At 70.9% G+C, this 57073-nt stretch carries 50 protein-coding genes and 3 pseudogenes (2 of these 53 cut by a window edge); 26 read left to right on the forward strand and 27 right to left on the reverse strand.

The genetic code is table 11. The annotated features are described in order from the left end of the window. The 6 genes and pseudogenes from OH768_RS03385 to OH768_RS03410 all read right to left on the reverse strand — a co-directional run. A protein-coding gene (locus OH768_RS03385) for a 4-carboxy-4-hydroxy-2-oxoadipate aldolase/oxaloacetate decarboxylase (RefSeq protein WP_406449846.1) crosses the window boundary here: on the reverse strand, positions 1–498 show its 5' portion. The gene continues 207 nt to the left of window position 1, outside the view; only the first 498 of its 705 coding nucleotides appear in the window; it begins with the start codon at positions 496–498; the stop codon falls past the left edge of the window. Between the two features lie 2 nt (positions 499–500). Further along, positions 501–1286 carry a PIG-L deacetylase family protein gene (locus tag OH768_RS03390; protein ID WP_201047517.1) on the reverse strand — a complete coding sequence of 262 codons (786 nt, stop codon included), beginning with the start codon at positions 1284–1286 and terminating at the stop codon, positions 501–503. 62 nt (positions 1287–1348) lie between these two features. Then, positions 1349–1999 (reverse strand): GntR family transcriptional regulator, encoded by a 651-nt coding sequence (locus tag OH768_RS03395; RefSeq protein ID WP_262062166.1) that lies wholly within the window; start codon positions 1997–1999, stop codon positions 1349–1351. 164 nt (positions 2000–2163) lie between these two features. Continuing rightward, entirely contained in the window at positions 2164–2937 is a 774-nt protein-coding gene (locus tag OH768_RS03400) for a tannase/feruloyl esterase family alpha/beta hydrolase (protein ID WP_406465119.1), read from the reverse strand. Next, positions 2820–3914: pseudogene (locus OH768_RS03405) on the reverse strand (tannase/feruloyl esterase family alpha/beta hydrolase). Before OH768_RS03405 ends, OH768_RS03400 begins: the two are co-directional and overlap by 118 nt. A gap of 62 nt (positions 3915–3976) precedes the next feature. Continuing rightward, positions 3977–4831: a LysR family transcriptional regulator gene (locus OH768_RS03410; protein WP_406449849.1), complete on the reverse strand. Its 855-nt coding sequence runs from the start codon at positions 4829–4831 to the stop codon at positions 3977–3979. Positions 4832–4899: 68 nt separating this feature from the next. Here OH768_RS03410 and OH768_RS03415 point away from each other — a divergent pair, with 68 nt between their 5' ends. Next, a complete protein-coding gene (locus OH768_RS03415) occupies positions 4900–5796 on the forward strand; it encodes an EamA family transporter (protein WP_406449851.1) in 897 nt (298 codons plus the stop codon). Between the two features lie 54 nt (positions 5797–5850). Here the strand turns inward: OH768_RS03415 and OH768_RS03420 are convergent, their stop codons facing one another. The 3 genes from OH768_RS03420 to OH768_RS03430 all read right to left on the reverse strand — a co-directional run bounded on the left by OH768_RS03420 (position 5851) and on the right by OH768_RS03430 (position 7862). Further along, positions 5851–6414 (reverse strand): SDR family oxidoreductase, encoded by a 564-nt coding sequence (locus OH768_RS03420; RefSeq protein WP_406449853.1) that lies wholly within the window; start codon positions 6412–6414, stop codon positions 5851–5853. 233 nt (positions 6415–6647) lie between these two features. Then, entirely contained in the window at positions 6648–7364 is a 717-nt protein-coding gene (locus tag OH768_RS03425; RefSeq protein WP_406449855.1) for a response regulator transcription factor, read from the reverse strand. Positions 7365–7679: 315 nt separating this feature from the next. After that, the gene (locus OH768_RS03430) at positions 7680–7862 is read right to left on the reverse strand and encodes a hypothetical protein (RefSeq protein ID WP_406449857.1); all 183 of its coding nucleotides are present in this window, start codon (positions 7860–7862) and stop codon (positions 7680–7682) included. A gap of 202 nt (positions 7863–8064) precedes the next feature. Between OH768_RS03430 and OH768_RS03435 the strand changes: the two genes are divergently transcribed. From OH768_RS03435 to hemC, 7 genes and pseudogenes are all read left to right on the forward strand, one after another. Continuing rightward, the gene (locus tag OH768_RS03435; RefSeq protein ID WP_406449859.1) at positions 8065–9225 is read left to right on the forward strand and encodes a histidine kinase; all 1161 of its coding nucleotides are present in this window, start codon (positions 8065–8067) and stop codon (positions 9223–9225) included. A gap of 22 nt (positions 9226–9247) precedes the next feature. Then, positions 9248–9892: a response regulator transcription factor gene (locus OH768_RS03440; RefSeq protein WP_262062155.1), complete on the forward strand. Its 645-nt coding sequence runs from the start codon at positions 9248–9250 to the stop codon at positions 9890–9892. Between the two features lie 172 nt (positions 9893–10064). Continuing rightward, positions 10065–10746: pseudogene (locus OH768_RS03445) on the forward strand (response regulator). Positions 10747–10841: 95 nt separating this feature from the next. Then, complete coding sequence (locus OH768_RS03450) at positions 10842–11792, forward strand: ATP-dependent DNA ligase (protein ID WP_406465121.1); 951 nt, start codon at positions 10842–10844, stop codon at positions 11790–11792. Between the two features lie 135 nt (positions 11793–11927). After that, on the forward strand, positions 11928–12704 hold the full coding sequence (locus OH768_RS03455) for an NPP1 family protein (protein ID WP_406449863.1): 777 nt from the start codon (positions 11928–11930) through the stop codon (positions 12702–12704). A gap of 77 nt (positions 12705–12781) precedes the next feature. Beyond that, complete coding sequence (locus OH768_RS03460) at positions 12782–14350, forward strand: MGH1-like glycoside hydrolase domain-containing protein (RefSeq protein WP_406449865.1); 1569 nt, start codon at positions 12782–12784, stop codon at positions 14348–14350. A gap of 71 nt (positions 14351–14421) precedes the next feature. Beyond that, on the forward strand, positions 14422–15357 hold the full coding sequence (gene hemC, locus OH768_RS03465; RefSeq protein ID WP_406449867.1) for a hydroxymethylbilane synthase: 936 nt from the start codon (positions 14422–14424) through the stop codon (positions 15355–15357). 25 nt (positions 15358–15382) lie between these two features. On the opposite strand, the gene OH768_RS03470 is transcribed toward hemC, so the two are convergent. From OH768_RS03470 to OH768_RS03485, 4 genes are all read right to left on the reverse strand, one after another. After that, positions 15383–15898 carry a hypothetical protein gene (locus OH768_RS03470; protein ID WP_406449869.1) on the reverse strand — a complete coding sequence of 172 codons (516 nt, stop codon included), beginning with the start codon at positions 15896–15898 and terminating at the stop codon, positions 15383–15385. 189 nt (positions 15899–16087) lie between these two features. Next, positions 16088–16948, reverse strand: coding sequence for an ABC transporter permease (locus OH768_RS03475; protein ID WP_406449871.1), 861 nt, complete (start codon positions 16946–16948; stop codon positions 16088–16090). Continuing rightward, positions 16908–17768 carry an ATP-binding cassette domain-containing protein gene (locus tag OH768_RS03480; RefSeq protein ID WP_388113761.1) on the reverse strand — a complete coding sequence of 287 codons (861 nt, stop codon included), beginning with the start codon at positions 17766–17768 and terminating at the stop codon, positions 16908–16910. The genes OH768_RS03475 and OH768_RS03480 overlap by 41 nt, the downstream gene beginning before the upstream one ends. After that, complete coding sequence (locus tag OH768_RS03485; protein ID WP_406449874.1) at positions 17765–18220, reverse strand: MarR family winged helix-turn-helix transcriptional regulator; 456 nt, start codon at positions 18218–18220, stop codon at positions 17765–17767. Before OH768_RS03485 ends, OH768_RS03480 begins: the two co-directional genes overlap by 4 nt. Positions 18221–18364: 144 nt before the next feature. Here OH768_RS03485 and OH768_RS03490 point away from each other — a divergent pair, with 144 nt between their 5' ends. Then, positions 18365–19168, forward strand: coding sequence for a VOC family protein (locus tag OH768_RS03490; protein WP_406449876.1), 804 nt, complete (start codon positions 18365–18367; stop codon positions 19166–19168). A gap of 3 nt (positions 19169–19171) precedes the next feature. Here OH768_RS03490 and glgX read toward each other — a convergent pair whose 3' ends face one another. Continuing rightward, positions 19172–21307, reverse strand: coding sequence for a glycogen debranching protein GlgX (gene glgX / locus OH768_RS03495; protein WP_406449878.1), 2136 nt, complete (start codon positions 21305–21307; stop codon positions 19172–19174). After that, entirely contained in the window at positions 21304–21807 is a 504-nt protein-coding gene (locus OH768_RS03500) for a pep a2 (RefSeq protein ID WP_406449880.1), read from the reverse strand. Before OH768_RS03500 ends, glgX begins: the two co-directional genes overlap by 4 nt. A 297-nt stretch (positions 21808–22104) precedes the next feature. Between OH768_RS03500 and OH768_RS03505 the strand changes: the two genes are divergently transcribed. From OH768_RS03505 to OH768_RS03530, 6 genes are all read left to right on the forward strand, one after another. Continuing rightward, entirely contained in the window at positions 22105–22413 is a 309-nt protein-coding gene (locus tag OH768_RS03505; RefSeq protein WP_406449882.1) for a DUF5133 domain-containing protein, read from the forward strand. 73 nt (positions 22414–22486) lie between these two features. Beyond that, positions 22487–24478 (forward strand): alpha-1,4-glucan--maltose-1-phosphate maltosyltransferase, encoded by a 1992-nt coding sequence (locus OH768_RS03510; protein ID WP_406449884.1) that lies wholly within the window; start codon positions 22487–22489, stop codon positions 24476–24478. After that, a complete protein-coding gene (gene treS, locus OH768_RS03515) occupies positions 24475–26193 on the forward strand; it encodes a maltose alpha-D-glucosyltransferase (RefSeq protein WP_406449886.1) in 1719 nt (572 codons plus the stop codon). The genes OH768_RS03510 and treS overlap by 4 nt, the downstream gene beginning before the upstream one ends. A 28-nt stretch (positions 26194–26221) precedes the next feature. Next, positions 26222–27619, forward strand: a complete 1398-nt coding sequence (locus tag OH768_RS03520) for a maltokinase N-terminal cap-like domain-containing protein (RefSeq protein WP_406449888.1) — start codon at positions 26222–26224, stop codon at positions 27617–27619. Positions 27620–27993: 374 nt separating this feature from the next. Then, the gene (gene glgB / locus OH768_RS03525) at positions 27994–30165 is read left to right on the forward strand and encodes a 1,4-alpha-glucan branching enzyme (protein WP_406465122.1); all 2172 of its coding nucleotides are present in this window, start codon (positions 27994–27996) and stop codon (positions 30163–30165) included. A 12-nt stretch (positions 30166–30177) separates the two neighbouring features. Beyond that, on the forward strand, positions 30178–31851 hold the full coding sequence (locus tag OH768_RS03530; protein ID WP_406449890.1) for an ATP-binding cassette domain-containing protein: 1674 nt from the start codon (positions 30178–30180) through the stop codon (positions 31849–31851). 13 nt (positions 31852–31864) lie between these two features. Here OH768_RS03530 and OH768_RS03535 read toward each other — a convergent pair whose 3' ends face one another. Further along, complete coding sequence (locus tag OH768_RS03535) at positions 31865–33250, reverse strand: aminotransferase class V-fold PLP-dependent enzyme (protein ID WP_406449892.1); 1386 nt, start codon at positions 33248–33250, stop codon at positions 31865–31867. Between the two features lie 167 nt (positions 33251–33417). Between OH768_RS03535 and OH768_RS03540 the strand changes: the two genes are divergently transcribed. After that, a complete protein-coding gene (locus OH768_RS03540; RefSeq protein WP_406449894.1) occupies positions 33418–35334 on the forward strand; it encodes an AMP-dependent synthetase/ligase in 1917 nt (638 codons plus the stop codon). A 16-nt stretch (positions 35335–35350) separates the two neighbouring features. Here OH768_RS03540 and OH768_RS03545 read toward each other — a convergent pair whose 3' ends face one another. Further along, a complete protein-coding gene (locus tag OH768_RS03545) occupies positions 35351–36175 on the reverse strand; it encodes a methyltransferase domain-containing protein (RefSeq protein ID WP_406449896.1) in 825 nt (274 codons plus the stop codon). 251 nt (positions 36176–36426) lie between these two features. Between OH768_RS03545 and OH768_RS03550 the strand changes: the two genes are divergently transcribed. From OH768_RS03550 to OH768_RS03565, 4 genes are all read left to right on the forward strand, one after another. Further along, on the forward strand, positions 36427–37803 hold the full coding sequence (locus OH768_RS03550; RefSeq protein WP_406449898.1) for an NAD(P)/FAD-dependent oxidoreductase: 1377 nt from the start codon (positions 36427–36429) through the stop codon (positions 37801–37803). Positions 37804–37850: 47 nt separating this feature from the next. Further along, a complete protein-coding gene (locus OH768_RS03555) occupies positions 37851–40100 on the forward strand; it encodes an FUSC family protein (protein ID WP_406449900.1) in 2250 nt (749 codons plus the stop codon). A gap of 28 nt (positions 40101–40128) precedes the next feature. Next, positions 40129–40308, forward strand: coding sequence for a hypothetical protein (locus tag OH768_RS03560; protein WP_406449902.1), 180 nt, complete (start codon positions 40129–40131; stop codon positions 40306–40308). 251 nt (positions 40309–40559) lie between these two features. Beyond that, positions 40560–41009 carry a cyclic nucleotide-binding domain-containing protein gene (locus OH768_RS03565; RefSeq protein ID WP_406449904.1) on the forward strand — a complete coding sequence of 150 codons (450 nt, stop codon included), beginning with the start codon at positions 40560–40562 and terminating at the stop codon, positions 41007–41009. 8 nt (positions 41010–41017) lie between these two features. On the opposite strand, the gene OH768_RS03570 is transcribed toward OH768_RS03565, so the two are convergent. Then, the gene (locus OH768_RS03570) at positions 41018–42328 is read right to left on the reverse strand and encodes an MFS transporter (RefSeq protein ID WP_406449906.1); all 1311 of its coding nucleotides are present in this window, start codon (positions 42326–42328) and stop codon (positions 41018–41020) included. 79 nt (positions 42329–42407) lie between these two features. After that, positions 42408–43019: a LysE/ArgO family amino acid transporter gene (locus OH768_RS03575; RefSeq protein ID WP_406449908.1), complete on the reverse strand. Its 612-nt coding sequence runs from the start codon at positions 43017–43019 to the stop codon at positions 42408–42410. Positions 43020–43088: 69 nt separating this feature from the next. Here OH768_RS03575 and OH768_RS03580 point away from each other — a divergent pair, with 69 nt between their 5' ends. Next, complete coding sequence (locus OH768_RS03580) at positions 43089–43985, forward strand: LysR family transcriptional regulator ArgP (RefSeq protein ID WP_406465124.1); 897 nt, start codon at positions 43089–43091, stop codon at positions 43983–43985. A gap of 93 nt (positions 43986–44078) precedes the next feature. On the opposite strand, the gene OH768_RS03585 is transcribed toward OH768_RS03580, so the two are convergent. Continuing rightward, positions 44079–44792 carry a TetR/AcrR family transcriptional regulator gene (locus tag OH768_RS03585; RefSeq protein WP_406449910.1) on the reverse strand — a complete coding sequence of 238 codons (714 nt, stop codon included), beginning with the start codon at positions 44790–44792 and terminating at the stop codon, positions 44079–44081. A gap of 124 nt (positions 44793–44916) precedes the next feature. Between OH768_RS03585 and OH768_RS03590 the strand changes: the two genes are divergently transcribed. Then, positions 44917–46137 (forward strand): saccharopine dehydrogenase family protein, encoded by a 1221-nt coding sequence (locus tag OH768_RS03590; RefSeq protein WP_406449912.1) that lies wholly within the window; start codon positions 44917–44919, stop codon positions 46135–46137. A gap of 7 nt (positions 46138–46144) precedes the next feature. Here OH768_RS03590 and OH768_RS03595 read toward each other — a convergent pair whose 3' ends face one another. Genes OH768_RS03595 through OH768_RS03610 form a run of 4 tightly spaced genes read right to left on the reverse strand, consistent with a single transcriptional unit; the run spans position 46145 to position 50903 of the window. Then, positions 46145–47971 carry a sensor histidine kinase gene (locus tag OH768_RS03595; RefSeq protein ID WP_406449914.1) on the reverse strand — a complete coding sequence of 609 codons (1827 nt, stop codon included), beginning with the start codon at positions 47969–47971 and terminating at the stop codon, positions 46145–46147. Then, positions 47968–48666, reverse strand: a complete 699-nt coding sequence (locus OH768_RS03600) for a response regulator (protein ID WP_406449916.1) — start codon at positions 48664–48666, stop codon at positions 47968–47970. Before OH768_RS03600 ends, OH768_RS03595 begins: the two co-directional genes overlap by 4 nt. 18 nt (positions 48667–48684) lie before the next feature. Next, positions 48685–49437: a L,D-transpeptidase family protein gene (locus OH768_RS03605; protein WP_406449918.1), complete on the reverse strand. Its 753-nt coding sequence runs from the start codon at positions 49435–49437 to the stop codon at positions 48685–48687. Positions 49438–49478: 41 nt separating this feature from the next. Continuing rightward, entirely contained in the window at positions 49479–50903 is a 1425-nt protein-coding gene (locus OH768_RS03610; protein WP_406449920.1) for a M1 family metallopeptidase, read from the reverse strand. A gap of 167 nt (positions 50904–51070) precedes the next feature. Between OH768_RS03610 and OH768_RS03615 the strand changes: the two genes are divergently transcribed. Further along, complete coding sequence (locus tag OH768_RS03615; RefSeq protein ID WP_406449922.1) at positions 51071–51421, forward strand: DUF488 domain-containing protein; 351 nt, start codon at positions 51071–51073, stop codon at positions 51419–51421. 25 nt (positions 51422–51446) lie between these two features. On the opposite strand, the gene OH768_RS03620 is transcribed toward OH768_RS03615, so the two are convergent. The 3 genes and pseudogenes from OH768_RS03620 to OH768_RS03630 all read right to left on the reverse strand — a co-directional run bounded on the left by OH768_RS03620 (position 51447) and on the right by OH768_RS03630 (position 54731). Beyond that, positions 51447–53120, reverse strand: a complete 1674-nt coding sequence (locus OH768_RS03620) for an FAD-binding dehydrogenase (RefSeq protein WP_406449924.1) — start codon at positions 53118–53120, stop codon at positions 51447–51449. An 84-nt stretch (positions 53121–53204) separates the two neighbouring features. Beyond that, positions 53205–53816: a TetR/AcrR family transcriptional regulator gene (locus tag OH768_RS03625; protein WP_406449926.1), complete on the reverse strand. Its 612-nt coding sequence runs from the start codon at positions 53814–53816 to the stop codon at positions 53205–53207. A gap of 75 nt (positions 53817–53891) precedes the next feature. After that, positions 53892–54731 (reverse strand): annotated as a pseudogene (locus OH768_RS03630) (amidohydrolase family protein). Positions 54732–54784: 53 nt separating this feature from the next. Between OH768_RS03630 and OH768_RS03635 the strand changes: the two are divergent. The 3 genes from OH768_RS03635 to OH768_RS03645 form a co-directional block, all read left to right on the forward strand. Continuing rightward, positions 54785–55723 (forward strand): DUF3533 domain-containing protein, encoded by a 939-nt coding sequence (locus OH768_RS03635; RefSeq protein WP_406449928.1) that lies wholly within the window; start codon positions 54785–54787, stop codon positions 55721–55723. A gap of 47 nt (positions 55724–55770) precedes the next feature. Further along, positions 55771–56400 carry an alpha-ketoglutarate-dependent dioxygenase AlkB gene (locus OH768_RS03640; RefSeq protein WP_406449930.1) on the forward strand — a complete coding sequence of 210 codons (630 nt, stop codon included), beginning with the start codon at positions 55771–55773 and terminating at the stop codon, positions 56398–56400. A gap of 158 nt (positions 56401–56558) precedes the next feature. Continuing rightward, a protein-coding gene (locus tag OH768_RS03645) for an MBL fold metallo-hydrolase (RefSeq protein ID WP_406449932.1) crosses the window boundary here: on the forward strand, positions 56559–57073 show its 5' portion. 235 nt of this gene lie beyond the right edge of the window; 515 of the gene's 750 nt are visible here — the first part of the coding sequence; its start codon is at positions 56559–56561; its stop codon lies off the right edge, out of view.

Here is a 57073-nt window from a genome sequence, read left to right on the forward strand (position 1 = left end):
GGCGACGATCACGTCACCGGGGCGGACGACCTGGCCGTCGATGGCGACGGGCACGTTGACCGAGCCGCCGGTGGCCTTGACGGTGCCCTGGGAGGAGACGGCGCGGGACCAGGCGGCGAAGCCCATGTCGCGCAGTTCCTGGGTGTCGCGGATGCCGGTGTTGAGGACGACACCACGCACCCCGCGCTTCTGCAGCGCGGTGGCGAACAGCTCGCCGAACAGGCCGTCCGTGCACGGGGAAGTGGTGGTGACGACGAGGATGTCCCCCTCGCCGCACTGCTCCACGGCCGCGTGGATCATGAGGTTGTCGCCGGGCCAGCCGAGCACGGTGACGGCGGTGCCGGCGACCCGAACTCCCTGCTGGACAGGGCGTATTGAGGGACCGAGCAGACCGGTCCGTCCCATGGCCTCGCTGACGGTGGCCACGCCGAAGGCGGACAGCGCCTCGACGTCCTTCGCGTCCGCCTTCGGCGGGTTGGTGACGATCACACCGCCCATGGCTATGCCAGCTCCTTCGCGATCTGCGGGTAGGGACGCATGTACGCCTCGGCCATCGTCTTGTGGGCCAGGCCCAGGTTCGGGCCGGCGTTGCGCTTGAGCTGGACACCGCGGCGCACGGCCAGGTCGGTGTAGTAGTCCCACAGGTGCTGCTGGGCGCCGAGGCACTCCATCGCCTTGCGCTTGGTGTCCCACACCTCGGTGATGTCGAGGAGGACCTCGGGCTTGAAGCCGCTCATCTCGGGCTGGTGCGGCTCGAAGTAGAAGACCGGCGGGGCGCCGATGATCTCGCCCTCGCCGGGGTAGCCGATGGCCTGCGCCAGGACGCGGGCCTCCAGCGCCATCCGGTTGGCGGCCGGATGGTCGCCGTTGTACGGGTCCTCGGTGGGGTGGGTGAGCACGACGTCCGGCTGCGTCTCGCGGTAGACGGCGACGAGTTGGTCGGTCAACTCGGCGGTGGCGACCAGGGGGTAGTCGCCGGCGTCGTAGAAACGGACCTCGGCGCCGAGGGTGGCCGCGGCACGCTCGGCCTCGTCCCGGCGGATCGCCTTGATCTCGTCCAGCTGCCTGCCCTCGCGCCAGGCCTTGGCGGACTCGCCGCGCTCGCCGAAGGTCAGACAGGCGATGGTGACCTTCTCGCCACGGGCGGCGGCCAGGGCTATGGCTCCTCCCGCCCGCCACACGAAGTCCCCGGCGTGCGCCGTGACGACGAGTGTCGATCGTGATGGGGGTCCCCCAGCGCGAGCGTCGTCGAGCGTGGGGGAGGCGGGCGCGTTGCCGTGCGTCATTACGTCAATCTCCTTGGTGGACAGGTGTGCGCCCGCCCCCAGTTGCGCCGATCGGCCGCGCCTCAGTCGCGCAACGCCTCGATCACACTGGTGAGATGGGCGCGGACGGCCGCCTCGGCCGCCTGCGGGTCTCTGGCCGTGATCGCCTCGATCATCGCCAGATGCTCGTTCAGGGACTGCTGCGGACGCCCCGGCCGCAGCGCCAACTGGAAGCGGTGACGCACCAGTTGGGCGTTGAGCCGCTCCAGCAGCGCCAAGGCCGTCTGCTGGCCGGAGAACTCCCGGACCTTGTCGTGCAGTTCGTGGTTGAGCTCGGAGTACGTCACCGGCTCACCGTCGGCCACGGCCTTGGTCATGGCCCGGCCCAGGTCCGCCAGTTCGGTCAGCTGCTCGTCGCTGGCCGCGACGGCCGCCTTGGCCGCGCACAGTCCCTCCAGGACCATGCGGCACTCCGTGATGGCGACCGCTTCCTCCACGGTCACCACCCGCACCCGGGAGCCCCGGTTGCGGATCCGCTCGACCAGTCCTTCGGCCGCCAGATCGATCAGCGCCGCGCGGATGCTGGCCCGCGTCACATCGAGTTGCTCGGCGAGCTCGTTCTCCACCAGCCGCTGTGCCGGTGCCATGTCGCCGTGCAGGATCGCCTGCCGCAGCTGCGTGAGCGCATGCTGCTTGGCCTGCTCCCCGGTGCTCGGACGGGCTTCTTTCGGCATCGTTGCCCTCCCTGAGTGAGTGCCTGTCGAACCTAAATCTAGCCAAACAAGATTGTCAACAATTTTGTCCGCCGTATTGCAGGCAGGCTTCCGCCCATACTTACCCCAGACATGCCGCCGCCCGCCCATGGACCGGCCATGGGCGGGCAGTGGACGGCGGATTTCTACGGCTTGTGACGGGTGCAGCTCATCGCCCCGCCGTCCTTCGTCCCGCACCACTCCTGGTAGCCGGAAGTGAAGGATCCGGCCCACTTGTAGTGGTCGTCGGGGAGCTTGTCGGGCGTGTAGGCACGGTAGTTGGCCGCGTCCTTCTTGTCGCCGGAGCCGTCGTAGTCGACCAGTCGCGGGTACGGGTAGACCGGCCGGGTGTACTCGACGGCGGGCGCGCTGCTGCTCGCGGAGGCCTTCGTGTCGCCGCCGAGCTGACCGCCCGCCGGTCCCCCGGGTCCGGTGCCGCCGCTGGTCTTCGACGCGATGACGGCGCCCGGTACCTTTCCGGTCTCCCGCCAGTCGATCAGCTTGCTCAGCAGATCGAAGCTGTCGGGTCCGTCACCGCCGCCGCAGTGGTTGACGCCGGGGAACAGGTACAGGCGGTAGAAGTCGTCGACCTCGCCCTGCCCCATGGTGTCGATCATGGCCTGGCGGTAGGCCCGGGTGCCGGTGGGCGGGATGTTGGGGTCGGTCAGCCCGTGCCACTGGATGAGCCTGCCGCCGGCCTCGTGGAACTTGGTGAGGTCCGGGTCGGTGGCGTCGTAGATCCCGGAGACCTCCCGCTGGTACGCCTTGAAGGTGTCGACGGTGAACAGCGACGCGTCGAGCTTCAGCGTCGGGTCGGCCTCCCACTTGCCGACCCGGCGCAGGAAAGATGGGTGCCGTCCGGGGCCGTCACGCCCGCGTACGCCTTCCGTACGACGTCGATCTGCTCGGCGGTGAGACAGCTCGAACTGTCCTTGTTGTCGGAGCACTTGAGGCCTGCGGAATCGAAGGTGCAGGTCGCCGGGTCCTGGATGAGGTCGTTGTTCAGCCTGGGGTCGGCGCACTTCGCGATGACGGCCCTGTGCAGCATGGAGAGCTTCGAGGCGGGCAGGATCGTCGAGCCGTCCGCGCGGAAGTCGATGGTGGAGAGCTAGGCCTCCTGCATCGCGTTGAGCGCCGTCTGGTTGAAGGCCGGGGCACCGACCAGGGCGGCACTGAAGTCGCCGGGGTAGCGCTGCACCTCCATCAGCGTCTCGCGCCCGCCGTCCGAGCAGCCGTCGTAGTAGGAACACGTCGGCTCGGCACCGTAGAACGCCTTCGTGATCGCCTTGGCGGCGGTGGCGAAGGCGTGCTCGGACCGGTAGCCGAAGTCCACCTTGAGCTGCGGGTTCGTCGCCCAGACCTCGGCTGAGCCACCGCCCATGCCCGAGGTGGAGACATGGCCCTGGTTGTCCTGGCCGAGGGCGAAGGAGCCGTCGGTGACCGGGACACAGCCGGTCGAGGCGGCGGGCTCGGCGCTGACACCGACCATGCCGCAGTAGCCGCCGCAGCCTTCCTGGAGGTAGCGCTGCCGGTACGTCTGGGTCGGCAGCCGTAGTTCGAACTGGATCTGCGCGGCGACCGTGCCCTTGACGTCGCAGTACTCGTACGCGTTGATGCCGCCCTTGGCCACGACGGTCGCGGAGGCTACGGAGGTCGACGCGTCGTCGAGGGCGCCGAAGTCCTTCTGGCGCAGGTCGGCGCAGCCGATCGTCGGTTCGGTGACCGGCAGGTTCTTGCCCACGTCGCCGCCGGCGGTGACCCTGGTGACTCTCGCGTCGGCGTCCGCCGAGAACGTGTCGGGCAGCAGCGCGAGGCCAGTGACAAAAGCCGCGAGGATGACAGCCACCACGAGGACGATCCTCGTCCGCTTCGACGCGTGGGCACGATCAGGGCTCATGGGCTCAGCGTCGAGCGGGCCCCAGGTGGAAGCCACCGCCGTGGGCCATCAGGGTGAGCGGCTCAGGTCTCGCGGTAGAGCGTGGTGAGCAGTTCCAGCACGGCCTGGGTGGCGGGGTGCGGGTCGTCCTTCCACCAGGCGAGCCGTACGGCGATGGGCTCGCCGTCGCGCACCGGGCGGTAGACGACTCCGGGCCGCGGGTACTGGTTGGCGGTCGCTTCCGCGGTCATGCCGACGCTGCGGCCGGTGGCGATCACGGTGAGCCAGTCGTCGACGTCGTGGATGTCCTCGGTGGCCGGGCGGGAGTCGGGCGGCCACAAGTCGGCGGTGGTGGTGCCGGTACGGCGGTCGACGAGGAGGGTGCGCCCGGCGAGGTCGGCCAGCCGGACCGAGCGGCGCCGGGCGAGGGGGTCGTCGGAGGCCATCGCGCACAGCCGTCGCTCCAGCCCGACGATGGCCGACTCGAACCTCCGGTCGTCAAGGGGGCGGCGGACGACAGCCAGGTCACAGACACCTTCGCCGAGTCCTGAGGTGGCCGAGTTGACGCGGACCAGGTGCAGGTCGGTCTCCGGGTGTGCCCGGCTCCAGCGGCGCTGGAAGGGGAGTGTGTGGCGGCCGAGCGCCGACCAGGCGTAGCCGATGCGCAGATGGGCGTGGCCCGAGGTGGCGTCCAGGACCAGGTCGTCGACCTCGGCCAGGACCCGCCGGGCGCGCGCGACCACCCGCAGCCCGGTGCTCGTCGGGGTCACCGATCGGGAGGTGCGCCTCAACAGCCTTACGCCCAGGGCCTGTTCGAAGGAGGCGAGGGTGCGCGAGACGGCGGCCTGGGAGACGCCGAGCGCGTGGGCGGCGTCCGTGAAGGTGCCTTCGTCGACGATCGCGACAAGACACCGCAACTGCCTCAGCTCCAGATCCATGACTCCAGCGTATAGATCGCCGGGCCATTGCATTTTGCGCAAGTGCGGGCGGGGCGCACGATCGGAGCATGCCTGGAGCCTCCGCAGCGGCAACTCCGTTGACCGGCACGTCACCTGGCACCCCCCGGCCGTCCCGGGTGGGTCTCACCGGGGTGGCCACCATGGCCGGCAGCGGGCTGTCCAACCAGACCGGTGCCGCGCTCGGCTCGCTCGCCTTCCCCGTCATCGGGCCGGTGGGGGTCGTCGCGGTGCGCCAGTATGTCGCCGCGGCCGTGCTGTTCGCCGTGGGCAGGCCCCGGCTGCGGGAGTTCACCTGGCGGCAGTGGTGGCCGGTTCTGCTGCTGGCGGTGGTGTTCGGGACGATGAACCTGTCCCTGTACACCGCGATCGACCGGGTCGGCCTCGGCCTTGCTGTGACGCTGGAGTTCCTGGGTCCGCTGTCCATAGCGCTGGCCGCGACCCGGCGGCGCGTGGACGTCTGCTCTGCGCTGATCGCGGCGGCGGGTGTGGTGACGCTGATGCGGCCACGCCCCTCGGCCGACTACCTGGGCATGGGCCTCGGACTGCTCGCCGCCGCGTGCTGGGCGTCGTACATCCTCCTCAACCGGACCGTCGGCGACCGCATCCCCGGGGCGCAGGGTTCGGCGGCTGCGGCCGGGGTGTCCGCGCTGATGTTCCTGCCTGTCGGGATCGCAGTCGCGGTCCGGCATCCGCCGACGCTCGCGGCGGCCGGGTGCGCGGTGGCGGCCGGAGTGCTCTCGTCGGCGGTGCCGTATCTGGCCGATCTGTTCACGCTGCGCCGGGTGCCGGCTCCCGCCTTCGGGCTGTTCATGAGCGTCAACCCGGTGCTCGCCGCCGTGGTCGGATGGATCGGCCTCGGTCAGCGGCTGGGCTGGGCGGAGTGGGCGGGCATCGGAGCCATCGTGACGGCGAACGCGCTGAGCATTCTCTCCTCACGGGACTGAACCGACCGAGGCCCGCCCTTCCGCCGTGGCTGGCCGAAGTCAGGGGCGGGGCCGTCAGTGCCGCATGTGCCGGCGCACCCAGGCGGCCTGTCCGCCGTCGACGAGCAGATCGGTGCCGGTGATGAACTGCGTCTGCGGGCCGGTGAGGAAGGCCACCGCGTCGGCGATCTCGCCGGGCGTACCGGCGCGTCCCGCTCCGCAGTCGTCCAGCATCTTCAGCATGTGTCCGCCGTGCGGCGACTCGGCCTCCGCCTTCGACATCACGGTGGAAACGACGCCGGGACTGACGGTGTTGATGCGGGCGCCGCGCAGGTTCCAGGCGAGTGCGGCGGCCTCCACGCGCACGTGGTTGGCGCGCTTGGCGACCATGTAGGCGCGCAGCGAGTCGTCGCCCACTGCCGTGACGGCGGGCAGGGAGAGCAGTTCCGCCGCGGGGGCCGTCGCCAGGGCGGCCTCGCCCTCGGGGCTGAGCGAGGCGTAGTGGCCATGTCTCTCCTCGGTGGTGGGGGGCTCCGCGTGGGGCGCCGGGGTGGTGCGAACGAGGCCTCGATGAGCACATGCAAACAGAGCGGACTGACGGCTTCCGGTCAGTTCCCTGACATCGACCTGACGTGGCACAGATCACCTGTCGGCGGTGTTGCCATGAACCGGACTGACATGTCAGGAAGGATGAACTCAGGTGAATTAACTGCGAGTTGACCGACAGGTGCGCTACGACGGTGACTCACGGCCGCAACGAGAAAGGGGCGGGGTCACGTCACCGCGACCCCGCCCCACCGTCTGCCACACGGACTGTCCATATTTGCTCCGCGAAATCTCACCGTGCTCACCCCGCTCGGGGTCGGCTGCCCCTACCCGGCCGCCCTCCCGAGCCAGTACCCGAAGCCCCGGCGCGTATGGATCAGCGCCGCGCCCTCCTGGTCCACCTTGCGCCGGAGGCGGGAGATCAGCTGCTCCATCGCGTTGTCGCCGCGGAAGTCGCCCCAGACGTACCGGCTGATCTGCTCCTTGGACAGCACCTTGTGCGCGTTGATCAGGAGGTGGCGCAGCAGCCGGTACTCCGCCGGTGTGAGATCGAGTGTGCGCCGGCCGCGTCGCGCCTGGCAGGTGGTGTCGTCCAGGACCAGGTCGGCGTAGTGCAGCGCGCCGTCCCGGCCGCTGCCCCTGACGCGCAGTAACACCTGGATACGGGCGAGCACTTCGGCGATCCGGAACGGCTTGGTGACGTAGTCCCGCTCCCCCGCGCCCAGTTCGGGCAGCAGCCTGTCCAGGGCGTCCCAGGCGGTGAGCAGCAGGACGGGCGGGCGGTGCGTGACGAGTCGGCCGCCCTGCTCGAGGGCGTCCACCTCCGGCAACTCCGCGTCGATGACGACCAGTTCGAACCGCTGCTCCGCCAGCCGCGACACCACCTCGATGCCGCTGCCGGCCGTCCTGATCCGGTACCCGGCCAACTCCAGTGTGGTGGACAGGAGTTCGGCGTTGTCCGGCTCGTCCACGGCGACGAGCAGGTGCTGCCCGCCACCGCGGGCGAGTGATCGTGTCTCACTGATGCTGCCGTACGTGGACATGCGCTCAGCCTACCGTCCTGCTTGCCTGACTCAAGCAATATTCATTCGATTGCTTGACTCAAGTAAGTCACATGTGCTTGCCTGACTGAAGGAAGCCCGGCCTTGAGGACGGGCCGCGGAAAGCAGGAGCACAGCTGAGCCCTCGCTCACCAGAGCGGGGGCCGCCTTGAGCGGAAGGCGGCCCCCTCGCCGAGCCCGTGGGGACGGGGGTCGGCGCCGTCCCGGACCCGGTCGCCGGCCACTCCCCCAGATCGGCGCCGGGTCCGTGGACACACCCTTCCCGTGGACTTCGAGTCGGAGGCGGCGGGCAGGTCGTCAGGCCGGTTTCCGGCGGGTCCGGAACAGGCTGATGCCCGCCCCGAGCGAGACCGCGCCCATGCCGACGCCGGTCAGGACGGCCCGCGGGCCGTCGGCGACGAAGGGCGCGGCGGAGGCGACGACCAGATTGAACAGGAACAGGAACCACAGCACGGGTCTCGACGCGAGCAGCGGCTTCATGAATGGTTTCCTCCGGATCGAGCAGACTTGGATCTTGGTTGACGTGGCGCTTCAACGATTCCGTCGTCCGCCCGACGACACGAGGGAGCGATCTCCCGAACCCGTGGTGGAACAGTCTCCCGAACCCATGGTGGAGTGGGCTGCACCGCTGCCGGGCGGTCCGCTCCGGCACCCGCCGCCCCCTGCACCTAACCTGATCTCCATGCGGGCCACCCTGCGGCAGGCGAGCCGGGCGACACTCCAGCTGGTCATCTCCGCCGCGATGGCCTTCGGGTCGTACATCTTCATCACCGTGCTCCTGATCACCGCGATCCTCACGGCCTCGGTGGTCGGCGCGTTCATGCTGCCCGAGACCGTGCTGCTGATACGGCGGATCGCCGGGGCCAAGCGGCAGCAGGCAGGCGCCTGGACCGGGCGGAAGATCCCCGAGGCATACCAGCCGCTGAACGGCACCGTCCGGGAGCGGCTGCGCACGGCGGTCCGCGACCCGAGCACGCTGACCGACTTCCGCTGGATGGTCGCCTACTACGGCTACGGCGTGCTGCCCGTGCTGATGCTGCCGTTGTGGCCGCTGGGTCTGGTCGCCGACGGGGTGTGGTGCGGGCTGCTGCGCCGCGAGGCCGTCGTCCTGCCGTTGATCAGCCGGCTCGCGGACCTGGACGCCGAGTGGTCGACCGCCCTGCTGAAGCCCTCACCGAAGGCCCAACTGGCCGTACGGGTCGAGGAGTTGGTGCAGACCCGGGCGGGCGCGATCGCCGCGCACGGGGCCGAACTGCGCCGGATCGAGCGGGACCTGCACGACGGGACGCAGGCCCGGCTGGTGTCGCTGTCGATGCGCATCGGTCTCGCCAAGCGGGCCTACGACCAGGACCCGGCGGCGGCCCGCCGGATGCTCGACGAGGCGCAGACGCTGGCCGAGGAGGCGCTGACGGATCTGCGGCACGTCGTCCGCGCGATCCATCCGCCGATCCTCACCGACCGGGGCCTGGTCGGCGCGGTGCGCGCGCTGGCCGCCAGCAGCGCGCTCGGTGTCAGCGTGACCGTGGACGGGCTGACCGACGGCCACGACGGGCCGCGCGCCCCGGCGGCGGTGGAGGCGGCGGCGTACTTCGTGATCGCCGAGTCGCTGACCAACGCGGCCAAGTACAGCGGCGCCGACCGCGCCGAGGTCCATCTCGCCCGCGCCCGCACCGGACTGCGCGTCCAGGTGCGGGACGAGGGCCGGGGCGGCGCCGACGAGGCAGGCGGATCGGGGCTGCTCGGCATGCAGCGCCGGGTCGCCGCGCTCGACGGCAGTGTGACTGTGACCAGCCCCGTGGGGGGACCTACCGTGATCGAAGTGGAGCTGCCGTGCGTCTGGTGAGCGTAGTTGAGGCGGGACTGTCATGAGGGTCGTCATCGCCGAGGACAACGCCCTGCTCAGGGAGGGCCTGGTCCTCCTGCTGACGTCGGCCGGGCACGAGGTCGTGGCCGTCGCCGGCAGCGGGCCCGAGGTGCTGCCCGCGCTGCTCGAACACCGGCCGGACGTGGCCGTGTTGGACGTGCGGATGCCGCCCGGCTTCCGCGACGAGGGGCTGCGGGCCGCGCTGGAGGCACGGGAGAAGATCCCCGGGCTGCCGGTGCTGGTGCTGTCGCAGTACGTCGAGGAGTCGTACGCCGCCGAGCTGTTGGGCGTCGGCGCGAGCGGGGTCGGCTACCTCCTCAAGGACCGGATCGGCCGTGTGGACGAGTTCCTCGACGCGCTGGACCGGGTGGCGGCCGGCGGTACGGCGCTCGACCCCGAGGTGGTGACCGAACTGCTCACCCGGCGCCGTAATTCACCGCTGGACTCGCTGACCCCGCGCGAGCGCGAGGTCCTGAAGCTGATGGCGGAGGGCCACGACAACACGACGATCGCCAAGACCCTGGTCGTCACGGAACGCGCGGTCAGCAAGCACATCGGCAATGTGTTCCTGAAGCTGAGCCTGCCGCCGAGCGACAGCGGGCACCGCCGGGTGCTGGCCGTGCTGGCCTATCTGCAGAACGTGTGACACGCGCGCCGCCGGTCGTGCCAGGGGATGACACGGCCGGCGGCGCGTACTGCGTTCTCAGTAGCCGCGATTGTCGGCAGCCGCACGACGACGGGACGGGGGTCCGCCCGCGAGTCTGGGCCGGTCCCCGAAAGCAGATGTGGAGCACTCCGTCCCGTGGCTACTTTTCTCCATCGACTGGGCCGACTCGCCTTCCGGCGGCGCTGGTTGGTCACCCTGTTCTGTGATCGACACCTGCGAGGACATGGAGGTGGTCGGCGAGGCGGCCGACGGCGCCGAGGCGATCGCGCTGGCCGGTGAACACCGCCCCGACCTCGTCCTGATGGACATCCGCGTGCCCGGCACCGACGGCCTGACCGCCACCACCGCCATCTGTGCCGACCCGGCGCTGTCCGGCACGTGTGTCCTCATCCTCACCACCTTCGAGGTCGACGAGTACGTGGCACAGGCGCTGCGGGCGGGCGCAAGCGGTTTCCTCGGCAAGGACGTCACCGCCGAGGCGCTGCGCTCCGGCATCCGCACGGTCGCGTCCGGCGAGTCCCTGCTCTCCCCCGCTCGCCACCCGCACCCTGATCAGCCGTTTCCTGGCCATCCCCGCGCCGAGCGACCGGCTGGCGACTTCCGACCGGCTCGGCGTCCTCACCGCCCGGGAACGCGAGATCATGGCCATGGCGGCCGAGGGGCGCTCGAACGACGAGATCGCCGAGCAGTTGTACGTCAGCCCGCTGACCGTCCGCACCCATGTGCACCGCGCCATGACGAAGCCGGACGCCCGCGACCGGGCCCAACTCGTCGTGATGGCCTACCAGTCGGGGCTGGTGCAGGCGCCGCCCCCGTCCGGCCCCGCGCTCTGACGGAGCACCCGTTCAGGCGAACCCGCCACCGAAGAGGCGTGCCGCCCGCGCTCGCCGTCGACACCTGTGGCGTGCCCCTCCCCCACATCGCACCCATGCTCGCCACGCCCGGCACCCTCCCGCCCGTCGGACAGGACACCCGCTGGGCCTACGAGACCAAGCAGGACGGCCAGCGCGTACTGGTGTACCTCCCCGGCGACGGCAGCGTCCTCCTGCGCGCCCGCTCCGGTGCGGACATCACCGGCGCCTATCCCGAACTCCTGCCCCTCGGCCGCGAGTTGGGCAGCACACGGGCAATCCTTGACGGTGAGGTGCTGGCCCTGGACGAACAGGGCCGCGCCGACTTCCAGTTGCTGCAGAACCGGATGGGCCTGGCCGACTCGCCGGCCCTGGCGGCACACCGAGCCGCGAACACCCCTGTCCATCTGGTGCTGTTCGACGTCCCCCACCTCAACCGGCCGCTCCTGGGCCTCCCTTACACCGACCGTCGCACCGAACTGGAGCGACTGGGCCTGCACGGCCCGTACTGGTCAACTCCCGCCGCGCTCACGGGACATGGCGCCGAGGCGCTGCGGGCCACCCGCGAACACGGGCTGGAGGGCCTGGTCTGCAAGCGGCTGGACTCGGTGTACGAGCCCGGGGTGCGATCCCGGGCCTGGATCAAGATCCGCAATCTGCGCAGCGAGGACGTACTGGTCGGCGGGTGGGTGCCGGGCAAAGGGCGGCTTTCGGGTCTGCCGGGCGCGGTACTGGTCGGGCAGCGCGCGGCGGGGCAGCTGCGGTACGTCGGCAATGTGGGCACGGGCTGGAGCGAGGCCGAACGCACCGAACTCGCCGCGCTGTTGCGGGCCGCCGGTACCGACGCCTGCCCCTTCGATCCGGTACCGGCGGTGGCCGGGGCGCGCTGGGTGGTGCCCCGCCTGGTCGGCGAGGTCCGCTACAGCACCCGCACCCGGTCCGGGATGCTGCGGCAGCCGTCCTGGCTGCGGCTGCGCCCCGACCTGGCACCGGAGGAGTCGGCCGCCGACCTGCCGGAGAACCGATGAACTTGCGTAGATCAAGTATTGGGCGGCGTGTCACCATCGTGACACCTCACCCCCTTGGCGCGTACATGAAAAGCAGGGACTCTGAAAGCCCTTTCCATCCACAGCCGTTGGGCTGCGCCCGAAGAGGAGGACGCAGTGTCGTCCCAGAAGTCCCGGACCCGCCGCGGAAGGTGGCTCGCCGGTCTCGGCGGTGCCGCCGTGCTCGTCATCGCCTTCCCCTCCGCAGCCTTCGCCGCCCCGCCCGTGGCGCTGCCCCCGAACGCCGAGGCGGCCGAGCAGACGTATCTGCCCGCCTTCGACTACGACACGGACGGCTGCTACCCGACGCCCGCGATCGGCCCCGACGGGACCATCAACGGCGGCCTGAACCCGACGGGTTCGCTCAGCGGCGAGTGCCACGACGCCTCGGACCTCGACAACACCAACAGCTACTCGCGCTACAAGTGCAACAACGGCTGGTGCGCGTACATGTACGGCCTGTACTTCGAGAAGGACCAGGCCATCGCCAACTCCAGCATCGGCGGGCACCGAAACGACTGGGAACACGTCGTGGTGTGGGTGCAGAACGGCACGATCCAGTACGTGTCGACGTCCAACCACGGTTCGTTCACCGTGCACGCGGCGTCCGAGGTCCGCTTCGACGGCACGCACGCCAAGATCGTCTACCACAAGGACGGCATCGGCACGCACGACTTCCGGCTGGCGAACGCCAACGACGAGCCGCCGGAGAACGACAAGCACACCTGGCAGTACCCGCCGCTCGTCGGCTGGAACGGCTACCCGGCGGGCCTGCGCGACAAGTTGAGCGCCTACGACTTCGGCAGCGCGAACTTCGGACTCAAGGACGCCAACTTCGTGGCCCACCTCACGTCGGCGAAGCCTTCCGGAATCACGTTCGATCCCGCCGCCTGACGGTACCGTCCACAGGGCACCATCGTTCTCAGGGCTCCCGGGACCATCTCGACCCCGGGAGCCCGAGAGGACGGAACGTGGCAGCTGAACGCAGGGTCTCGCGGCGGGCGCTCCTGATCGCGCTGGGCATCGCCGGGGCGACGGCCATCCCCGCGGGTGCGCAGGGCCCGGCCCCCGGGAACGGATACGCCATGCCCACCCTCGCCTTCGACGACCCGGCCACCCAGCGCCGGCTCGGTGACCTGTACTCGTCCGCGCTCAGGTCCGTGTCCGGCGCCAACACCATCGGCGCGGACCGCTCGGTGTACGACAGGGCCGGACTGCTCAGCTACCCGCCCGGCACGGTCGTCCGGGCGGGCGGCGGCTATCGCGCGCCCCAGCGCTGGACGCGGGACGCGGCCGTCAACGCGTGGAGCGGGGTCAGCCTGCTGGCCCCCGAGGTCGCCCGCAACACCCTGTGGTCCGTGGTCGACCGCGCGCGGGACGGGCTGGTCGTCCAGCAGGACAACCAGTGGTGGGACCAGATCGTGTGGGTCCTGGCCGCCCACCACCACTTCCTGGTCACCGGCGACCGCGACTTCCTCGCCCGGGCCCACGACACGTCCGCACGCACCCTCGCGACCCGCCGCGCCCAGCACCTCAACCCGACGTTCGGCCTCTTCGAGGGCCCGGGCTTCATGAACGACGGCATCTCCGGCTACCCGAGCCCACCCGCCTCGACGTCCGTCCACTCGTCCTTCGTCCTGGACCACCCGCACACCGGCAAACTGATGTGCCTGTCGACCAACTGCCTCTACTACGGCGCCCATCTCGCCCTCGCCGCCATGTCCGAGGCCCTCGGCCGCCCCGTGCAGGCCGCCTCGCTGCGCTCGGACGCGGAGCAGCTGCGCACCGCGATCGACCGGCACCTGTGGCGCGCGGACGCCGGCACCTACGGCTACCTCGTCCAAGGCGAGGGCCCCCTGGCCGGACACCTCGACACCTCGCAGGAGGGCGCGGGACTGGCCCTCGCCGTCCTCCTAGGCGTCGCCGACACCGAACGCGCCGGCCGGATCCTCGACGCCACGCACTGGCAGCCGTACGGCATCGTCAACGTCTGGCCGCACTTCCCGCGCTTCGACGACCGGCACCCGGGGCGGCACAACGTGATGGTGTGGCCGATGGTCCACGGGCTGTACGGCCAGGCCGCGGCCGCCGCGGGCCGCACCGAACCGTTCGCCCTCGCCGTCGACACCCTCGCCGGCCTGATCTCCACGAGTGGCGGCTTCTACGAGCTGTACAACTCGGTGACCGGTGCCGTGGACGGCGGCTGGCAGGGCGGTGCCAGTGGCCACGCGAACCACTTCGTGTCCCAGCCCGACCAGACCTGGTCGGCGACGGCGTATCTGCGGCTGATCCACGACGGTCTGTTCGGCCTGACGTTCACGGACGGCTCGCTACGGCTGCGCCCGTGTCTGCCCCCGACCTGGGGCGCGGTGAGTCTGCGCGGGCTGCGGTACCGGGACACGACCCTCGACGTCACGCTGAGCGGCGGCGGGAGCCGGGTACGGTCGTGCACGGTCGACGGGCGGCCGGGGGAACCGGTCGTACCCGCTGACGGGACCGGTCACCGCACCCTGCACCTCGTGCTCACCGACACGGTGTGACGCGTGCGTCACCGTCGCCCGGTGTCGGGGTCCGGTCCACGGCGGGGTGCCGGAAGGTCTATCGTGTCGGCATGTCCGTGCCCGAACTGATCCGAATCGTCTCCCGCGACTCGCCCATGGCGCTGGCCCAAGTGGAGCGTGTCCGCGCCGAGTTGGCCGTCCTTCATCCGCAGGTGCGCACCGAGGTCGTACCGGTGAAGACGACCGGCGACAAGTGGATGGGTGACCTGTCCGCCGTCGAGGGCAAGGGGGCGTTCACCAAGGAGGTGGACGCCGCGCTGCTCGCGGGTGAGGCGGATCTCGCGGTGCACTGCATGAAGGACGTGCCCGCCGACCGTCCGCTGCCCGCCGGTACGACGTTCGCCGCGTTCCTGAAGCGGGACGACATCCGCGACGCCCTGATCCACCCGGGCGGGCTGACCCTCGACGAGCTGCCCGCCGGTACCCGAGTCGGCACCTCCTCGGTCCGCCGGGTCGCGCAACTCGCCGCCACGCACCCGGAGTTGGAGTGCGTGCCGTTCCGCGGCAACGTCAACCGGCGGCTGGAGAAGCTCGCGGCGGGCGAGGCGGACGCGCTGCTGGTCGCGATGTCGGGCCTGGAGCGCATCGACCGGCTGGACGTGGCCACCGAAGTGCTGTCCGCCGAGGCGATGATGCCGCCGATCGGCGCGGGCATCCTCGCCCTGCAGTGCCGTGAGGGCGACACCGACGTCATCGACACGATCAGCGGGCTCGGTCACCCCGAGACGCATCGTGAGGCGACCGCGGAGCGCATGTTCCTGCACGTCCTCCAGGGGCACTGCAACAGCCCGATCGCCGGGTACGCCCAGGTGGACCGGAGCGGTGAACTGTCGCTGCGCGCCTGTGTGTTCACCCCGGACGGCAAGACCCGGCTCAACGCCCACGAGTGGGCGGGACGGCTGGACCCGGCGACGCTCGGCACGTCGGTGGCGGTGGCGCTGCTTCGGCAGGGCGCCCGCGAGATCATCGACGGCATCCCGCACTGACCCGAAGGGCCCGGCCCCGCAGGTCTCAGGGGGTGCCGGGCTCCGCCTGGTCGCGGAGGAAGTTGCTCACCTGGTGCGCCAGGCCGTCCCGCCCGGCACCGGCCGCGACGGCCTCCTCGCACAGACCGATGCCGCCCGCCCACAGGCGCCGCTCGGTCCACTCCTCCTCGACCCGCAGCTGCACCTGTACGTCCACCTGTGTCAGGGACGCCTCCGGGCCGGCCGCGTAGAGGACGGCGGTGGCGCGGCGCAGCGGATAGACGTCGAAGCCCTCGATGAACTGCGAGCTGCGCCAGTCGATGAAGGCGCTCTCGCCCTCCGGGCCGACCCGGATGTCGATCTGGCCGTCCTCCAGGTGAATGCCGAGGTGCCGGGCGCCGCGGTTCTCGACGGTGACACGGAGAGTGAAGTAGGTCAGCCCTTCGGCGGCGTCGTCGCGTCCGCGCGGCGGCTCGGCAGCCGCCAGGCTGTGGACGCGGACACGCAGACCGGCATGTTCGTCGTACTCGTGCCAGTCCCCGACCACGTTCGGCTCGTACACAATGCACCCTCTCGACCTCAGAGAGCTGCTTCCTATCTGTGTGCTCAGCACACTGTCAAATGAGCAGAATGCGCTGTGGCCAGCGTTTTCGCCCGCTTGATCACTGATCAAGCCGTGCGCAGGAAGAATCCGGTTTCCGGCCATCGAACCGCGGTCGGGGGCGTGCCGCACATCACGTCCCCGGCAAGATCAGCGGGCCAGCCGTCCGAGCAGGGAGGAGGCTGCGGCGATGCCGAGCGCGGCGGCCACCAGCAGGACGGCGAAGTCGGTGCCCACATGCGACGGGGTGCCGAGCAGCAGCCCGCGCAGGGCGTCCACTTCGTAGCTGAGCGGGTTCGCCTTGCTCACCGCCTGCAGCCAGCCGGGCATGATCGCCACCGGGTAGAGGGCGTTGGAGCCGAAGAACAGCGGCATGGTGATCGCCTGTCCGAAACCCATCAGCCGGTCCCTGCTGAGCACGATGCCGGCGATGGTCATCGAGAGGCAGGAGAAGAAGGCCGAGCCGAGGATCACGATCGCCCCGACACCGATCAGCTTCAGCGGGTTCCACGTCAGCGCGACTCCGAGGACGGCCGCGATGACGACCACGACGACGGCCTGGATCAGTGACTTCACTCCGGCCGCGAACGCCTTGCCGGTGATCAGTGCCGAGCGCGGGGTGGGGGTGACGAGGAGCTTGTTGAGGATGCCGGCGTCGCGTTCCCAGATGATCTGGATGCCGTAGAAGATGGCGATGAACATCGCGGACTGGGCGATGATGCCCGGGGCGAGGTAGTCGATGTAGGGGATGCCGCCGGTGGGGATCGCCTTGATGCGGGTGAAGGTCTGGCCGAAGATCAGCAGCCAGAGGGCCGGTTGGACGGCTCGGGTGTACAACTCGGTGCGGTCGTGGCGGAGTTTCTGGAGTTCGACCGCGCACATCGCGATGACGCGGGCAGGCAACAGGCGCCAGCCGGACCGGGGTTGAGGCGGGGTGAGCAGCAGGTTCAGGTCGTACTCGGGGGTCTGGTCAGCCGACGCGGTTCGCGGTGCGGCGGGTGCTTCGGACATCGCGGAAACCTCCTGACTGGTCTTCGAGTCCGCTGCCGGCCATGTCCCGGAAGACGTCCTCGAGGGTGGGCAGCGGATCGGTGGCGGGCGCTCCGTCGGCGCGTCGGCGTTCGCCGAGGCCCTCGCGGAGCTGGACCGGGGTGCCCAGGGCGCGGATGCGGCCGCGGTGCATCAGGCCGACGCGGTCGCAGTACTGGTCGGCCTCGTCCATGTAGTGGGTGGTGACCAGGACGGTCATTCCGGTGGCCTCGCGCACGGCGTTGATGTGCTCCCACACGCTGGTGCGGGCGATCGGGTCGAGGCCGATGGTGGGCTCGTCGAGGATGAGCAGGCGGGGCGCGCTGACCAGGGCCTGCGCGAGTTCCAGCCGGCGGACCATGCCGCCGGAGTAGGTGTTGGCCAGCCGGTCGGCGGCGTCGGTGAGGTCGACGGCCCGCAGTGCCTGGGCGACGCGGGCGGCGCGTTCTCTGCGCGGGACATCGAAGACACGGGCGAAGAGAGCGACGTTCTCGCGGCCGGTGAGCCCGCTGTCGGCGGACAGCTGCTGTGGGACGTAGCCGAGCATGCGGCGCACCGACATCTGCTCCTTGGCCGTGTCGTGGCCGAAGACGTGGACCATGCCCGCCGGGACCGGGAGCAGGGTGGTGATACAGCGGATGGCCGTGGTTTTCCCCGCTCCGTTGGGGCCGAGCAGTCCGAAGACCTCGCCCTCCCCCACGGACAGGTCGAGCCCGTCCACCGCGGTGGTCTCGCCGAAGGAGTAGGCGAGCCGGGTGCAGCTGACGGCTGCGGACCGCTCGGTGGCAGTGTCCTGCGTCATGAGTCCTCGGCCTCCTCGTGCAGATTGACGGCCAGTTGGTGCAGGGCCGGGATCGCCGCGCGCAGCGCGTCCCGGCCCGCCTGGTCGAGACGGTCCACCTGGCTGCGGACAAGAGCGGCGCGCCGTGCGTGCCAGTCGCCGAGGCGGGTCTTTGCCGTCGCGGTGAGCTGAAGGCGGGCGGCGCGCCGGTCGGCGGGGTCCGTCTCGCGGATCATGAAGCCGTCCCGGACGAGCTGGTTGACCAGGGTCGAAACCGAGTTGCTCGCGAGGAACAGCTCCTTGGCCGCCTCCGAGATGCCGATGCCGGGCCGGACCTCGACCAGGCGCAACAGCTCCACCTCGGCACCGCGCAGTCGCGGCATGGTCATCTCGCTGCGCAGTCGCCTGCGGATCAGCCGCTGGACACCGACGAGCGCGTCGGCCAGCTCTTCCGGGAAGTTCTCCGTCTCCACACCCGGATATTACCTCTTTAGCAGAGGTAACTAACCCAAACGGATGGTCAAGACACCCGCTCGGGAGGCAGCGGGACCGATTCCGGTTGGACACTGAGAAGGAGACCGGTGGCCGCCGGTCCAGGAGATCGGAACGCGACTGCCATGAACCACGACAGGAAACCGTCCCCCGGAGAACCGGACTCCGTCTCCACCCGCACGGTGTTCGGCGCCCCCTGCTGGGTGAGTCTCACCAGCCGCGATGTGGAGACCACCGAGGCGTTCTACGAGGCCGTGTTCGGCTGGAAGTGGCGCTCGGCCCGGCTCGGCGACCACTTCCGGATCGCCACGGCGAACGACAATCCGGTGGCCGGCCTGGGCGCGGTGGCCTCCATGTGGCAGATCGCGGTGGCCTGGACGCCGTACTTCGCCGTGCCCGACGCCGATGTGGCCGCGGCCCGGGTCCGCGAGCGCGGCGCCACGGTCGCCGTGGGCCCGCTCTCCTTCCCGCCCGGCCGGGCAGCGCTGCTCGGCGACCGGGACGGCGCGACCTTCGGCATCTGGGAGGGCGACCTCATGGGCGGCTGGGAGACCTGGCGCCGCTCGGCCCCGGCCTTCGTCCGTCTGCACACCCGGGACGCCTTCGAAGCGGCGATCTTCTACGGCGAGGTCCTCGACTGGGCGTCGGCGGACCAGGCGAGCTGCGAGGTCCGGTACGAGGGCGGCGAGGTCGTCCTGCGCAGCGGCGGGAACGTCGTGGCGCGGATCGAGTCGGGCGCGCTGGAGGCGGCTCCCGACCCGACCGTCCGCCCGCACTGGCAGGTCCACTTCGCGGTCTCGGACATCCGCTCGTGCGCCCGGGTCGTCGCCTCGCACGGCGGGACCATCCTGCGGGAGAACGGCCACGAAGCCGTGCTGCGCGACCCGGACGGCGCCCAGTTCACGGTGACCTCGCGCGAGACTCCCTGACCTTCAGCGCCTCGCAGGGCGTGACAACAGCACCAGACTGCGGGCCTCGACCACCATCTCCGTGTCCGCCTTGTGCTCCGTCTCGTCCGGGGTGCCCTGGGGCGCCGCGGTGTCGATCAGGGTCGTCCAGCGCTCGCCGTAGGTGACGTCCGGGAGACGGAAGTCGACCGGCTCCCAGTAGCTGTTGAGCAGGAGCAGGAAGGAGTCGTCGACGACGGGCCCGCCGTGCGGATCGCGTTCGGCGATGGCGTCGCCGTTGAGGAAGACACCCACCGAGTGCGCGTCCGAGCGCTGCCAGTCCCGGTCGGCCATCTCGCGGGCGTCGGGCAGCAGCCACACCAGGTCGGGCAGCGGCTGTCCGGGGTGCACGGCGGTCTCGCCGCGGAAGAACCGGCGCCGGCGCAGCACGGGATGCGCGGCGCGCAGCCCGATCACATACCGCGTGAACGCGGCGAGTTCGCGCTGCTCGTCGGTCAACTCCCAGTCGATCCAGGAGACTTTGTTGTCCTGGCAGTAGGCGTTGTTGTTGCCGCGCTGGCTGCGGCCCAGTTCGTCGCCGTGGCCGAGCATCGGGATGCCCTGCGAAAGGAGCAGCGTGGCAAGGAAGTTGCGCTGCTGACGGGCGCGCAGCTCCAGCACGCCGGGGTCGTCCGTCTCCCCCTCCGCACCGCAGTTCCAGGACCGGTTGCTGGTCTCGCCGTCCCGATTCCCTTCCCCGTTGGCCTCGTTGTGCTTGTCGTCATACGACACCAGGTCGCGCAGGGTGAACCCGTCGTGCGCGGTGACGAAGTTGAGGCTGGCCCGTGGTCGGCGCCGGCTGTGCTGGTACAGGTCGGAGGAGCCGGTGAGCCGGGACGCGAACTCGCCGAGCGTGTGCTCGCCGCCCCGCCAGAAGTCCCGTACGGCGTCCCGGTACTTGCCGTTCCACTCCGACCACAGCGGCGGGAAGTTGCCCACCTGGTAGCCGCCCTCCCCCACGTCCCACGGCTCGGCGATGAGCTTGACGCGGCTGATCACCGGGTCCTGCTGGATCAGGTCGAAGAAGGCCGACAGCCGGTCCACCTCGTGGAACTGCCGGGCCAGCGTGGCCGCGAGGTCGAAGCGGAAGCCGTCTACGTGCATCTCGGTGACCCAGTAACGCAGCGAGTCCATGATGAGCTGGAGGACGTACGGGTGTCGCATCAGCAGGCTGTTCCCGGTGCCCGTGGTGTCGTAGTAGTGGCCCCAATCACCGTCCACCAAGCGGTAGTAGGAGGCGTTGTCGATGCCCCGGAAGGAGAGGGTGGGGCCCTTCTCGTTGCCCTCGGCGGTGTGGTTGTAGACGACGTCGAGGATCACTTCGAGTCCGGCGGCGTGCAGCGCCTTGACCATGGACTTGAACTCGGTTACCTGCTGCCCGCGTTCGCGGTGCGCGGCGTAGGCGTTGTGGGGCGCGAAGAAGCCGATGGTGTTGTAGCCCCAGTAGTTGGACAGTCCACGGTCCTGGAGCACTCCGTCCTGGACGAACTGGTGCACCGGCATCAGCTCGACGGCGGTCACGCCGAGCGAGACGAGATGGTCGACGACGGCCGGATGCGCGAGTCCCGCGTAGGTGCCCCGGAGTTCTTCCGGGACCTCCGGGTGGGTGCGGGTCAGCCCCTTCACATGGGTCTCGTAGATCACGGTGTCGGCGTACGAGCGCCGGGGCGGGCGGTCGTCGCCCCAGTCGAAGGCGGGGTCGGTGACCACCCCGAGCATGCCGTGCCCGGCGCTGTCCCCGGTGGCGGGTCCTGCCGAACGCTCGTACAGCGAGGGGTCGTTGTCGATCTGGCCGTCCACCGCCCGGGCGTACGGGTCGAGAAGCAGCTTCGCCGGGTTGCAGCGGTGTCCGGCGGCCGGAGCCCACGGGCCGTGCACCCGGTAGCCGTAGCGCTGCCCCGGACCGACGCCCGGCAGGTAGCAGTGCCACACGAAGCCGTCGGCCTCAGGCAGCCGGACGTTCCGGTGGCTGCCGTCGTCCTCGACGAGGACGAGGTCGACGCGCTCGGCGACCTCGCTGAACAGCGCGAAGTTGGTGCCCTTCCCGTCGTAGGAGGCACCCAGTGGATAGGGGTGCCCGCTCCACACGGACACCCCTTTCCGGCGCGGGTTCGCGGTCACCGGGCGTCCTCCAGCACGCCGTGCGCCGAGCGGGCCGGCAGCGCGGGCGGTACCGCGCGGGGAAGCTGGAGCATCTCCCACAGGCGCGGCGCCGGTGTCCTCGGGACGCGCGGGACGCGTTCGCCGCTGGGGGCGCGCTGCGAGAACCAGATGACCTTGCTTCCGGTGTCGGTGGCGCAGCAGCCCCAGCCGTCGCTCATCGCGGCGATCCGGGCGAGGCAGGCACGCAGATCCTGGTCCGGGCGCAGATCGCGGTCGTTGTCGCCGATGGCGGTGATCAGGTGCTGGCCGTTCCACCAGAGCTCGATCGATGTGTCCTTGTCCGTGGCGTGTTCGTCGATGGCCCGCAGCAGCAGCTCGGCGCCGCGGCGGACGGGAACCACGAGAACCTCCAGGTCCCAGAGGCGGAGATGGGCGGCCAGGATGCGCCCGACCTGCCCGATCCGTTCCGGACTGACTTCCACGTCGAGGTGGTAGTAGCAGGGCACTGCGGTCTTCATCTCGTTGGCTCCCTACCGGCGAAGCTTGCGCTTCCCCTCGCCCTGCGGGGCCGGAGCCCCGAACACGAAGCGTGAGTACTGATCGCTTCTGAGTCAGCTCCAGAGTGCGAGCGCTAGCCCATTCGTGCAACACGAGCGACGGATGGGGTAGTTGAAGATCCAACAAGACGCTTGGTCATCACCTGTGCACCATGAGTGAAAGCCTCGACTGCCGTGCCGGAGCCATGCCGCTCCGCGCACGGCCGCCACCCGATGGTCGGGAAACGCGGTCCGCCGGGGCGGAAGGTGAACAGCGCCATGCTGCTACCCGCCAAGGCCGAAGTGGCCCGCCAACTGCGGCGCTACCGGGCGTGGGAACGCGTGATGCTCGCATCGCCGGGCGACCGGACGGTACGGGCCACCTTCGAGGACTCTGGCTACACCCTGTGCGTGCTGATGGGGAAGCGCTGCGCGCGCGAGGCCGCGGAAGCCGCCGAACGCTATCTGCGCAGCAGCGTGGGCTCATACCCCCAAGAGCAGAACGGACGCCCCCGTACGACGGCTGTCGTGCACCGCGGGCCACCCGTCACCGTCGCCGTCGACCGGCGTTCCCCGGCGGGAAGGTAGTCCCCCTTCCGGCGCAGCTTGGCCCCCCCACCGGGTGAACAGCCCGGCCACGAGCACGGCGGAGGTGAGACCCATGAACGCGACCCCGGCACCGATCGGCCGCATTCCGGTACGTGACGTACGCCCGGCCGTGGAGAGCGGCGCGCGGCCGGCGAAGGCGGTGGTCGGCGAGACGTTCGAGGTCACCGCCACCGTCTTCCGCGAGGGGCACGACACGATCGGCGCGAACATAGTTCTCCGTGACGAGAACGGCCGTCCCGGTCGGTGGACCCCGATGCGCGAACTCGCCCCCGGCAGCGACCGCTGGGGCGCCGAGGTCACCCCGGACACGACGGGCCGCTGGTCGTACGTCGTGGAGGCCTGGGGTGACCCCATCGCCACCTGGCGCCGGGCCGCCCGCATCAAGATCCCGGCCGGCATCGACGTCGGCCTGATGCTGGAGGAGGGCGCGGAACTGCACGCGCGCGCCGCCAGCGGGGTGCCCGAGGGGCCGGCACGCGCCGTGGTGCTCGCCGCCGCGGAGACTCTCCGCGACGACTCGCTCCCGGTGGGGACGCGGTTCGTGGCCGCGTTGACCCCGGGGGTGGAGGGGGCGCTGGAGCGGTATCCGCTGCGGGAGTTGGTGACGGCTTCCGAGCCGCGCGCGTTGCTGGTGGAGCGGGAGCGGGCGCTCTACGGCGCCTGGTACGAGTTCTTCCCCCGCTCCGAAGGCACGGCAGCCGAGCCGCACGGCACCTTCCGCACGGCGGCGAGGCGGCTCGCGGGTATCGCCGCGATGGGCTTCGACGTGGTGTATCTCCCGCCGATCCATCCGATCGGGACGGCCTTCCGCAAGGGCCCGAACAACACGCTGTCCGCCGGGCCCGAGGACGTGGGTGTCCCGTGGGCGATCGGTTCCCCGGAGGGCGGGCACGACGCGATCCATCCCCGGCTCGGGACGCTGGAGGACTTCGACGCGTTCGTCGCGCGCGCCGGTGAGCTGGGCCTGGAGATCGCGCTCGACTTCGCCCTCCAGTGCTCCCCGGATCATCCGTGGGTGGACAAGCACCCGGAGTGGTTCCACCACCGCCCCGACGGCACCATCGCGTACGCGGAGAACCCGCCGAAGAAGTACCAGGACATCTACCCCATCGCCTTCGACCGCGACCTGGACGGACTGATCACCGAGACGCTACGGGTGCTGCGGCACTGGATGGACCACGGGGTGCGGATCTTCCGCGTGGACAACCCGCACACCAAGCCGGTCGTGTTCTGGGAGCGGGTCATCGCCGACATCAACGCCACCGACCCGGACGTGATCTTCCTGGCCGAGGCGTTCACCCGCCCCGCGATGATGGCCACCCTCGCCCAGGTCGGCTTCCAGCAGTCGTACACCTACTTCACCTGGCGCAACACCAAACAGGAACTCACCGAATACCTGAGCGAGTTGTCGGGCGAGGCGGCCGCCTACATGCGGCCCAACTTCTTCGTGAACACCCCCGACATCCTCCACGAGTTCCTCCAGCACGGCGGCCGGCCCGCCTTCGAACTCCGGGCGGTACTCGCCGCCACCCTCTCCCCCACCTGGGGTGTCTACAGCGGCTACGAACTGTGTGAGAACGCCGCTCTCCGGCAGGGGAGCGAGGAGTATCTCAACTCCGAGAAGTACCAACTCCGCCCGCGCGACTGGGAGTCCGCCGAGCGGGAAGGACGTACCATCGCTCCCCTCATCGCGTCGCTCAACAGGATCCGGCGTCGCCACCCGGCGCTGCGCCGGCTCAGGAATCTCCGCTTCCACCGGACGGACAACGACGCGCTGATCGCGTACAGCAAGACCACGGGCGTGGACACGGTTCTGGTGGTCGTCAACCTTGATCCGCACCACACCCAGGAGGCCACGGTCTCGTTGGACATGCCGCAACTCGGCCTGGAATCACACGAATCCATGTCGGTGCACGACGAACTGACGGGTGAATCCTATCAGTGGGGCAGGACCAACTATGTGCGTCTGGAACCCGGCCGGGCTCCCGCGCACGTGTTCCACGTCCGGCGGTCCACACAGAGCGGAGGGTCAAGAGTTTCATGACTGTCAACGAACCGGTCCACGACACCTTCGAGGACACTCCCGCCAAGGACCGGGACCCCGAGTGGTTCAAACGCGCCGTCTTCTACGAGGTCCTGGTCCGCTCCTTCCAGGACAGCAACGGCGACGGCGTCGGTGACCTCAAGGGCATCACCGCCAAACTCGACTACCTCCAGTGGCTCGGCGTCGACTGCCTCTGGCTGCCCCCCTTCTTCAAATCCCCCCTCCGCGACGGCGGTTACGACGTCTCCGACTACACCGCCGTCCTCCCCGAATTCGGCGACCTCGCGGACTTCGTGGACTTCGTGGACTCCGCCCACCAGCGCGGCATGCGGGTCATCATCGACTTCGTCATGAACCACACCAGCGACCAGCACCCGTGGTTCCAGGAGTCCAGAAAAGACCCCGACGGCCCCTACGGCGACTACTACATGTGGGCCGACGACGACAAGCAGTACCCCGACGCCCGCATCATCTTCGTCGACACCGAAGCCTCCAACTGGACCTTCGACCCCGTCCGCAAGCAGTACTACTGGCACCGCTTCTTCTCCCACCAGCCGGACCTCAACTACGAGAACCCGGCCGTCCAGGAAGAGATCCTGGCCGCCCTCCGCTTCTGGCTGGACCTCGGAATCGACGGCTTCCGCCTCGATGCCGTGCCCTATCTCTACGCGACCGAGGGCACCAACTGTGAGAACCTGCCCGCCAGTCACAACTTTCTGAAGCGCGTCCGCCGCGAGATCGACGCGATGTATCCGGACACGGTGCTGCTGGCGGAGGCGAACCAGTGGCCCGAGGACGTCGTCGACTACTTCGGCGACTTCCAGAGCGGCGGCGACGAATGCCACATGGCGTTCCACTTCCCGGTCATGCCCCGCATCTTCATGGCGGTACGCCGGGAGTCCAGGTATCCCGTCTCGGAAATTCTCGCCAAGACCCCCGCGATTCCCTCGGGTTGCCAGTGGGGCATCTTCCTGCGCAACCACGACGAGCTGACCCTGGAAATGGTCACCGACGAGGAACGCGACTACATGTGGGCGGAATACGCCAAGGACCCCCGCATGCGCGCCAACATCGGCATCCGCAGGCGCCTGGCGACCCTGCTGGACAACGACCGCAACCAGATCGAACTGTTCACCGCCCTGCTGCTCTCCCTCCCCGGCTCGCCGATCCTCTACTACGGCGACGAGATCGGCATGGGCGACAACATCTGGCTCGGCGACCGCGACGCCGTCCGCACTCCCATGCAGTGGACGCCCGACCGCAACGCGGGCTTCTCCTCCTGCGATCCGGGGCGCCTCTTCCTGCCGACGATCATGGACCCCGTGTACGGCTATCAAGTCACCAACGTCGAGGCGTCGATGTCGTCGCCCTCCTCGCTGCTGCACTGGACCCGCCGCATGATCGAGATCCGCAAGCAGAACCCGGCGTTCGGCCTCGGCTCCTACACGGAGCTCCAGTCGTCGAATCCGGCGGTGATCGCATTCCTGCGCGAGTACGAGGACGATCTCGTGCTCTGTGTGCACAACTTCTCGCGGTTCGCGCAGCCGACCATGCTGGATCTGCGGGAGTTCGACGGCCGGCATCCCGTGGAGCTGATCGGCGGGGTGCGCTTCCCCGCGATCGGTGAGCTGCCATATCTGCTGACGCTCGCGGGGCACGGCTTCTACTGGTTCCGGCTCTCGCGAGCCACTTCCCGCAACGGCCGACGACTTTGAGGATGTGCCCGCGAAAGGACGCGTCACCATGCCGAAGACCGCACCCCTCCGACTGAGCAGCCACGCCGTCGACCGGCCGCCGGCCACGCTCGCCGGGCTGCTGCGCGAATGGCTGCCCGGGCAGCGCTGGTTCGCCGGCAAGGACCGGCCGGTGGCCGACCTCGATGTGCTGTCCACCACGGAACTGTTCCCGGGCTGTCTCCATCTGCTGGTGCACGCTTCCCACACGGAAGTTCCCGCACCGGGCGGCACTCCCCCGCCCGGCGACTGCTACCAACTCCTGCTCGGCGTACGGGAACATGTCTCCCCGCGGCTCGCCCGGGCCTTCATCGGCCGTGTGCACGAAGGCCCGTTGGCCGGATTCGCGGTGTACGACGCCCTGCAGGACCCGCGGTCGGCGGAACTGCTGCTGGAGCGGCTGCGGCACCCCGGTACGGCCGGTCCCCTGCGCTTCGAGGCGGACCCGGCGATGTCGGTGCCCGCCGGGCTCGCGCCCCGGCTGCTGGACGCCGAGCAGTCCAACTCCTCGCTGGTGTACGGCGACCGGTTCATCCTGAAGGTGTTCCGGCGCATCCAGCCCGGCGTCAACCCGGACCTGGAACTGCCGGGGGCGCTGGCGGCGCAGGGCTGCACGCGGGTCCCGGCGCCGGTGGCGTGGTTCCGGACGGCCGAGCCGCGGGCCGCGACGCTCGGTGTGCTCCAGCCGTTCCTGCCGGACGCCTCCGACGGCTGGACGCTGGCGCTGCGCGCACTCGCCTCCGGTGACGAATTCACCACCGAGGCACATGAGTTGGGGCAGGCCACGGCCGATGTCCATCTCGCGCTGGCCGCGGCGTTTCCGTCCGGCGGCGAGCCCGTCGCCGAGACCGACCGTACGGAGACGGTGACGGAGACAGCGACTGCGACTGCGACTGCGATGACCGAGCGCCTGGAAGCCGCCGCGCACTACGTTCCCGCGCTGCGGCCGTTCGTGCCGGGGTTGCGGACCGCGTTCGGCGCGCTGATCGGCCGTGATGCCGGGCCGCCCGCCCAGCGGATCCACGGAGATCTGCATCTCGGGCAGGTGCTGCGGGCGGGCCGCGACTGGTTCGTGATCGACTTCGAGGGCGAGCCGTCCAAGCCGCTGGCCGAGCGGCGCAGCGCGCAGTCCCCGGTGCGGGACATCGCCGGGATGCTGCGTTCCTTCGACTACGCGGCCCGGCAGCGCCGTCCCTGGCGCCCCGAGTGGGCGCGCCGCTGCCGGGAGGCCTATTGTGCGGGCTACGCGGCCCGGGCCGGCTGGGACCCCCGCACCAAGCACGCCCTGCTGCGCGCCTACGAGACGGATCGCGCGGTCTACGAAGTGCTGTACGAGGCCAGACACCGCCCGGACTGGCTTCCCGTACCCATGGCGGCGATCGAGCGACTCGCCGTCCGAGGAGGCTGAACTCCGTGGCCCTGCGCGACACTTCACCTCAGGAGACGGGCGGTCCGGCCACGCCCGGCGGCCCCGCAGCCCCGGACGCAGGCGGCCCGACCGGGCCCGGCGCGACGGAGACCGGCGACCGGGCCGCCACAGTGCCTCCGAACGCGGCCGACTCACCCACGGCTGCCGGCCCGGAGACACGCGAACCAACCTCGCCCGCCACACCAAAGGCCGGCGACCCAGCCGCGCCCGGCGCGACGGAGACCGGCGATCCGCCCGCCACGGAGGCTCCGGGGGCGAGCAGTCGGCCCGCGACCGTCGCCCGGGTGCCCGAGGACCAGGCCGCGACGGCCTCCCCGTCCGCGGTCGCCGCGCCCACGGCCGTTCCGGTTCCCCTGGGCGCGGCTGGTCCCGCGGCGTTCGCCCCGCTGGACCCGGCCGACCGCGAGCGTCTGCTCTCCGGCGCCCATCACGACCCGCACGCGCTGCTCGGCGCGCGACCGGTCGCGGGCGGGATCGCCTTCCGGGCGCTGCGGCCCTACGCCCGTGCCGTGAGTGTCGTGATCGACGGCATGCGCAGCCCGCTCGCCTCGGAGGGAGGCGGCCTCTTCTCCGGCGTACTGCCGCTCGACGCGATCCCGGCGTACACGCTGCTGGTGTCGTACGCGGAGGGCGACGAGCACGAGGTGGACGACCCGTACCGCTTCCCCCCCGCGCTCGGGGATCTCGATCTGCACCTGATCAGGGAGGGGCGCCACGAGGAGTTGTGGAAGGCGCTCGGCGCGGAGCCGATGACGCACGAGGGAGTCACCGGCACCCGCTTCTCCGTGTGGGCGCCGAACGCCCAAGGGGTGCGTGTCGCCGGGGACTTCAGCTCCTGGGACGGGACGGCCTTCCCGATGCGGTCGCTCGGTTCGTCGGGTGTGTGGGAGCTGTTCCTGCCGGGTGTGGGCGAGGGTGCCCGCTACAAGTTCGAGATCACCTCACGGCACGGCGACCGTTTCCTCAAGGCCGACCCGATGGCACGCCGTACGGAGGTGCCGCCCGCCACGGCGTCCATCGTGACGGCCTCGCACCACGAGTGGGACGACGCGGAGTGGCTCGCCCGCCGGACGGAAACACCCGTCCACGAAGCGCCGTTCTCCGTGTACGAGGTGCATCTCGCGTCCTGGCGGCCCGGCCTGACGTACCGTCAGCTCGCCGTCGAACTCCCCGCGTACGTCAACGACCTGGGCTTCACCCACGTCGAGTTCATGCCGGTGACCGAGCACCCCTTCGGCGGTTCCTGGGGCTACCAGGTCACCGGCTTCTACGCCCCGACCGCCCGCCTCGGCACCCCCGACGACTTCAAGTTCCTGGTCGACGCCCTCCACCAGGCCGGTATCGGCGTGATCATGGACTGGGTGCCGGCGCACTTCCCCAAGGACGACTGGGCGTTGGCCCGGTTCGACGGGGACCCGCTGTACGAGCCCGGGGACGCACGGCGGGCCGAGCATCCGGACTGGGGGACGTACGAGTTCGACCTCGGGCGGACCGAGGTGCGCAACTTCCTTGTGGCGAACGCCGTCTACTGGTGTCAGGAGTTCCACATCGACGGCCTGCGCGTGGACGCGGTCGCCTCAATGCTCTACCTCGACTACTCCCGCGACTCGGGCCAGTGGGCCCCGAACGTCCATGGCGGGCGCGACGACCTGGACGCCGTCGCCTTCCTCCAGGAGATGAACGCGACCGTGTACCGGCGGGTGCCCGGCGTCGTGACGATCGCCGAGGAATCCACCGCCTGGGACGGCGTCACCCGGCCCACCGACACCGGCGGCCTCGGCTTCGGCCTGAAGTGGAACATGGGCTGGATGCACGACTCGCTGGGCTACATGGCGCACGAGCCCGTCCACCGCAAGTTCCATCACCACGAGCTGACCTTCTCGATGGTGTACGCGTACAGCGAGAACTACGTCCTGCCCATCTCGCACGACGAAGTCGTCCACGGCAAGCGGTCGTTGGTCTCGAAGATGCCCGGCGACTGGTGGCAGCGGCGCGCCGACCACCGGGCGTATCTGGGGTTCATGTGGGCCCACCCCGGCAAGCAACTCCTCTTCATGGGGCAGGAGTTCGCCCAGGGCGCCGAGTGGTCCGAATCCCATGGCCCCGAATGGTGGCTCCTCGACCCGGCCTACGACGCCGAATCCGACCACCGGGGCGTCCAGAACCTGGTCCGCGACCTCAACACCCTCTACCGCCGCACCCCCGCTCTCTGGGAGCTGGACACACAGCCCGCCGGCTTCCGGTGGGTGCTGGGCGACGCCGCCGAGGACAACGTCTTCGCGTTCTTGCGGTTCGACGCCGAGGGCGCGCCGCTGCTCGCCGTCAGCAACTTCTCCCCCGTCGTGCGCCACGACTACCGGCTCGGGGTCCCGGACGACATCCCGGCCTGGCGCGAGGCGCTCAACACCGACTCTGCCGCGTACGGCGGCAGCGATGTCACCAACCCCGACCCGGTCAAACCGGAGGACGGCCACCTCCTGCTCACCCTCCCGCCCCTGGCGACGGTATGGCTGACACCGGGGTGACATGCTGCTCGCATGCCGACGCCGATACACCCTGACATCACCCAAATAGCCGGTCTGCACGTGGAGTTGCGGGACGTCACACAGGAAGTACGGGGCTCCGGGCGGGTGTTGGACGATGTGTCGTTCGAGGTCGGGGCCGGACAGCTCACGATGATCGCGGGCAGCAGCGGCGCGGGCAAGACGGTGCTGCTGCAGACGCTCGCGGGACTCCAGAGCCCGACCTCGGGGGCCGTACTGCACGACGGTGCCCAACCGGGGCCGCCCGGGCCGGAGTTCGGGTACGTGCCACAGGAGGACGTGATCCACCGCGAGCTGCCGTTGCGGCGCACGCTGGAGTACGCGGCACGGTTGCGAATGCCGGGCGGGACGGTTCCGGCGCGGGTGACGGAGGTGCTCGACGTCCTCGGGCTGTCCGGGCATGCCGGTACGCCGGTGCGGGCGCTGAGCGGTGGGGAGCGCAAACGGGCCTGTATCGCCGCCGAGTTGCTGACCCGGCCGCGGGTGCTCTTCCTCGACGAACCCACCTCCGGGCTCGATCCGGTCACCGGGGCCGCCCTGTTGGCCACCCTGCGAAGCCTGGCCGAGACCGGCACCACCGTCCTGCTCACCACCCACGTCCTCGCCGATCTGCCCCGCTGCGACCAGGTCGTGTTCCTGTCGCCGGGCGGAGCCGTCGCGTTCGTGGGACCGCCGGACGCGCTGCTGGGAGCGTTCGGCGCGGAGACGGCGGAGGACGTGTACGCGGCGGTCGCGGAAGGCAAGCGCGCCGAGCGGACGGCCCCGGCAACGCTGCCCGACCGGCAACCGGCGCCCACCACGCACCGTCCGCCGCGCGTCGGCGCCGTAAGCCAGTGGGCACTGCTGACCCGTCGTACGACGGCCCTGTTGGCGCACAACCGGCTGTCGATGGCCGTGTTCGCGGGGTCGCCGGTGATGATCGTGGCGATGTTCGCGGTGCTGTTCCGGGCGGGTGCGTTCGATGCGGCGGCGCCTGATCCGGGGTCCACGGCGATGATCACGTTCTGGATCGCGTTCGGGGCGTTCTTCTTCGGGCTGACGTACGGACTGCTGCAGATCTGCCCGGAGTTGGCCGTGCTGCGCCGCGAGTGGCTGGCCGGAGTGCGGATCGGACCGTACGTGGCCTCGAAGTTGACCACCGTCCTGCCTGTACTGGCGGCGGCGGACGCCCTGTTGCTGGCGGTGCTGCGCGCGCTGGACCGGCTGCCGGCGGCGGGCTGGGGCACGTACGGCTCGCTGTTCCTGACCAGTGTGCTGGCCTCGGCCGCCGCGCTGGCCCTCGGCCTGCTCACCTCGGCCGCGGTCACGGAGCCGGGCCAGGCGACACTGATGCTGCCGCTGCTCTGCTTCCCCCAGGTGCTGTTCTCGGGCGCCTTCGTGCCGGTGCCCCGGATGGCACCGGTCGGTCGCGCGATCAGTTGGGCGATGACCAACCGCTGGGCGTTCGAGGCACTGGGCGGCGCGATCGGCCTCAACGGCCTATGGCGCGACGGCGGTTCCCCGGCCGGGCCGCCGCTGCTGCGGTCGTACGGAGACTCGTTCGCGCATCCGGCCGGGCGCGGCTGGCTGATCCTGGCGGCGTTCGCGGTGCTGTTCCTGGCGGCGACCTGGGCGGTGCTGGTGCGCAGGTGCCGTCAGGGAGTGCCGGCGGCCCGCGCGGGGCGGTGAACCGCCTCGCCGTTCAGCAGCCTGCCCGGTCGGCGAGGCCGGCCGCCGTCGGTACGCGGTCGCGGTAGGTGTCCGCGACGAACTCCAGAAACTTTTCGACGTCCCTGGGCTGCGAGGAGACACCCACCGAGACCCGTACGGCGCCCGCGGACGGCAGGCCCAGCAGGTCGAGGTAGTCCTCCAGTGAGCGCATCGGTCTGCGGGCCGCCGAGCGCAGGCTGCGCAGCGGCAGGGCGAACGCGGCCTCTCCGGCGCCCGGGTTGCAGAAGCAGCCGAAGCGGAGCGATATACGGCGCTCGGCGCTGTCCTGGGCGACGACCCGTTCGTCGATCACCCGGCCGTCCGCGCCGAGGAGGTTGAGGGCGACGGTGCCGCCGCGTGCGGGGCCGCTGCCGGTGGGGCCGTAGACCCGCGCCATCGGGGAGCCGTCGCTGTGCCGTAACTTCGCTACTCCCGTGAGGAGTTGGCCGGTGAGCCGGGCGACGTGGTCGTGCACGCGGTCCATGCCGATGGCGTCGATCCACTCCAGGCCGGCCGTGATGTCCGGTATGGAGAGGAAGTTGACGGTGCCGTCCTCGAAGGCGGCCTCGCCGTCCGCGAGGACGTGCCACTGCGCCTGGGCGCTCGCGGCGTAGACGGTGCCGCCGGAGAACCAGGGCCTGCGCAGCCGGGCGAGGGCCTCGCGGCGGACGATCAGGCTGCCTATGCCGGTGGGATAGCCGAACACCTTGTACCAGCTGACCACGGTGAAGTCCGGGTGGAAGCGGGACAGGTCGAGGGGGTTGGCGGGGACGAACGCGGCGGCGTCGAGCAGGACGTCGTAGCCGTGACGCTGCGCGGTGGCGATCCAGTCCAGGGAGTGCCGTACGCCGGTGAAGTTGCTCTGTGCGGGATAGGCGAGGAGTCCGCGGCGGCGGCTGCGGGCCGTGAGCGCGGTGTGCAGCCGCTGCTCGTCGACGGCCAGCTCCTGGCCGTGGACCGGGACGTACTCGGTCCTGGCGCCGGCGGCGCGGGCGTACTCCCGCAGTCCGTTCACGGAGTTGTGGTTGTCGAGGAGCATCACGAGCCTGCTGCCCGGTGCGAACGGGTAGGACTCGCCGACCAGGCGCAGCGCGGCCGTCGCGTTGGCGGTGAACACCACGGTGTATTCGGCCGGGTCGGCCGCGAAGTGCCGCAGCACCGCCGCGCGGGCCTCGGCCAGCAGGTCGCCGGAGGCGCGCGAGGCGGGGCTTTCCGAGTGCGGGTTGCCGAAGACGCCCCCGGTGATCCGCGCGGCGCTGGCCCGGACCAGTGAGCTGGGGGCGAGTCCCGCGCCCGTGTAGTCGAGATAGGTGTGTCCCTCGGCGTCCAGATAGCCGAAGTCGTGGGCCCTCAACTCGTCGAGATCCACCGTGCTCACGTCCTCGTACACCCCGCTTTGTCAGGTCGGTTCCACTCAACCACCAAACTCCGCAAGGGCACTTCCCTGTTCCCCTCACCAATCGCTCACACCTGGGCTACATTCGAGCACCGTCGATAACAGCAATGATCGGCAGAGTCACGCCCCGTACAACCCAGGAGCAGCGCATGCGCGACTTCGCCGTCGCTCCACCCCCCACCTCCGCCCTGTCCACCCTGACCGGCGGCCTCGCCGACAGCGTCTTCGAGACCGCGGCCGTCAATCCCACCCTTCCGCTGATCGCGCGCCGGCCCGACCCTTCCTCCACGGTGTGGGAGGAGGTGACGGCGGTCGAGTTGCGGGACGAAGTCGTCGACGTGGCCAAGGGGTTGATCGCCTCCGGGATCTCGCCGGGCAGCCGGGTCGCGATCATGGCCCGCACCCGATACGAGTGGACGGTGCTCAGCCACGCCCTGTGGGCCGTCGGCGCCGAGGTGGTGCCGGTCCATCCGACGTCCTCGCGCGAGCAGGTCGAGTGGATACTGCGGGACGCCAACTGTGTGGCCGTGGTCGTGGAGGACGAGCAGGGCATCATGACGGTCGGCACGGTGTGTGCCGCGCTGCCGCTGCTGCGGCACGTCTGGCAGCTGGACTCCGGGGCGCTGCGCCAACTCGTCGAGCGGGGCACGTACATCCCGCAGACCACGGTGGACTCGCTGCGCCGGATCGTGATGCCGGACTCGACCGCGGTCGTCGCCTACACCTCGGGCACCTCGGGCCGCCCCATGGGCTGCGCGCTGAGCCATCGCAGCCTGGCCAGCCCCTGCGACACGCTCCTCTCGGGCTGGCCGAACACGGCGGCGCCCCCGGGGGAACAGCCGGCCGTGCTGGCCTTCCTGCCCTTCTCCCATGTGTACGGCCTGATGATCCAGAGCCTGTGCATGCGCGGCGGCTGGCAGATGGCCCACGAGCCGGAGATGACCGAGGCCGCGCTGGTGTCGGGGCTGCGTTCCTTCCGGCCCACCTACCTCTACGCCGTGCCGTCGGTCTTCGAGAAGATCTACAAGAACATGTTGCGGACGGCCCAACAGCTGGGCCGCGGCGCGGTGTTCGAGCGGGCCGCGGCGACCGCGCGGGAGTTCGCGGCGGCCGAGGAGCGGCTGAGACTCGGCCGGGGCTCGGGCCCCGGCCTCGATCTGCGGCTGCAGCACGCCGTGTTCGAGCGGACGGTGTACCGCAAGCTGCGCGCCGGCCTCGGCGGCCGGGTGGTCGGCGCCACGTCGGGCGGCTCTCCCCTGAACCGTGAACTGTCCCTGTTCTACGCGGGCATCGGCATCATGGTGCACGACGGCTACGGGCTCACGGAGACCGCCGGCGGGATCACCATGCAGCCGGCGGGCCGGGAGAAGATCGGCACCGTCGGGCAGGCGCTGCCAGGGACCGAGATCCGGGTCGCGGAGGACGGCGAGATCCTGTTGCACGGTCCTTCGTTGTTCCAGGGCTACATCAACGACGAGCGGGCGACCCGGGCCGCGATGCACGCGGGCTGGCTGGCGACCGGGGACATCGGGCGGCTGGACACCGAGGGGTATCTGACGATCACCGGCCGCAAGAAGGACATCATCATCACCAGCAGCGGCAAGAGCGTGGCGCCGGCCGCCCTGGAGAACCGGCTGCGCATGCACCCCCTGATCCATCAGGCGGTGGTCGTCGGCGACGACCGTCCCTGCGTGGGGGCACTGCTGACCCTGGACCCGGACTTCGTGGCGCACTGGCAGGCCGGTCTTGCGATGCAGAGCGACGCGCGGGGCCGGGAGGCGCGTGAGGAGAACGCGCTGCGGGAGGAGATCACGCGGGCCGTGGCAGCCGCCAACAGCCCGGTGGGGCGCGCCGAGTCGATCCGGGTGTTCCGGGTGCTCCCGCAGCCGTTCGACGTCGCCGGCGGGCTGCTGACGCCGTCGATGAAGCTGCGCAGGGACGCGATCGTGCGGCACTACGCGTTCGAGATCGACGCGATGTACCAGGCACGCGCGCGTGCCCCGCGACTGCCGACGGTGGACGAGCAGGTCACGGGGTGGGAGGACGCGGACAACGTGTTCCGGTGAGGTCACCGGCCGGGGGTCACACCGGGCGGTGGGCGACGACCGCGAACATCGTCACGGACATGTGCAGCGCGCCCTGTTCGGCGGCCTCGGTGAGGTCGGCGTAGGCGCGGTCGCGCTGGGCCTCGGTGAGCGCGCCGCGGCGCACCGCGGACTCGCCGAGCATGCGGATCAGCGGCCAGACGACCGACCGGTGGTCCTGCAGCAGCGCCTGCGAGCCCCGGTCGTCGACGACGAACCCGGCCGCGCTGAGCTGGCCGACGAGCCGGCGTCCCGCGTAGGGGTTGGCGGCCCCGGTGAGGGCGCCCGCGGTGAGCGCGGCCGTGATCTCCGGGTCGCCGGGGTGCAGGATCGTGGTCGCCCAGTCGGTGTCGAGGAGGGCCACGCGCCCGCCGGGGCGCAGCACCCGGGCCATCTCGGCGACGGCCTTGTCCGGTTCGGCGAGGTGCTGGAGGACCCGTTCGCACCAGACGACGTCCACGGAGGCGTCCGGTGCGGGCAGGGACAGCGCGTCGCCGTCCGTGAAGCGGGCCGGGTTGCCGGCCTCGGCGGCGCGTTCCTGGGCGATCGTCCGCAGCCCGGGGTTGGGCTCGACACCGAGTGCCGACCCCGTCGAGCCGACCGCCGCGGCGAGTTCGCGGGTCGTCGAGCCGGTGCCGGACCCGATGTCGAGGGCGCGCTCGCCGTCGCGCGGGGCGAGTGCCTCGTGCGCCCAGGCCCGCAGGCGTCGTACGCCGGGATTGGTCTCCTGTATGTCGAGCGCGGCCACCAGCCGCGGCACGCTCCCGGGGTCGATGTTCTGGGTGCGGAAGCCGGACCCCGGCTCGGGCTGAGTGTGCGACATGGCGTGCACTCTACGGTCCGCAGCGGTCGCCCAAGAGCGGGTCGGGGCCGGTTCACGTACGCCATTTGTTCTCGCGCCCGGGGCGTACGCCGGGCGTCGGCGGGGCATGCTGGTGCCCACGCGTTCGTCTGCCTGCCGCGCTCAGCTGGCGGAACGGCTCCTGGCACGGTGGGATCGATGTTGGTGTGCGAAGCAGCGATCCAGGGGCAGGCGTACGGCGTCGAGGCAGACCGCCTGGAGCCGCAGAAGGGATGAACACCGTGACACGACCGAGGATCCTGGTGGTTGGCGCAGGCTTCGCAGGAGTGGAGTGCGTTCGCCGCCTGGAACGGAAACTGACCCCTCAGGAGGCCGACGTCGCCCTGGTGACGCCGCTCTCCTACCAGCTCTATCTTCCCCTGCTGCCGCAGGTCGCCTCAGGCGTCCTGACCCCGCAGTCGATCGCCGTCTCGCTGCGCCGCAGCAGCAAGTACCGCACCCGGATCATCCCGGGCGGTGCCATCGGTGTGGACATCAAGGCCAAGGTCTGCGTGATCCGCACGATCAACGACGAGATCGTCAACGAGCCCTACGACTACATCGTGCTCTCCCCCGGCAGCGTCACCCGCACCTTCGACATCCCCGGGCTGACGGATCACGCCTTCGGGATGAAGACGCTCGCCGAGGCCGCCTACATCCGTGACCACGTGATCACTCAGCTGGACCTCGCGGACGCGAGTGACGACCCGGTGGAGAAGGCCTCGCGGCTGCAGTTCGTGGTGGTGGGCGGCGGATACGCCGGCACCGAGACGGCCGCCTGTCTGCAGAAGCTGACGCACGCCGCGGTCAAGCGCTATCCGCGCATCGACCCGGGGCTGATCAAGTGGCACCTCATCGACATCGCGCCGAAGCTGATGCCCGAGCTGGGCGACAAGCTCGGCAAGAGCGCGCAGGAGATCCTGACCAGGCGCGGTATCGACATCTCCCTGGGTGTCTCCATCGCCAAGGCCGGGCCCGAGGAGGTCACCTTCACCGACGGGCGCGTGGTGCCGACCCGGACCCTGATCTGGACGGCCGGGGTGGTCGCCAGTCCGCTGATCGCCACGCTCGGCGCGGAAACGATTCGGGGGCGGCTCGCGGTCGCCGCCGAAATGAACCTCCCCGGGCACGACGGGGTGTTCGCGCTCGGCGACTCCGGCGCGGTGCCGGACGAGGCCAAGGGCGGGGACGGCGCGATCTGCCCGCCGACCGCGCAGCACGCGATGCGCCAGGGCAAGGTCGTCGCCGACAACGTGATCGCGACCCTGCGCAACCAGCCGCTGAAGCCGTACGTCCACAAGGACCTCGGGCTCGTCGTGGACCTCGGCGGCAAGGACGCGGTGTCCAAGCCGCTCGGCATCGAACTGCGCGGCCTGCCCGCCCAGGTCGTGGCCCGCGGCTACCACTGGTCGGCGCTGCGCACCAACGTCGCCAAGGTCCGTGTGGCGACGAACTGGACGCTCAACGCGCTGGCCGGCGACGACTTCGTGCGCACCGGCTTCCAGGCCCGCAAACCGGCGACGCTGAAGGACTTCGAGTACACCGACTCGTATCTCTCGCCGGAGCAGGTGCGGGACCAGGTCGAAGGGGCCGGGACCCAGGAGCCGTAGCATCGGTGGTACGGATCTTGAGGTGAACCCGGGGAGAGTACGGCGGCGTGAGGGCAGCGGGACGGGCGGCGTGGGCACGGCTGTGGGATCGGGTCGCGGCGTCCGATCCCGGACTGCTGCGGCTGACGGCCGGGCTGCGGACGGTGGCCTCGATCGCGCTCACGCTCGCCGTGCTCTCCCTGCTGGATGCCTCGGTGCCGCATCTGGTGGCCGGGGCGATGTCGGCGATGGTCTCCACGTTCGCGATCCGCGAGAAGCAGCGCGCGCGGCAGGCGGTGACGCTCGCGCTCGGCCTGCCGGTGGCGCTGGCCTCGGTGTCGCTGAGCGCGCTGCTGAACTCGCGGGTGGTCGCAGGTGACGTCTTCTTCGTCCTGCTGATCTTCGGCGCGGTCTACAGCCGCCGCTTCGGCGACCGCGGCACCGCGCTCGGCCTGATCGGCTTCCAGATCTACTTCCTGTCCCTGTTCGTCGGCGCGACCGTCTCCGCGCTGCCCCGGCTGTACGGCGTGCTCGGCGTGGCCTTCGTGTGCAGCGCGCTGGTGCGGTTCGCGCTGGTACCCGAGACGCCCACGGGGACGCTGGACCGGCTGCGGCGGGCGTTCCGGGCCCGGTTCGCCCAACTGGTCACCGCGCAGCTCGCATTGCTCGACGCCGGCCCCGACGACATGGAGAAGGCCCTCGACGACGTACGGGAGGGGACCGCGCGGCTGCACGAGACGGCGCTGCTGATCCAGGGCCGGCTGGAGGACGGGACCTCGGACGAGGCGGTGGCGCGGCTGGTGCAGCGGCGCATCGCCGACGCCGAGATCGCCGCCGAACGGCTGGGGCTCCTGCTGCTGACCGCGCGCAGCGCCGAGCGGGGCCACACCCTGACCCTGCATCTGCCGGGCGCGCCCGTCCCGTCGACCGACCGGCTGCCCGTGCCGGACGGGACGACCGACACCCTGCGCCACGAGCTGGAGGCGCTGCGCCTGCTGGTCCTGCGGCCCGTGAGCGCGGACTCGGGCACCGGGCTGGCCCATGTGCGCAACCGGCTGCTGGGCTATCGCGAGGAGGAGAATCTGCCGCCCTCCTCCGACGCCGTGCAGGACGTGTTCCGGGGCATCGGTGAGGCCGCACGTGCCGTGCTGGGGCTGCGGATCGCCGTGGACGGGCCGCAGGACGAGTCCGAGGACACACCGGCGACGACCCGCTCGCGCGAGGAACTGGACGCGGAGGACGTCGCCATCGCGGGCAGCGAGGAGGCCGAGCGGGAGGACGCGGAGCGCACGGGGCTGCGGCGGCCGACGACACGAGCTGCCTTGCAGGTCGCCGTGGGGTCGTCGCTGGCGATCATCGGCGGCGAGTTCCTGTCCAGCCAGCGCTGGTACTGGGCGGTGCTGACCTGCTGGATCGTGTTCCTCAACACCTCGTCCACCGGCGAGATCCTCGTCAAGGGCTACCGGCGGCTGCTCGGCACGGTCCTGGGTGTCGTGGCCGGCATCGGTCTCGCGGGGCTGGTCGGGCACCACACCTGGACGGCGTTCGCGCTGGTCCTGTTGTTCATCTTCGCGATGTTCTACACGGCACCGCTGTCGTACACCCTGATGTCCTTCTTCGTCACCGCGATGCTGGGCCTGCTCTACACACTGCTGCACACCTACAGCGCGTCGGTGCTGGTGCTGCGGGTCGAGGAGACGGCGCTGGGCGCGGCCTGCGGGGTGGTCGCGGCGGCGTTGGTGCTGCCGGTGCACACGGACCGCCGTACGAACGAACTGCTCGGGACCGTGCTGGCGCGGCTCACGGATGTCACGGAGGCCGCCGTCGACCAGCTCAGTGGCGAAGCCCCGGCCGAACTCCTCGACAAGGCAAGGGACTTGGACCAGGCGCTGGCCGACCTGAGCGCCTCCACGCAGCCATTGACCCATCCGATCACGCCGTTGCGGGCGCGCCGGGACACGGCGCGGTATGTGGTCGCCCTCCTGGAGACCTGCGCCTATCACGCGCGGTATCTGGCGGCGACCGCCGAGCTGCTGCCGACGCATCCGTCGATCGCGGCGGATCCACGGCTGCGGGAGGCGGGGCGCCGGATCGTGCACAACATCGGGGTCATCGGCGCCCATGTCGCCGACGGGGACGCCGTGGGCGTGATCGAGACCGGTCCGAGCATCGCGTCCCTGCTGCGGCCCGGCACCCCCGGGACCCCGCGCTACGGCAGGGTGACCGACCGCGTGCTGCGGCATCTGCAGCGCCTGGACGAGGCCGTGGTCGGTCTGGCCCGGCCGCTCGACGTGCCGATCTCCGCCCCGGCGCGGTGAACCCCGCTCGCGGGGGTAGGCGAAAGACATGACTGATGTCGTGGACTCCGACGAACTGTTGCGGCGCATCCAGCGGGCCCGGGCCTTCGCCGCGCAGGAGGCACGGGCGTGGTCGGAACGGGGCGACGCCTTGCGGGAGGCTGCCTATGAGGCCGTTCTGCGGGTGCTGGACGAGATCGTGGCGCCCGGCCGGCATGCCGCGAAGTGAAACCGGTCACGCGACCGGTTCAGGTGGGTACGAAATGCCCGCTGATGGTTTACGGTTCATTCATACGTGGTCACGGAGTCGACCGTACCGTCCTCCGTCGCCACCGCTTGACGGCCCTGGCTGGTCTCCCCCGTCCAGCCAGGGCTTTTTCACGCCCCGATTCCGTCCCCCGAGGTGCCCGGGACGTCGACAGAGGCTGAAATGGGCGTAGGGAGAATTCCGGAACCGCTGCCGGCGAGGAGCCCCGTGCCATGACCACAGCGATAAAACTGCTGACCGCCCTGCCCCAGGCGCAGCGCGAACGGCTGATGGAGCTCGCGCAGGAGGTGTCGTTCGCCGAGGACTCCAGGATCTTCGAGGCGGGCGGCACCGCAGACCGTTTCTGGGTGATCCGCTCCGGCGCGGTCTCGCTCGACCAGCAGGTGACACCCCAGCAGCGGGTCACCGTGGGCAGTCTCGGGGCGGGCGACCTGCTCGGCTGGTCGTGGCTGTTCCCGCCCTACCAGTGGGACTTCGGCGCGGAGGCGTTCAGTGGCGTGCGGGCCTACGAGTTCGACGCGGCGGCCGTTCTCGCCCTGTGCGTGGAGGATCCGCTGCTCGGGCTCTCCCTGGTGCGGATCGTCGCGGAGATCCTCGCGCACCGGCTGGAGCTGACCCGGGGCAAGCTGATGGAGCACTACACGCTCCACCGGCCGGTCTGAGGACGCACTCAGATGCGGTAGCGGCGCAGCGCCGGGACAGTGAAGGCCAGGGTCAGCATGATGACCACGACCAGGATTCCGCCGCCCGCGACGGCTGTGCGGGGGCCGAAGGCCGAGCCCGCCGTGCCGTGCAGGACGTCGGCCAGGCGGGGACCGCCCGCGACGACGACGGTGAAGACGCCCTGCATACGGCCGCGCATCTCGTCGGTGGCGGCGGACAGCAGGATCGCCCCGCGGAACACCATGGAGACCATGTCGGCGACCCCGGCGGCGGCCAGGAACACCACCCCGATCCACAGGTTGCTGCTCAGCCCGAACCCGGTGATGGCCGCGCCCCAGGCGACGACCGCGCCGATCACCATCCAGCCGTGCCGGCGCGCCCGCGAGAACGTGCCGGAGAACAGCCCGCCGACCACCGCCCCGATGGGGATCGCCGCGAACAGCATGCCGAGGGCGAGGCCCTCGCCGTAGGGCGCGTAGGTCTGGGCGGCGAGTTGCGGGAACAGGGCGCGGGGCATGCCGAAGACCATCGCGATGATGTCGGCGAGGAAGGACAGCAGCAGCACCTTGTGCAGCGAGATGTAGCGGAAGCCGGCTGCGACCTCGCGCCAGCCCGCACGCCGCGGTGTCGCGGACTCCAGGGGCGGCAGCGCGGGCAGCCTGACGACCGCCCAGAGCGTGACGCACAGGGCGAGCGCGTCGATGAGATACAGCTCGGGCAGGCCGATGACCGGGATGAGGGCGCCCGCGAGGAGTGGTCCGACGACCTGGCCGGTCTGCATGACGGTCGAGCCGAGGGCGTTGGCGGCGGCCAGTTGTTCGGCGGGGACCAGGCGGGCGATGGAGGCGTTGCGGGCGGGCGCGTTGAGGCCCCAGAACGCCTGCTGCATCGCGAGCAGCAGCATCAGCGCGGCCACCGATTCGAGCCCGGTGACGGCCTGGAGCCAGAACAGCACCGAGGTGACGGCGATCCCGCTGTTGGTGATCAGCAGCAGCTTGCGGCGGTCCATGCTGTCGGCGATCGCGCCGCCCCACAGCGCGAACACGATGAGCGGCAGCAGTCCGGCCATGCTGGCGGCGCCGACCCAGGCGGAGGAGCCGGTGATGTCGTAGATCTGCTTGGGTACGGCGACGGCGGTGAGCTGGCTGCCGACGGCCGTGACGATGGTCGAGGACCACAGGCGGCGGTAGGCGGGGATGCGCAGCGGGCGGGTGTCCATCGCCCAGCGGCGCCAGCCGCGCCGGGGGCCGGTCGCGGCTTCCGCTTCCTTCTCGGCCTCGGGTTCGGTGCCGCTGTCGGTGCTCTCGCTGGTGTCCACTGGCTTCCTGGTTGCTCGTTACATCTTTCGACCAGGGTTCACTATCGCAGCACCGGCTGTGGCCGCCGAATCCGTGATCTCACGTTCCGGCGACGAGAGTTGCGCCGAGACCGATCATCGTCGCGGCGACCAGGCCGTCAAGGACCCGCCAGGCCGAGGGCTTGGCGAGGAAGCGGCTGAGCAGGCGGGCGCCGAAGCCCAGCGCGGTGAACCAGCACACGCTGGCGCACACCGCGCCGAGTCCGAAGGTCCAGCGCAGCGGGCCGCGGTCGGCTGCGATCGAGCCGAGCAGGAAGACGGTGTCGAGGTAGACGTGCGGGTTGAGCCAGGTCATCGCCAGGCAGGTGAGGACGGCCCGGCGGCGCGAGCCGGTCGCCTCGCCCTCGGCGTGCAGGGCCGCGGGGCGGAATATCCGGCGGGCGGCGAGGACGCCGTAGACGAGCAGGAACGCGCCGCCGATCAGGCCGACCGCCTTGAGCGCGCCCGGCCAGGCGACGACGACCGCGCCGACCCCGCCGACGCCGAGCGCGATGAGGAGGGCGTCGGACAGGGCGCAGATGCCGACGACGGCGAGGACCGCCTCGCGGCGGATGCCCTGGCGCAGGACGAAGGCGTTCTGGGCGCCGATGGCGACGATGAGCGAGAGGCCGGTGCCGAAGCCGGCGGCCGCCGCTGAGAGGGCGTTGGTCACGCCCTCGACGCTAAGCAGACCGGCATCAGGAGTACAGCTAAAGATTCTTACGTATCATTAGCGCTCGTGATGGTTTCGGAGCTGCCTCTCGATCAGGTGCGGACGCTGCTCGCGGTGGTCGACGAGGGCACGTTCGACGCGGCGGCCTCCGCCCTGCATGTGACGCCCTCGGCGGTCAGCCAGCGGGTCAAAGCCCTGGAGCAGCGCACGGGCCGGGTCCTGCTGCTGCGCACCAAGCCGGTGCGGACTACCGAGTCCGGCGAGGTGGTCGTGCGCTTCGCCCGCCAGCTGGCCCGCCTGGAGCGGGACGCGCGCGCCGAGCTGGGGATGAGCGGGGCCGGGGAGCCGACCCGGGTGTCGATCGCGGTCAACGCGGACTCGCTGGCCACCTGGTTCCTGGGCGCGCTCACCCGCGTCCCGCGCGATGTGCCGGTCTGCTTCGAACTCCGCCGCGAGGACGAGGACCATACGGCGGCCCTGCTGCGCGAGGGGCTGGTCATGGCCGCGGTGACCTCGTCACCGGACGCCGTGCCGGGCTGCTCGGTCCGGGCGCTGGGGCGGATGCGCTATCTCCCGGTCGCGAGCCCGGAGTTCAGGGAGACATGGCTCGCCGGCCCCTTGCGGGACACGCTGCCCGAGGCACCGGTGGTGACCTTCGACCGGCGCGACGACTTCCAGGACACCTTCGTACGGCGGCTGCGGCGCGGGCAGGGCGGGGCGAGTGCGGTACGACACCTCGTGCCGACCTCGGAGGGGTTCGTCGCGTCCGTCGCCGCGGGGCTGGGGTGGGGCATGGTCCCGGAGATGCAGGCCGCGCCGCTGCTCAGCGCTGGGCGACTGGTGAACTTCGCGCCGGAGCGTCCGGTCGACGTACCGCTGTACTGGCAGCAGTGGAAGCTGGACTCGCCGGCGTTGGCCGCGGTGGCCGACGCGGTGGCGGCGACGGCGATGGAGGCGTTGCGTTAGGAGGGCTGGGTGGGTCGTTGGTCGGCTGACGCGCCATCGTGGCTGGTCGCGCCCACGCGGCGGAGCCGCATGTCGACACAGCCCCGCGCCCCTTCAGGGCGCCTGTCGAACCCGGGACAATTGGGCGGCGACGCTGTCCAACAGCATCTCCAGGGCCGTTGGATACGCGCTGTCCACCATGCGGGTCGCCAGCAGCGGGGCCGCCTCGGCGATGCGGGGATGGGTGGTGCGCGGCAGGCGCGCGTAGGTCGAGCGCCACATCGCCTCGTCGGCGCGGAGCGAGGCACTCGGCAGGGCCAGGGAGGCCGCGTCCAGGGCGGCGAAGGCCAGGGTCTGGTCGATGAACGCGTGGTAGATCCGCACGGTGTCAGGCAGCGGGAGGCCGGCCGTGCGCAGGACGTCGAGTACGGCCTCGTCGGCGGCCAGCTCGTTGGCCCGGCCGGTGACCCGGCTCGCCGTGAGCTGGGCGGCCTGCGGGTGGGCGACGTAGGCGGCGTGGATGCGCAGACCGATCGCGCGCAGGTCGGCCCGCCACTCCCCCGTCGGCTCCCAGCCGCGCAGCGCCTGCCCGACGAGGGCGTCGCCGATGGCCAGGGTCAGCTCGTCCATGCCCCGGAAATAGCGGTAGAGCGTGCTGGGGTCGGCGTCCAGGGCGAGGCCGAGGCGGCGGGCCGTGAGACCGGCGCTGCCGTGTTCGCGGAGCATGCGCAGGGCTGTGTCGACGATCAGCTGCTCGGACAGGACGGTGCCGCTCTTGGTGGGACGGCGCCGTCGCCGTTTCTCCTCCGGCACCACCGGTTTCGGCATCGCGGCCTCCTCGCCCACCCTTATGCCAACGCCATTGACCTTATCCGGACGACCGGCGTTGTATCTCCGGCAGGGGCCCGTCGACTTTCGTACTTCTGCGTTCCGCGGTGAAGGAGTTCTTGTCATGCGTGTACTGCTCGTGGGAGCCGGTGGCGTGGGTGGCGCGATCACCTGGATCGCGGCCCGGCGTCCGTTCTTCGACGCGATGGTGGTCGCCGACTATGACCTGTCCCGGGCGGAGGCGGCGGTCGCCACGCTCGGGGCCGAGGGCGCCCGGTTCCGTGCCGAGCGGCTGGACGCGAACGACGAGGAGGCCGTCGTGGCGGCGCTGCGCGCGCACGAGTGCGACGTGCTGCTCAACGCGACCGACCCGCGCTTCGTCCTCCCCCTGTTCCGGGCGGCGCGCGCCGCCGGGGCCAACTACCTCGACATGGCGATGTCGTTGTCCCGGCCACATCCGGACCGGCCGTACGAGGAGTGCGGGGTCAAGCTCGGGGACGCGCAGTTCGAGGACGCGGCCGAGTGGGAGAAGGCGGGCGCGCTGGCGCTCGTCGGGATGGGGGTGGAGCCGGGCCTCTCGGACGTGTTCGCGCGCTACGCCGCCGATGAACTCTTCGACGAGATCGAGGAGATCGGCATCCGCGACGGCGCGAACCTCACCGTCGACGGTTACGACTTCGCGCCCTCCTTCTCCATCTGGACCACGATCGAGGAGTGCCTCAACCCGCCGGTCGTCTACGAGGCCGACCGCGGCTGGTTCACCACGGAACCGTTCAGCGAGCCCGAGGTGTTCGACTTCCCCGAGGGCATCGGCCCGGTGGAGTGCGTGAACGTGGAGCACGAGGAGGTGCTGCTGGTCCCGCGCTGGGTCGACGCGAAGCGGGTCACCTTCAAGTACGGGCTCGGCAACGAGTTCATCGACACCCTGAAGACCCTCCACCTGCTGGGACTCGACCGCACCGAACCGGTCACCGTGCCGAGTGCCGCGGGGCGCGTCGCCGTTTCACCGCGCGATGTCGTCGCCGCCTGTCTGCCCGATCCCGCGACGCTGGGCGACCGTATGCGCGGCAAGACCTGCGCGGGCACCTGGGTGCGGGGCACGAAGGACGGGGCGCCGCGCGAGGTGTACCTCTACCACGTGGTCGACAACCAGTGGTCGATGGCGGAGTACGGCTCCCAGGCCGTGGTCTGGCAGACCGCGATCAACCCGGTGATCGCCCTGGAGCTGCTGGCCACGGGCGCGTGGACCGGCTCGGGTGTGCTGGGCCCGGAGGCGTTCCCGGCCGGCCCGTTCCTGGACCTGTTGACGGCGTACGGCTCGCCGTGGGGTCTGCGAGAGCAGTGACCCCGGCTCAACTTCCCTCCGGCGAGGGCGAGTCGGGAAGCCTCAGGGTGAAGGTGGAGCCGGCGCCGGGTGTGCTCGCCGCCTCGACCGTGCCGCTGTGGGCGGCGGCCAGGTCGCGGACGATGGACAGGCCCAGGCCGCTGCCCCCGGTGCGGCGGCTGCGGGACTGGTCGGCGCGCCAGAACCGCTCGAAGACGTGCGGAAGGGCCTCGGGCGCGATGCCGGTACCGGTGTCGGTGACGGTCAGGACGGCCCGGTCGCCCTCGCGCCACGCGGTGAGGGTCACCGTGCCGTCGGCCGGCGTGTGGCGCAGCGCGTTGGACACGAGGTTGCCGAGCACCTGGCGCATGCGGACCGGGTCCGCGTCCAGCCAGAGGGTGCGGTCCACCTTGGTGAGCAGGACGACCCCGGCCGTATCGGCGGTGACACGGTACGCGGCGGCGACCTGGTCGAAGAGGTCCTCGACGCGCACGGGTTCGCGGTGCAGCCGCAGGGTGCCGGCGTCGGCCGCGGCCAGGTCCTGGAGGTCGTCGATGACGCGCTGGAGGACCATCGCCTCCTCGTGCAGCGAGCCGAGGAGCGCCGGGTCCGGTTCGACGAAGCCGTCCCGGGTGACCTCCAGCCAGCCCCGGATGTTGGTGAGCGGGCTGCGCAGTTCATGGGCGATGTCGCTGACCATGGCCTTGCGCTGCGCCTCCATGCGCTCTCGGCGATCGGCGAGGTCGTTGAAGGCCTCGGCCAGGATGCCGGTCTCGTCCCGGGTCCGCACCGGCACCCGGACGTGCAGCTCCGGCGGCTGCTGGGCCGCCTCGGTCAGCGCGCGCAGGGGACGTACGAGCCTCGTGGCGACGACCGCCGTCACCAGGACCGTGAGCGCCAGTACGGCCGCCGCCGCGCCGACGACCTTTGCCTTGTTCGCCGGGGAGACGTCGAAGCGGGGGGCGGTGGTGTCGCCGCCGCCCAGGAACAGTTCGGCCACCGGTGCTACGTAGGGGTCGAGTTGGGCGCGGCGGGCTCTGTCGGTGCAGGCCTCCGCCTTTCGTATGTCGGCCGCGTCGCCCAGCTTGTTGTACGCGCCCGTGATGTAGCGGGAGCCGAGGCTCTTGTCGAAGACGTCGACGCCGAAGTAGGGGGCCTTGAAGTTCACTCCTCCCTGCAGCATGCAGGGCTGGGCGCTCACGATCAGTTTCTTCAGTGCCTTGTTCTCGGTGGCGGTCGGGGTGTTGAGCTTTCCGTCGGCGCACGGCGTGGGCACATTGTCGTTGGCGTCCTTGCCGTCCGCGTCGGTGAGGACGGGACGACCGCTCGGCGTCATCGTGATGGTCGTGTCGATTCCGTTCTGTTTGAAGCACGCCTGACGGTCCTTGGCCAGCACCGCCAGCCGGGCCCGCTCCTTCGCGGTCACCCGGTACGGTCCGACGACCCGGGGGTCGAGGCCGCTGAGCTGTGCGCCCGGTTCCGTGTACGTGTCGGTGTGCAGCGGGTCGACGCTCGCGGCGGCGCGGGGCGGCAGGGACGTGCCGTGCGCCGCGGAGTCGGCGATGAGGGTGCGGTCGGAGGTGGTGAGGGCGATACGCCGGCCCATCTTCTTCGACAGGGCGCGGACGGTGGGGGCGACGCCCTTCCAGTCGGGGTGGGTCGCGGCGTATCCGCTGAGCTGCGCGAGGATGCGCATGTCGTCGGCGAGGTCCTGTCCCTGTTCCTCCCGGATGGCCCGGGTGGTGGTCTGCACCGCCAGCCAGGCCGTCGCCCCGACCGAGCAGAGGGCGATCAGCACGGTGGCGACCAGCAGGCGGACCAACAGCCGCTTGCGCAGCGGTATCCGGGGCCTCATGCTCGACCGCCGCGCAGCTTGTAGCCGACGCCGAACACGGTCAGCAGCCGGGCCGGCCGGCGCGGGTCGGCCTCGATCTTCTTGCGCAGGTTCATGATGTGGACGTCGACGGCCCGTTCCGTGGACGCCCGGTCCAGGCCCCTGGTGTACTGCAGCAACTGCCGCCGGGAGAAGACCCGTTCGGGCTCGGCGGTCATCGCGAGCAGGATCTCGAACTCGGCCGGTGTGCAGTCCACCGGTGTCCCGTCGCAGCGCACCTCGTGCCGCGCGGGATCGACGGAGAGACCCGCCGCCCGTACGACGGTGTCCTCCTGTCTGCCCTCGACGGTACGGCCGCTGCGCCGCAGGACCGTGCGGATGCGGGCCATCAGTTCGCGCGGGCTGTAGGGCTTGGTCATGTAGTCGTCGGCGCCGAGTTCCAGGCCGAGCAGGACGTCGTCCTCGGCTGAGCGGGCGGTCAGCATCAGGACGGGGATGTCGTCCTCGCCGCGCAGCGCCCGGCACACCCCGAAGCCGTCGATCACGGGCAGCATGAGGTCGAGCACCACGAGGTCGGGCCGGAGTTTCCGGGCCGCGGTGATGGCGGCGGCCCCGTCGTGGACCACGGTCGCGGTGTGGCCTTCGGTCAGCAGGGAGCGTCGTATCAGCTCGGCCTGCATCTCGTCGTCCTCGGCGACCAGCACATGTGCGCACATTGGGCGGATCCTAGGCGGTCAGTGCGAGAGAAACGCGGCGTCGCCCATGACGACGACGGGATGCCGGGCCGGGTCAAGGGTGCGCAGCAGTTCCTTCATGTGGTCCTCGGCGATGCTGACGCAGCCGTGGGTGGGGCCGCCGTGGTCGACGTGGATCCAGATGCCGCCGCCCCGCGAGGCGCCGAGGGGGCGGGTCCAGTCGAGGGGTGAAGTGCCGGGCTGCCGGTTGTAGTTGATGGCGATCACGTAGTCGAAGGACCCGGCCAGCGACTCGCCCTCGAAGCCGGTGCCGGGCGAGACGAAGCCCGACCCCTGGTCGTACGACAGCTTGGTGCCGGGGTCCTTGAGCAGTCCGCCCGCGTCGGTGAGCGAGTAGACACCGATCGGTGAGCGCAGGTCGCCGGCCATGTGGTGGTCGGACCAGCCCTTGAGCGCGTTGTGCGCGGCCCAGCTCGCGGTCTGCTGCCAGCCGTCGTCGGTGCGTTCGTACAGGGCGAGGGTGGAGACGGAGGAGTTCGCGCCGCGGCCGGTCACCAGCACGGCCTGCTCGGTGCCGGTGGGTATTCGCGCCAGCGTCTTGGGCCCCACGCCCGGGAGTTGGCGGGGTGCGGCCTCGGCGGATATCGCCGAGGAGGGCGAGGCCGGGGGCGTGGAGGCGGGAGCGGGCGTGGCGGCGGAGGGGTGGTCCGTCGCCGCCACCGCACCGCCGCCGCATCCCGTGAGAAGCAGGGACACGGCGACGAGTGCGACCGGGGACATACGAGTGATCATGAGTCGACGATGACCGACACATGTGAGGAACTCGTCAGCTCCTACGGCTTGGCCGGCTTGCCTTTCGTGTAGAGCCAGGTGTGGAGCAGAACGTCCAGCTTCTTCCCCGACTTCTGTTCCGCAAGGCTGATGAACTGTGCGGTGGTGCCGTGCCCGTAGCGGTGTCCGCCCGCCCAGGCGCGCAGGATCGCGAGGAAGGTCTTGTCGCCGACGGCCAGGCGCAGTTCGTGCAGTGCCATGGCCCCGCGGGCGTACACGGGCGTGCCGAAGATGTTGGCGCCGCTGCCCGGGTCGCCGGGCGGGAACGCCCACAGGCCGTCGGTCGCCTTGCGGGCGTACAGCGCGTCGAAGGTCTGCTGGGCGGTCTTGCCTCCGTGCTGCTCGCTGTAGAGCCACTCCGCGTAGGTGGCGAAGCCCTCGTTGAGCCAGATGTCCTTCCAACTGGTGAGGGAGACGGAGTCCCCGAACCACTGGTGGGCGTTCTCGTGCACGAGGGTGCTGAGGTCCGGCGCCGAGTCGTAGATGGGCCGCCCCTGCGTCTCCAGGGCGTAGCCGACGTCCGGGGCGTGGTCGACGATCGACCCGGCCGAGCGGAACGGGTACGGGCCGAACAGCTTGCTCTCCCACTCCAGGACGGAGGGCAGCTTCTTCAGCACGGGCGCGGCGGCGGTGGCCTCGCGGGGGTCGACGGCGTTGTACACCTTGACCCCGTCCCGGGTGGTGTACTGCTCGACCTTGAACGTCCCGACCGTCGCGGTGGCGAGGTAGGCGGCCATCGGCTCGGGCGCGTGCCAGCGGAACGTGGTCTTCCCGTGAGCTGTCTTCTGGCCCAGGAGAACGCCGTTGGCGACCGCGGTGCGCCCCTGCGGGACGGTGATCGTGAAGTCGTACGACGACTTGTCCTTGGGGTGGCTGTTCGCCGGGAACCACGTCATCGCGCCCTGCGGCTCGCCCGCCACGAAGGCCCCGTCGTCGGTGGCGATCCAGCCGTCCGCCGAGCCGTCCGGGTCGGTGACCTGCTTGGGGACGCCGTTGTAGGTGACGGCGATCTGGAACTCCTGCCCCTTGCGCAGCGCCCTGCGCGGGGTGACGACGAGTTCCTGTCCGTCGCGGCGGAAGCCGGCCCTGACGTGGTCGACCGTCAGGCCGGTGATCGTCAGGCCCTTGAAGTCGACGTCGAATCGGGTGAGCTTCTCGGTGGCGCGGGCGGCGAGGACCGCCTTGCCGTCGAGGTGGCGGCTCGCCGGGTCGTAACGGAGCGTCAGCCCGTAGTGGGCGACGTGGTAGCCGCCGTTGCCGGAGAGCGGGAAGTACGGGTCGCCCACGCCGGACGAGCCGATCGTGGTGGCTCCGGCCGGCGCTGCGGCGGCGAGCAGGGCCGCGACGGCGACGGGGACGGTGGCCACGACGGCGCTGCGGCGGAGGACGGCGGTGCGTCTTGTGGACGGCTGCCGGAGGTGCGTCACATGCGCTCCTACAGAGTGAGGGGGGTGATCATTCGTCTCAGAGACTAGGCCGCCCGCCCCCTCGGAATCCTTCATGTGCGGGTCAAGTTACGCCGCGTCGCCCCCACGCCGGGCCTGTCCCCGGACGTAGGCTCGCGGCACCACCGCCGCCCGAGGGAGCCCCGCCCGTGACCGTCCGCGTGCGCCGTGTCTACGATCCGCCCGAGCCGCAGGACGGCGTCCGCGTCCTGGTCGACCGGCTGTGGCCGCGCGGCCTGTCCAAGGACGCGGCCCGCGTCGACGAGTGGCCCAAGGCCCTCACCCCGTCGAACGAACTGCGCCGGTGGTACCACGCGGGCGAGGGGTCGTACGAGGAGTTCAGCGGCCGTTACGAGGCGGAGCTCGCCGAGCCGGAGGCGGCTCAACTCCTGCACACCTTGCGGAACTTGGTCCGTATGGGGCCGGTGACCCTGGTGACGGCCGTGAAGTCGCCGGAGCGGAGTCACGCCTCGGTGCTGGCCCGCCTCCTCGACAGCTGAGGAAGCGGGCCGTGGCGCCGCCCGGTCAGGCGGTCTGCTTGGCCGCCGCGCGGCCCGCCGCGCGGCCGGAGAAGAGGCAGCCGCCGAGGAAGGTGCCTTCGAGGGCGTTGTAGCCGTGCACGCCACCGCCGCCGAAGCCGGCCACCTCGCCCGCCGCGTAGAGTCCGCCGATCGGCCGGCCGTCCGCCCCCAGCGCGCGGGAGTCCAGGTCGGTCTGGATGCCGCCGAGGGTCTTGCGGGTCAGGACGTGCAGCTTGACGCCGATGAGGGGGCCGGCGGCCGGGTCGAGGATGCGGTGCGGGGTCGCTACGCGGCCCAGGCGGTCGCCGATGTAGCGGCGGGCGTTGCGGATGCCCTGGATCTGGGAGTCCTTGCTGTACGAGTTGGTCATCTGGAGGTCGCGGGCCTCGATCTGACGGCGCACCACGGCCGCGTCGAGAAGCGGTTTGTCGGTCAACTGGTTCATTTTCTCGACCAGTTGCTCCAGGTTGCCGGCGGTCACGAAGTCGGCGCCCTTGCGCAGGAAGGCGTCGACCGGGCCGGGTGCGCCCTTGCCGAGCAGCCGGTCGCGCAGCACCGCCTTCTTGTCCTTGGCGGTGATGTCGGGGTTCTGCTCGGAGCCCGACAGCGCGAACTCCTTCTCGATGATCTTCTGGGTGAGGATGAACCAGGAGTGGTCGTGCTCCGCCAAGTCCGCTGTCGTCCGCAGGTACTTGAGGGTGCTGAGGGTGTCGTAGCCCGGCAGGCACGGGTCGGGCAGGCGGCGGCCGAGGGCGTCGAACCACAGGGAGGACGGGCCCGGCAGGATGCGGATGCCGTGGCCGGGCCAGACCGGGTTCCAGTTCTGCAGGCCCTCGGTGTAGTGCCACATGCGGTCGCGGTTGACCAGTCGTACGCCCGCCTCGGCGCTGATGTCGAGCATCCGGCCGTCGACGTAGGCGGGGACGCCGGTGACCATCTCGGCGGGCGGGGTGCCGAGGCGTTCGGGCCAGTACTGGCGGACGATGTCGTGGTTGGCGCCGATGCCGCCGGTGGTGACGACGACGGCCTGCCCGGTGAGTTCGAACTCGCCGATCGCCTCACGGCTGGAGGAGACACCGCGCGCCGAGTCGTCCTCGGCGAGGACCGTGCCGCGCACACCGCGCGCCTCGCCCTCCTCGACGACCAACTCGTCCACCTGGTGGCGGTAGTAGAAGGTGAGCAGTCCGTCCCGGGCGGCCTGCTTCGCGTAGTTCACGAAGGGTTCGACCACTCCGGTGCCGGTGCCCCAGGTGACGTGGAAGCGCGGGACGGAGTTGCCGTGTCCGTGGGCGCGCAGGTCGCCGCGCTCCGCCCAGCCGACGGTGGGCAGCAGCTTGATGCCGTGGCCGTCGAGCCAGGTCCGCTTCTCGCCGGCCGCGAACTCGACGTAGGCGCGCGCCCAGCGCACCGCCCACGAGTCCTCGTCGTCGACGCGGTCGAAGCCGGCGCTGCCCTGCCAGTCGTTCCAGGCCAGGTCGAAGGAGTCCTTGATGCCGAGGCGGCGCTGTTCCGGCGAGTCGACGAGGAACAGTCCGCCGAAGGACCAGAACGCCTGCCCGCCGAGGTTGGCGGAGTTCTCCTGGTCGACGAGCGCGACCCGGCGTCCCTGGCTGGTCAGTTCATGGGCCGCGACCAGACCGGCCAGCCCGGCTCCGACGACGATGACGTCCGCATCCATGGCGACCGTTGCCCTTCTCGTTGGGTTCACTTGGGGATTCGGTTGGGGTTCAGCTGGGAATCAGTGGATTTCTCAAGGGAGTTGCTACGGGGTGCCGCTGCCGTCCGTCAGCAGGGCGGTGAGGAGTTGCTTCAGCCAGACGCGGGCGTGCTCCACGTCCTTGTCCAGCAGCAGTTGGGTGGTGACGCCGTCGTACGCGGCGACCACGGCGTACGCCGCCGTGTCCAAGTCACCGAGCACGGCGGGGAGTTCGGCGCGGGCGAGGCGGTGCGCGATCGCCCCGCGCAGCCGGGCCCGGTGCCCCAGCAGAGTCTGCGCCACGGCGGTGTCGCGGGCCGCGTGCACCAGGAAGTCGGTCTTCACCAGAAGCCAGTCCAGGTCGAGGAGCAGCACGTCGGTGACGCGGTCCACGGCGGCGGGGACGTCGAGGTCGGGACCGTCGAGGGCGAGCGCGCCGGCCACCTGCTCGGCGATCAGGTCGGCGCGCTCCTGGTAGAGCGCGAAGAACAGCTCGTCCAGGCTGCCGAAGTTCGAGTAGAAGGCGCCCCTGCTGTAGCCGGCGGCCTCGCAGACCTCCTCGATGGAGACCCGGCCGAAGCCTTTCGCGGCGAACACGGCGAACGCGGCGTCCAGCAGATTGGCGCGCGTACGCACCCGGCGCCTGGTCACCCGCTTGGTCGTCGCCTCCGCCACCATGCCCGGACCTCCGCGTCCCGATGTTCGATACGTGAATGTATCCGATACACCGGTGTATCCAAAGAGCGGGTCGCTTCAGATGACGGTCCCCGCCTTGATCACGTGCCGCAGGTGCTGTTCGGGGCGGGTGAGTACGTGGATGTCGTCGAGGGGATCGCCGTCGACGACGAGCAGATCGGCGTGGGCTCCGACGGCCAGGGTCCCGATCTCGCCCTCCATGCGCAACAGACGGGCGGCCGTGGTGGTCGCGGCCCGCAGGATGTCGGCCGGGGGCTGGACCTGGGCCCGCAGGGCGAACTCCTCAAGCTGCGCGCTCTGCAGAGGCCCGAGCAGATCACTGCCGTAGACCAGGTTGACGCCTGCCCGGTGGGCGCGTTCGAGGGCGGCCAGGCCCGCCTCGCGCACGTCGGCGATCTTCCGGTACGTCTGCTCGGGCATGCCCGCCTGCTTGCCGAACCGGGCCATCTGGTCGTAGGTGACGAGGGTGGGGACCAGGTAGGCGTCGTGTTAGAGGAGGAGGCGGAGGGTGTCGTCGTCGAGGAGGTTGCCGTGCTCTACGCACCGGACGCCCGCGCGCAGGGCCAGGTTGACGCTGCGGGGGTGGTAGGCGTGCACGGTGACGTAGCGGTTGTGGTTCTCGGCCTCGGTGACGGCGGCGCGGATCTCCTCGTCGGTGTACTGGACGGCCGAGACCTCGTCGTGGGGTGAGGCGACCCCGCCGCCGATGAGCATCTTCAGGTGGGCGGCGCCCTTGCGGAACTCGTCCCGGGCGGCGATCCGCACGGCTTCGACGCCGTCGGCCGTACGGGCGCCGAGGTTGTCGCGGCCCTGGCAACAGGGCGCGGTGTCCGCGCCGAGCGGGCGGATGTCCCCGTGTCCGCCGGTCTGCGACAGGGCCTTGCCGCCGTGGATCAGCCGGGGGCCGAGCGCGAGGCCTCCTGCTGATCGTCGGCGTCTTCGCCCTCCAGTTGGGCTTCGTTCTCTCCTACATCGGCGCCTTCCACGCGCCCAAGCCCCCTCACATTCCGGTGGCTGTCGTCGCTCCCGCGCAGGTGTCGGGCCAGGTCCTGAAGCGGCTCAGCGCCCTGGACGGCGACCCGATCGACGCCCGAGCCGCCACCACCGAGCACCGGGTCCGCGCCCTCATCCTGGACCGCACCGTCGACGCGGCGATCCTCGTCGACCCGAAGGGCGCCCCGGACACCCTGCTGGTGGCCTCGGCGGGCGGTCCCGCCGTCTCCTCCACGGCCCAGCAGATCGCCCAGACCATCGAGACGGACCGCCACCGCCAGGTGACGATCACCGACATCCGCCCGCCCGCCGCCAGCGACGGCCGGGGCATGTCCTCCTTCTACCTCGTCATCGGCTGGATCGTCGGCGGCTACATGGCCGCCACCATCCTCGGCATGGCCGGTGGAGCCCGCCCGGCCAACCGCCACCGGACCGTCATCCGGCTGGGCTCCCTCGCCCTGTACGCGATCGCCTCGGGCCTGGGCGGGGCGGTCATCGCCGGTCCGCTCCTGGGCGCTCTGGAGGGTCACTTCGCCGAGTTGTGGGCGCTGGGTGCGCTGATCGTCTTCGCCTCGGCCGCCACCACCGTCGCCTTCCAGGTGCTGTGGGGCGTCATCGGGATCGGGGGGACCATCCTTCTCTTCGTCGTCCTGGGCAATCCCAGTGCCGGGGGCACCTATCCCTCCGTACTGCTCCCGCCGTTCTGGCGGGCGGTCGGCCAATGGCTCCCGCCGGGCGCCGGCACCACCGCCGTACGCAACACGGTCTACTTCTCCGGCAACGCCATCGCCCAGCCCCTGTGGGTGCTCGGCGGCTACGCGGCCCTGGGCGCCGCCGTGGCCGTCACCGCGTCCGCCCTGCGCCTCCGCCGCAATCAGCGCCTCACCGACGCATAACCGAACCGCATGGGAACATATATTCGAATAGGGAGTACGCTGGTTCCATGACCGCGCACCACCTCCAGGGCTCCCTCTTCGACCAGACCGACCAGCTCCGCCTCGGCCCCCTCCACGGGATCCGCCGCACCACGCTGGGTCTCGGCGCCTGGATCGACGTGCTGCCCGGGTGGCTGAGCGGCGCCGACGCCCTGTTCGAGGAACTGGCCGCCGAGGTGCCGTGGCGCGCCGAGCGCCGTCAGATGTACGACCAGGTCGTGGCCGTACCCCGGCTGCTGGCCTTCTACGGCGCGGACGACGCGCTGCCGCACCCGATGCTGGCCGAGGCCCGGGACGCGCTCTCGGCGTACTACGCGCGGGAGTTGGGCGAACCGTTCACCACGTCCGGGCTGTGCTACTACCGGGACGGCCGGGACAGTGTCGCCTGGCACGGCGACCGGATCGGGCGGGGTGCCCGCGTGGACACGATGGTGGCGATCCTCTCCGTGGGCGCGCCCCGCGACCTGCTGCTGCGTCCGCTGCGCGGCGGCGCGTCGGTGCGGCACGCGCTGGGGCACGGCGATCTGATCGTGATGGGCGGCTCCTGTCAGCGGACCTGGGAGCACTGCGTCCCCAAGACCACCCGAGCCGCGGGACCGCGCATCAGCGTGCAGTTCCGCCCGCACGGCGTGCGCTGAGGCGGAGAGGCGGCCGCTTCGGACGCGCGCGGGGGCCGCCTCCGGCGGACGGTGCCGGAGGCGGCTTCCCCCGCGCGCGCCAGGACTGTACACGTCTGGTTGGCTGGATCCCGGATGATTGGCCGGATCCGAACAGCACCACCAGGCAAGGAACGATCATGCGGGCAGAAGTACGCCAAGTCGCCGACGCCGTCTATCTCGTGCACGGCAGCAACACCAACTGGGTGATCCTCACGGACGGCGACACGGCCGCACTGGTGGACACCGGATATCCCGGGGACCGTGGGCTCGTCCTCGACTCCCTTGAGCAGGTGGGGAGTTCGGCGAAGGCGGTCGTGGCGGTGCTCCTCACCCACGCCCACAACGACCATCTCGGTTCGGCGGAGTACCTGCACAGCGCCCATGGCACGCCCGTCTACGCGCACGAGGCCGAAGTGCCGCACGCCCGCCGGGAGTTCCTGCACCAGGTGACCGTGGGCGACGTGCTGAGGAACGCCTGGCGTCCCGGCGTGCTGCCGTGGGCGGTGCACACGATCCGCTCCGGAGGCATGGAGCAGCATCCGGTCGCCTCGGCCGAGGCGTTCCCGGCCGGGGGCGGTCCGCTCGACCTGCCCGGCCGGCCCCTCCCCGTGCACACCCCCGGCCACACGAGCGGGCACTGCGTGTTCCATCT

The sequence above is a fragment of the Streptomyces sp. NBC_01622 genome (assembly GCF_045209635.1).
Taxonomy (GTDB): Bacteria; Actinomycetota; Actinomycetes; order Streptomycetales; family Streptomycetaceae; genus Streptomyces.

Bases quoted from the DNA above. Each gene is read 5' to 3' on its own strand.
- OH768_RS03620 (WP_406449924.1), bottom strand. From the start codon at position 53,120: ATGGATGCGGACGTCATCGTCGTCGGAGCCGGGCTGGCCGGTCTGGTC.
- OH768_RS03510 (WP_406449884.1), top strand. From the start codon at position 22,487: ATGAACGCGACCCCGGCACCGATCGGCCGCATTCCGGTACGTGACGTA.
- OH768_RS03425 (WP_406449855.1), bottom strand. From the start codon at position 7,364: ATGTCCACGTACGGCAGCATCAGTGAGACACGATCACTCGCCCGCGGT.
- treS (WP_406449886.1), top strand. From the start codon at position 24,475: ATGACTGTCAACGAACCGGTCCACGACACCTTCGAGGACACTCCCGCC.
- OH768_RS03600 (WP_406449916.1), bottom strand. From the start codon at position 48,666: ATGTGCGCACATGTGCTGGTCGCCGAGGACGACGAGATGCAGGCCGAG.
- OH768_RS03605 (WP_406449918.1), bottom strand. From the start codon at position 49,437: ATGATCACTCGTATGTCCCCGGTCGCACTCGTCGCCGTGTCCCTGCTT.
- OH768_RS03580 (WP_406465124.1), top strand. From the start codon at position 43,089: ATGGTTTCGGAGCTGCCTCTCGATCAGGTGCGGACGCTGCTCGCGGTG.
- hemC (WP_406449867.1), top strand. From the start codon at position 14,422: ATGTCCGTGCCCGAACTGATCCGAATCGTCTCCCGCGACTCGCCCATG.
- OH768_RS03475 (WP_406449871.1), bottom strand. From the start codon at position 16,948: ATGTCCGAAGCACCCGCCGCACCGCGAACCGCGTCGGCTGACCAGACC.
- OH768_RS03590 (WP_406449912.1), top strand. From the start codon at position 44,917: ATGCGTGTACTGCTCGTGGGAGCCGGTGGCGTGGGTGGCGCGATCACC.
- OH768_RS03640 (WP_406449930.1), top strand. From the start codon at position 55,771: ATGACCGCGCACCACCTCCAGGGCTCCCTCTTCGACCAGACCGACCAG.
- OH768_RS03595 (WP_406449914.1), bottom strand. From the start codon at position 47,971: ATGAGGCCCCGGATACCGCTGCGCAAGCGGCTGTTGGTCCGCCTGCTG.
- OH768_RS03410 (WP_406449849.1), bottom strand. From the start codon at position 4,831: ATGGATCTGGAGCTGAGGCAGTTGCGGTGTCTTGTCGCGATCGTCGAC.
- OH768_RS03440 (WP_262062155.1), top strand. From the start codon at position 9,248: ATGAGGGTCGTCATCGCCGAGGACAACGCCCTGCTCAGGGAGGGCCTG.
- OH768_RS03480 (WP_388113761.1), bottom strand. From the start codon at position 17,768: ATGACGCAGGACACTGCCACCGAGCGGTCCGCAGCCGTCAGCTGCACC.
- OH768_RS03500 (WP_406449880.1), bottom strand. From the start codon at position 21,807: ATGAAGACCGCAGTGCCCTGCTACTACCACCTCGACGTGGAAGTCAGT.
- OH768_RS03395 (WP_262062166.1), bottom strand. From the start codon at position 1,999: ATGCCGAAAGAAGCCCGTCCGAGCACCGGGGAGCAGGCCAAGCAGCAT.
- OH768_RS03450 (WP_406465121.1), top strand. From the start codon at position 10,842: ATGCTCGCCACGCCCGGCACCCTCCCGCCCGTCGGACAGGACACCCGC.
- OH768_RS03430 (WP_406449857.1), bottom strand. From the start codon at position 7,862: ATGAAGCCGCTGCTCGCGTCGAGACCCGTGCTGTGGTTCCTGTTCCTG.
- OH768_RS03550 (WP_406449898.1), top strand. From the start codon at position 36,427: ATGAACACCGTGACACGACCGAGGATCCTGGTGGTTGGCGCAGGCTTC.
- OH768_RS03545 (WP_406449896.1), bottom strand. From the start codon at position 36,175: ATGTCGCACACTCAGCCCGAGCCGGGGTCCGGCTTCCGCACCCAGAAC.
- OH768_RS03505 (WP_406449882.1), top strand. From the start codon at position 22,105: ATGCTGCTACCCGCCAAGGCCGAAGTGGCCCGCCAACTGCGGCGCTAC.
- OH768_RS03625 (WP_406449926.1), bottom strand. From the start codon at position 53,816: ATGGTGGCGGAGGCGACGACCAAGCGGGTGACCAGGCGCCGGGTGCGT.
- OH768_RS03415 (WP_406449851.1), top strand. From the start codon at position 4,900: ATGCCTGGAGCCTCCGCAGCGGCAACTCCGTTGACCGGCACGTCACCT.
- OH768_RS03540 (WP_406449894.1), top strand. From the start codon at position 33,418: ATGCGCGACTTCGCCGTCGCTCCACCCCCCACCTCCGCCCTGTCCACC.
- OH768_RS03390 (WP_201047517.1), bottom strand. From the start codon at position 1,286: ATGACGCACGGCAACGCGCCCGCCTCCCCCACGCTCGACGACGCTCGC.
- OH768_RS03585 (WP_406449910.1), bottom strand. From the start codon at position 44,792: ATGCCGAAACCGGTGGTGCCGGAGGAGAAACGGCGACGGCGCCGTCCC.
- OH768_RS03560 (WP_406449902.1), top strand. From the start codon at position 40,129: ATGACTGATGTCGTGGACTCCGACGAACTGTTGCGGCGCATCCAGCGG.
- OH768_RS03565 (WP_406449904.1), top strand. From the start codon at position 40,560: ATGACCACAGCGATAAAACTGCTGACCGCCCTGCCCCAGGCGCAGCGC.
- OH768_RS03490 (WP_406449876.1), top strand. From the start codon at position 18,365: ATGAACCACGACAGGAAACCGTCCCCCGGAGAACCGGACTCCGTCTCC.
- OH768_RS03530 (WP_406449890.1), top strand. From the start codon at position 30,178: ATGCCGACGCCGATACACCCTGACATCACCCAAATAGCCGGTCTGCAC.
- OH768_RS03435 (WP_406449859.1), top strand. From the start codon at position 8,065: ATGCGGGCCACCCTGCGGCAGGCGAGCCGGGCGACACTCCAGCTGGTC.
- OH768_RS03520 (WP_406449888.1), top strand. From the start codon at position 26,222: ATGCCGAAGACCGCACCCCTCCGACTGAGCAGCCACGCCGTCGACCGG.